Annotated in this window: 46 protein-coding genes and 1 pseudogene (1 of these 47 cut by a window edge); 25 read left to right on the top strand and 22 right to left on the bottom strand. The window is 71.8% G+C overall.

Annotated features, from left to right (window positions below):
* The 3 genes in view from AB0K12_RS16635 to AB0K12_RS16625 are tightly spaced (at most 10 nt apart) and all read right to left on the bottom strand, a layout consistent with a single transcriptional unit that may run on beyond the window.
* Positions 1–78: the 5' end (the start) of a carbohydrate ABC transporter permease gene (locus tag AB0K12_RS16635; protein ID WP_364561126.1), read on the bottom strand. The gene continues 759 nt to the left of window position 1, outside the view; 78 of the gene's 837 nt are visible here — the first part of the coding sequence; its start codon is at positions 76–78; its stop codon lies beyond the left edge, outside the window.
* The gene (locus AB0K12_RS16630) at positions 72–974 is read right to left on the bottom strand and encodes a sugar ABC transporter permease (protein WP_364561124.1); all 903 of its coding nucleotides are present in this window, start codon (positions 972–974) and stop codon (positions 72–74) included. The genes AB0K12_RS16635 and AB0K12_RS16630 overlap by 7 nt, the downstream gene beginning before the upstream one ends.
* A gap of 10 nt (positions 975–984) precedes the next feature.
* Positions 985–2,301, bottom strand: a complete 1,317-nt coding sequence (locus tag AB0K12_RS16625) for an ABC transporter substrate-binding protein (RefSeq protein ID WP_364561121.1) — start codon at positions 2,299–2,301, stop codon at positions 985–987.
* Positions 2,302–2,549: 248 nt separating this feature from the next.
* Here AB0K12_RS16625 and AB0K12_RS16620 point away from each other — a divergent pair, with 248 nt between their 5' ends.
* The 4 genes from AB0K12_RS16620 (at position 2,550) to AB0K12_RS16605 (ending at position 6,212) form a co-directional block, all read left to right on the top strand.
* On the top strand, positions 2,550–3,551 hold the full coding sequence (locus tag AB0K12_RS16620; protein WP_364561119.1) for an SIS domain-containing protein: 1,002 nt from the start codon (positions 2,550–2,552) through the stop codon (positions 3,549–3,551).
* Positions 3,552–3,554: 3 nt separating this feature from the next.
* Entirely contained in the window at positions 3,555–4,412 is an 858-nt protein-coding gene (locus AB0K12_RS16615; protein ID WP_364561117.1) for a PfkB family carbohydrate kinase, read from the top strand.
* Between the two features lie 86 nt (positions 4,413–4,498).
* The gene (locus AB0K12_RS16610) at positions 4,499–5,590 is read left to right on the top strand and encodes a LacI family DNA-binding transcriptional regulator (protein ID WP_364561114.1); all 1,092 of its coding nucleotides are present in this window, start codon (positions 4,499–4,501) and stop codon (positions 5,588–5,590) included.
* Positions 5,591–5,633: 43 nt separating this feature from the next.
* Positions 5,634–6,212, top strand: a complete 579-nt coding sequence (locus AB0K12_RS16605) for a dienelactone hydrolase family protein (protein ID WP_364561111.1) — start codon at positions 5,634–5,636, stop codon at positions 6,210–6,212.
* Between the two features lie 11 nt (positions 6,213–6,223).
* On the opposite strand, the gene AB0K12_RS16600 is transcribed toward AB0K12_RS16605, so the two are convergent.
* Entirely contained in the window at positions 6,224–6,601 is a 378-nt protein-coding gene (locus AB0K12_RS16600) for a chorismate mutase (protein WP_364561108.1), read from the bottom strand.
* A gap of 143 nt (positions 6,602–6,744) precedes the next feature.
* Entirely contained in the window at positions 6,745–6,951 is a 207-nt protein-coding gene (locus AB0K12_RS16595; RefSeq protein WP_364561105.1) for a hypothetical protein, read from the bottom strand.
* 174 nt (positions 6,952–7,125) lie between these two features.
* Between AB0K12_RS16595 and AB0K12_RS16590 the strand changes: the two genes are divergently transcribed.
* Both AB0K12_RS16590 and AB0K12_RS16585 read left to right on the top strand, forming a co-directional pair.
* Positions 7,126–8,400 carry a sensor domain-containing protein gene (locus AB0K12_RS16590; RefSeq protein WP_364561102.1) on the top strand — a complete coding sequence of 425 codons (1,275 nt, stop codon included), beginning with the start codon at positions 7,126–7,128 and terminating at the stop codon, positions 8,398–8,400.
* On the top strand, positions 8,388–9,044 hold the full coding sequence (locus AB0K12_RS16585) for a response regulator transcription factor (RefSeq protein WP_364561098.1): 657 nt from the start codon (positions 8,388–8,390) through the stop codon (positions 9,042–9,044). Before AB0K12_RS16590 ends, AB0K12_RS16585 begins: the two co-directional genes overlap by 13 nt.
* 4 nt (positions 9,045–9,048) lie before the next feature.
* Here the strand turns inward: AB0K12_RS16585 and AB0K12_RS16580 are convergent, their stop codons facing one another.
* Positions 9,049–9,306, bottom strand: a complete 258-nt coding sequence (locus AB0K12_RS16580) for a hypothetical protein (protein WP_364561095.1) — start codon at positions 9,304–9,306, stop codon at positions 9,049–9,051.
* A gap of 173 nt (positions 9,307–9,479) precedes the next feature.
* Entirely contained in the window at positions 9,480–9,818 is a 339-nt protein-coding gene (locus AB0K12_RS16575; protein WP_364561092.1) for a hypothetical protein, read from the bottom strand.
* Between the two features lie 235 nt (positions 9,819–10,053).
* On the opposite strand from AB0K12_RS16575, the gene AB0K12_RS16570 reads away from it, so the two are divergent.
* Positions 10,054–11,388, top strand: a complete 1,335-nt coding sequence (locus AB0K12_RS16570; RefSeq protein ID WP_364561088.1) for a hypothetical protein — start codon at positions 10,054–10,056, stop codon at positions 11,386–11,388.
* A gap of 55 nt (positions 11,389–11,443) precedes the next feature.
* Here the strand turns inward: AB0K12_RS16570 and AB0K12_RS16565 are convergent, their stop codons facing one another.
* Together AB0K12_RS16565 and AB0K12_RS16560 are read right to left on the bottom strand one after the other, a co-directional pair.
* Complete coding sequence (locus AB0K12_RS16565; protein ID WP_364561085.1) at positions 11,444–12,838, bottom strand: hypothetical protein; 1,395 nt, start codon at positions 12,836–12,838, stop codon at positions 11,444–11,446.
* A gap of 132 nt (positions 12,839–12,970) precedes the next feature.
* Complete coding sequence (locus AB0K12_RS16560; RefSeq protein WP_364561082.1) at positions 12,971–14,473, bottom strand: FAD-dependent monooxygenase; 1,503 nt, start codon at positions 14,471–14,473, stop codon at positions 12,971–12,973.
* A 189-nt stretch (positions 14,474–14,662) separates the two neighbouring features.
* On the opposite strand from AB0K12_RS16560, the gene AB0K12_RS16555 reads away from it, so the two are divergent.
* Positions 14,663–15,859 carry a cytochrome P450 gene (locus AB0K12_RS16555; RefSeq protein ID WP_364561080.1) on the top strand — a complete coding sequence of 399 codons (1,197 nt, stop codon included), beginning with the start codon at positions 14,663–14,665 and terminating at the stop codon, positions 15,857–15,859.
* A gap of 24 nt (positions 15,860–15,883) precedes the next feature.
* Complete coding sequence (locus AB0K12_RS16550; RefSeq protein ID WP_364561077.1) at positions 15,884–16,837, top strand: NAD(P)-dependent oxidoreductase; 954 nt, start codon at positions 15,884–15,886, stop codon at positions 16,835–16,837.
* An 8-nt stretch (positions 16,838–16,845) separates the two neighbouring features.
* Here the strand turns inward: AB0K12_RS16550 and AB0K12_RS16545 are convergent, their stop codons facing one another.
* The 5 genes from AB0K12_RS16545 to AB0K12_RS16525 are packed head-to-tail and all read right to left on the bottom strand — an operon-like array spanning position 16,846 to position 21,495.
* Positions 16,846–18,120 (bottom strand): ABC transporter substrate-binding protein, encoded by a 1,275-nt coding sequence (locus tag AB0K12_RS16545; protein WP_364561074.1) that lies wholly within the window; start codon positions 18,118–18,120, stop codon positions 16,846–16,848.
* Between the two features lie 5 nt (positions 18,121–18,125).
* Entirely contained in the window at positions 18,126–19,127 is a 1,002-nt protein-coding gene (locus AB0K12_RS16540; protein WP_364561071.1) for a branched-chain amino acid ABC transporter permease, read from the bottom strand.
* A complete protein-coding gene (locus AB0K12_RS16535) occupies positions 19,124–20,005 on the bottom strand; it encodes a branched-chain amino acid ABC transporter permease (protein WP_364367328.1) in 882 nt (293 codons plus the stop codon). The genes AB0K12_RS16540 and AB0K12_RS16535 overlap by 4 nt, the downstream gene beginning before the upstream one ends.
* 3 nt (positions 20,006–20,008) lie before the next feature.
* On the bottom strand, positions 20,009–20,725 hold the full coding sequence (locus AB0K12_RS16530) for an ABC transporter ATP-binding protein (RefSeq protein WP_364561067.1): 717 nt from the start codon (positions 20,723–20,725) through the stop codon (positions 20,009–20,011).
* Positions 20,722–21,495, bottom strand: a complete 774-nt coding sequence (locus AB0K12_RS16525; protein ID WP_364561064.1) for an ABC transporter ATP-binding protein — start codon at positions 21,493–21,495, stop codon at positions 20,722–20,724. The genes AB0K12_RS16530 and AB0K12_RS16525 overlap by 4 nt, the downstream gene beginning before the upstream one ends.
* Before the next feature lie 178 nt (positions 21,496–21,673).
* Here AB0K12_RS16525 and AB0K12_RS16520 point away from each other — a divergent pair, with 178 nt between their 5' ends.
* Positions 21,674–23,038 (top strand): helix-turn-helix domain-containing protein, encoded by a 1,365-nt coding sequence (locus AB0K12_RS16520; protein ID WP_364561061.1) that lies wholly within the window; start codon positions 21,674–21,676, stop codon positions 23,036–23,038.
* Positions 23,025–24,491: a long-chain fatty acid--CoA ligase gene (locus AB0K12_RS16515; protein WP_364561058.1), complete on the top strand. Its 1,467-nt coding sequence runs from the start codon at positions 23,025–23,027 to the stop codon at positions 24,489–24,491. The genes AB0K12_RS16520 and AB0K12_RS16515 overlap by 14 nt, the downstream gene beginning before the upstream one ends.
* Here AB0K12_RS16515 and AB0K12_RS16510 read toward each other — a convergent pair.
* Positions 24,469–26,823, bottom strand: coding sequence for a glycoside hydrolase family 2 protein (locus AB0K12_RS16510; protein ID WP_364561055.1), 2,355 nt, complete (start codon positions 26,821–26,823; stop codon positions 24,469–24,471). The two genes, AB0K12_RS16515 and AB0K12_RS16510, sit on opposite strands and share 23 nt — an antisense overlap.
* 218 nt (positions 26,824–27,041) lie before the next feature.
* Positions 27,042–28,131, bottom strand: a pseudogene (locus AB0K12_RS16505) (RNA-guided endonuclease TnpB family protein); the annotation flags it as partial.
* Between the two features lie 145 nt (positions 28,132–28,276).
* On the opposite strand from AB0K12_RS16505, the gene AB0K12_RS16500 reads away from it, so the two are divergent.
* A complete protein-coding gene (locus AB0K12_RS16500) occupies positions 28,277–29,146 on the top strand; it encodes a hypothetical protein (RefSeq protein ID WP_364561051.1) in 870 nt (289 codons plus the stop codon).
* On the opposite strand, the gene rarD is transcribed toward AB0K12_RS16500, so the two are convergent.
* A complete protein-coding gene (gene rarD / locus AB0K12_RS16495) occupies positions 29,037–30,002 on the bottom strand; it encodes an EamA family transporter RarD (protein ID WP_364561048.1) in 966 nt (321 codons plus the stop codon). The genes AB0K12_RS16500 and rarD overlap by 110 nt on opposite strands.
* 35 nt (positions 30,003–30,037) lie before the next feature.
* A complete protein-coding gene (locus AB0K12_RS16490; RefSeq protein ID WP_364561046.1) occupies positions 30,038–31,066 on the bottom strand; it encodes a LacI family DNA-binding transcriptional regulator in 1,029 nt (342 codons plus the stop codon).
* Positions 31,067–31,203: 137 nt separating this feature from the next.
* Here AB0K12_RS16490 and AB0K12_RS16485 point away from each other — a divergent pair, with 137 nt between their 5' ends.
* Genes AB0K12_RS16485 through AB0K12_RS16465 form a run of 5 tightly spaced genes read left to right on the top strand, consistent with a single transcriptional unit; the run spans position 31,204 to position 38,030 of the window.
* The gene (locus AB0K12_RS16485; RefSeq protein WP_364561043.1) at positions 31,204–32,574 is read left to right on the top strand and encodes a substrate-binding domain-containing protein; all 1,371 of its coding nucleotides are present in this window, start codon (positions 31,204–31,206) and stop codon (positions 32,572–32,574) included.
* Positions 32,571–33,485: a sugar ABC transporter permease gene (locus tag AB0K12_RS16480; protein ID WP_364561040.1), complete on the top strand. Its 915-nt coding sequence runs from the start codon at positions 32,571–32,573 to the stop codon at positions 33,483–33,485. The genes AB0K12_RS16485 and AB0K12_RS16480 overlap by 4 nt, the downstream gene beginning before the upstream one ends.
* Positions 33,482–34,324, top strand: coding sequence for a carbohydrate ABC transporter permease (locus AB0K12_RS16475; RefSeq protein WP_364561038.1), 843 nt, complete (start codon positions 33,482–33,484; stop codon positions 34,322–34,324). The genes AB0K12_RS16480 and AB0K12_RS16475 overlap by 4 nt, the downstream gene beginning before the upstream one ends.
* 23 nt (positions 34,325–34,347) lie before the next feature.
* The gene (locus tag AB0K12_RS16470) at positions 34,348–36,384 is read left to right on the top strand and encodes a sugar-binding domain-containing protein (protein ID WP_364561035.1); all 2,037 of its coding nucleotides are present in this window, start codon (positions 34,348–34,350) and stop codon (positions 36,382–36,384) included.
* Positions 36,385–36,401: 17 nt separating this feature from the next.
* Entirely contained in the window at positions 36,402–38,030 is a 1,629-nt protein-coding gene (locus AB0K12_RS16465) for a ricin-type beta-trefoil lectin domain protein (RefSeq protein WP_364561033.1), read from the top strand.
* Between the two features lie 71 nt (positions 38,031–38,101).
* Here AB0K12_RS16465 and AB0K12_RS16460 read toward each other — a convergent pair whose 3' ends face one another.
* Positions 38,102–38,680, bottom strand: coding sequence for a TetR/AcrR family transcriptional regulator (locus AB0K12_RS16460; protein ID WP_364561030.1), 579 nt, complete (start codon positions 38,678–38,680; stop codon positions 38,102–38,104).
* 151 nt (positions 38,681–38,831) lie between these two features.
* Between AB0K12_RS16460 and AB0K12_RS16455 the strand changes: the two genes are divergently transcribed.
* The gene (locus tag AB0K12_RS16455; protein ID WP_364561027.1) at positions 38,832–41,975 is read left to right on the top strand and encodes a BTAD domain-containing putative transcriptional regulator; all 3,144 of its coding nucleotides are present in this window, start codon (positions 38,832–38,834) and stop codon (positions 41,973–41,975) included.
* A 66-nt stretch (positions 41,976–42,041) separates the two neighbouring features.
* A complete protein-coding gene (locus tag AB0K12_RS16450) occupies positions 42,042–43,199 on the top strand; it encodes an FAD-dependent monooxygenase (protein ID WP_364561024.1) in 1,158 nt (385 codons plus the stop codon).
* Here the strand turns inward: AB0K12_RS16450 and AB0K12_RS16445 are convergent.
* Positions 43,189–44,007, bottom strand: a complete 819-nt coding sequence (locus AB0K12_RS16445) for an SAM-dependent methyltransferase (protein ID WP_364561021.1) — start codon at positions 44,005–44,007, stop codon at positions 43,189–43,191. The two genes, AB0K12_RS16450 and AB0K12_RS16445, sit on opposite strands and share 11 nt — an antisense overlap.
* 218 nt (positions 44,008–44,225) lie before the next feature.
* On the opposite strand from AB0K12_RS16445, the gene AB0K12_RS16440 reads away from it, so the two are divergent.
* Entirely contained in the window at positions 44,226–44,411 is a 186-nt protein-coding gene (locus AB0K12_RS16440) for a hypothetical protein (RefSeq protein WP_345392058.1), read from the top strand.
* Between the two features lie 4 nt (positions 44,412–44,415).
* Here the strand turns inward: AB0K12_RS16440 and AB0K12_RS16435 are convergent, their stop codons facing one another.
* The gene (locus AB0K12_RS16435) at positions 44,416–45,228 is read right to left on the bottom strand and encodes an N-acetylmuramoyl-L-alanine amidase (protein WP_364561016.1); all 813 of its coding nucleotides are present in this window, start codon (positions 45,226–45,228) and stop codon (positions 44,416–44,418) included.
* A 100-nt stretch (positions 45,229–45,328) separates the two neighbouring features.
* On the opposite strand from AB0K12_RS16435, the gene AB0K12_RS16430 reads away from it, so the two are divergent.
* Positions 45,329–46,678, top strand: coding sequence for a N,N-dimethylformamidase beta subunit family domain-containing protein (locus AB0K12_RS16430; protein ID WP_364561013.1), 1,350 nt, complete (start codon positions 45,329–45,331; stop codon positions 46,676–46,678).
* Here the strand turns inward: AB0K12_RS16430 and AB0K12_RS16425 are convergent.
* The gene (locus AB0K12_RS16425) at positions 46,675–48,279 is read right to left on the bottom strand and encodes a carbamoyltransferase C-terminal domain-containing protein (protein ID WP_364561010.1); all 1,605 of its coding nucleotides are present in this window, start codon (positions 48,277–48,279) and stop codon (positions 46,675–46,677) included. The genes AB0K12_RS16430 and AB0K12_RS16425 overlap by 4 nt on opposite strands.
* Before the next feature lie 344 nt (positions 48,280–48,623).
* Here AB0K12_RS16425 and AB0K12_RS16420 point away from each other — a divergent pair, with 344 nt between their 5' ends.
* The 4 genes from AB0K12_RS16420 (at position 48,624) to AB0K12_RS16405 (ending at position 56,465) form a co-directional block, all read left to right on the top strand.
* The gene (locus AB0K12_RS16420) at positions 48,624–49,259 is read left to right on the top strand and encodes a GNAT family N-acetyltransferase (RefSeq protein WP_364561007.1); all 636 of its coding nucleotides are present in this window, start codon (positions 48,624–48,626) and stop codon (positions 49,257–49,259) included.
* A 261-nt stretch (positions 49,260–49,520) separates the two neighbouring features.
* Complete coding sequence (locus AB0K12_RS16415) at positions 49,521–50,378, top strand: SGNH/GDSL hydrolase family protein (RefSeq protein WP_364561005.1); 858 nt, start codon at positions 49,521–49,523, stop codon at positions 50,376–50,378.
* A 122-nt stretch (positions 50,379–50,500) separates the two neighbouring features.
* Positions 50,501–53,821 carry a BTAD domain-containing putative transcriptional regulator gene (locus AB0K12_RS16410; RefSeq protein ID WP_364561002.1) on the top strand — a complete coding sequence of 1,107 codons (3,321 nt, stop codon included), beginning with the start codon at positions 50,501–50,503 and terminating at the stop codon, positions 53,819–53,821.
* Positions 53,822–53,939: 118 nt separating this feature from the next.
* Positions 53,940–56,465 carry a glycoside hydrolase family 9 protein gene (locus AB0K12_RS16405; RefSeq protein WP_364560999.1) on the top strand — a complete coding sequence of 842 codons (2,526 nt, stop codon included), beginning with the start codon at positions 53,940–53,942 and terminating at the stop codon, positions 56,463–56,465.
* The last annotated feature ends 302 nt before the right edge of the window (positions 56,466–56,767 follow it).

Genomic DNA, 56,767 nt, shown 5'->3' with positions numbered 1-56,767 from the left:
GACCACCGCGAGTGCCAGCAGGAACGCCCACATGAAGATCCGGGCGATCACTCCGAGGAAGCTCAGCCGCGTCACCATTCCACCCTTCTCCTGCGGGTGACCCACATCTGCGCCACCGCGATGGCCAGCGTGATCACGAACAGGACGGTCGCGATGGCAGCGGCGTAACCGAAGTTGTTCCGGACGAAGCCGCTGCGGTAGAGCCAGGTCCCGAGCACCTGCGTCGAGTTGTTCGGCCCGCCCGCCGTCATCACCATGACCTCGTTGAACACCTGGAACGCGCCCGAGATCGTGACGATCGTCATCAGCCCGGTCATCTCCCGCACGAGCGGCACCGTCACGCTGAAGAAGCGCCGCACCGCGCCGACGCCGTCGAGCGCGGCGGCCCCGTAGATCTCCGACGGGATGCGCTGGATGGCCACCGCGAACAGCAGCGTCGAGTAGCCGAAGCCCTGCCACTGGCTCATCGCGATGATCGCCGACATGGCGGTGCTCTCCTGGCCGAGCCACGCCTGGGCGAGGTGGCCGAGCCCGGCGGCGCGCAGCGCGTGGTTGAGCGGGCCGAGGTTGGGCTCGTACAGGAAGTAGAACAGCAGGCCCGCGACGGTCAGCGAGATCGCCGACGGGATGAAGTAGATCGCCCGCAGCGCGCGCTGCCAGCGCCGGCTCCGCACGCTCTCGATGACCGCGGCCAGCAGCAGCGCGCCGAACACCTGGAACGCGATGGAGACCACCGCGTAGAGCGCGTTGTTGCCGAGCGAGGACCAGAACACCGGGTCCTCGACGAGCTTGGTGTAGTTGGCGAGCCCGACGTACTCCTGCTCGCCGCTGTAGATGTCCCATTTGAGCGTGCTGAACTCGAGGTTCTGCACCAGCGGCAGGTAGACGAACACCGCGACCAGGACGAGCGCGGGCAGGATCCACGCGAGCCCGAGCGTCCTGCGCAGGACGCCGGCGCGTGCGGGCGGCTGCATGAACGACTCCCTACCTGGCCTCGGCCGAGGCCAGGCGCACGCTTTCGAGCACCTTCTCGGCGGTCGTGCCACCGCTGATCATCGCCTCGCCGCCGGCCAGCCAGGCGTCGGCCACCTCGGGCACGGTCACGGTGTCGAGCCAGATGGCCAGCTTGGGTGCCTTGTTGACAAGCTGCATGCCCTCGTAGACGGCCTTGCTGGAGGTCTCGGGCGTGACGGCGCCGACGACCGTGCTGGGCTGCCCGTACGGGGGCGCCGACAGGGTCTTGGCGTTCTCCGCGTTCGTCACGAACTTCATGAAGTCCACGGCCAGCGCGACCCGGGGCGACCTGGCGTTGATCAGGTAGCCCTCGGGCGAGCCTTCGAGCACGTCAGGGTCGCCGGCGGCGTTCCGGGGGACGGGGAGCTGGAAGATGCCGAAGTCGTCCGGCTTGACCTCGGCCGACGTGGCGTTGTCGAACTCCAGGATCTCCTGGTAGTACATCGCGGCCTTGCCGTTGGCGAACGCCTCCTGGGCGGAGCTGTAGAGCACGCCGTTGGTGGCGTCGCGGGTGTCGGTGCACTGGTCGACCAGGGTCTTGAACTGGTTGAGCGCGGTGACGTAGCCGGGGTGGTCGAGCTTGGCGGTGGCGGGGTCGAAGTCGGCCTGGAGGGTGGCGTCCGGCACGTTGTACGCGAAGAGCTGCTGCAGGTAGTGCAGCGCGGGCCAGCCGTCCTTGTTGCCGAAGGCGATGGGCTCGTACCCGGCCTTGCGCAGCGGGCCGCAGGCGGCCAGCAGGTCCTCGAACGTGGCGGGCACCTTGACGCCGGCCTTTTCGAAGGCGGCCTTGCTGTAGCCCATGAACTTGCCGTTGCCGTACAGCGGGATGCCGTAGTTCTTGCCGTCGCGGGCGAAGGCGGCCAGCGAGCCGGGGCTGAACGTCTTGCCCCACTCCGTGTCCGGCCCGATCACCTTGGTCAGGTCGGCGGCCCGGCCGCCGCGGATGTAGTTGTCCGCCCAGTTGCCGGTCCAGGTGAAGTAGATGTCCGGCAGCGCGTCGGAGGCGGTGAGGGTCTTGAGCTTGTCCTTGACGCTCTGGTCGGTCTCCTGGATCAGCTCGACCTTCACCTCGGGGTGCTGCTTGCTGTAGGCGGCGGCGAGGTTCTCGAAGTAGGGGCCCGTGGGCTCGCCGGCGAACTTGGTGAGGACGCTCAGCGTGCCGGAGAACTCCGGCGTGGCGGCCGGGTCGGCCGCCGGTGCCTGCTCGGCGCCGCCGCCTCCTGAGCAGGCGGCCAGCGTGAGGGTCCCGATGAGTGCCGCGAGCGTCGGCAGGGCGCGAGGGCGCATGGGCTTCCTTTCTCGGCCAGGAGCCTTGGTGTTGGCCGACCTTACAGCTCACCTGATACCGGTACCAGACCTGAGTGCCAAGATTTTTTCTCCGTTGAGCCCGTGCAATCTCTCAAAGCCATAGAAACAGCAGTTCAGCGCTGATTCGCGACAAGCTCGTGTTGACGCCGGGCCGGACGCTGTGCCAACGTGACTGCCGCGTGATACCGGTATCAGACGGGCACGCCAGCCCCAGGAAAGGATCTGCAATGCTCGGTTTCAACGAGCCGGAATTCGTCTCCCAGGTGGCCAGCGCGGTGGCCCTGCGTCCGCGCATCGAGGAGCTGGTCGACCGGCTCGTGGACGAGGGCTTCGACACGCTGCTGCTCGTCGGGGCCGGCGGGACGTACGCGCTGACCTGGCCGTACGAGCACCTCGCCCGCCGCCTGTCCACCCTCGACGTGCGCTCGGCCATCGCCGCGGAGCTCGTGGTCTCCGGCGACGCCCGCCTGGGCGAGCGCACGGTCGCCGTCTTCACCTCGGTCTCCGGCACCACCGACGACAGCATCCGCGCCATCGAGCACTGCAAGGAGAAGGGCGCCTACACGATCGCCTTCACCGGCTACCCGGACTCGCCCATCGCCACCACGGTCGACGCCGCGCTCGTCTCCGAGCCCAAGACCTGGCCCTTCGACATGCAGCTCCTGCTCTTCATGACCCGGCTGCTGGCGCGCAGAGGCGAGTTCGAGGGGTACGAGACGTTCGCCGACGAGCTGGCCGGGCTGCCGAAGATCCTCGTCGAGGTGGCCAGGCAGGCCGAGCCGGTGGCCGCCGCGTTCGCCGACGCCCACAAGGACACCGACTACCACTTCCTCATCGGCGGCGGGAATCTGTGGGGCTTCACGTACCTCTACTCCATGTGCATCCTCGAGGAGATGCAGTGGCTGCGCACCACCCGCGTCCACAGCGCCGAGTTCTTCCACGGCTCTCTTGAGCTGCTCGAAGAGGACACCAGCGTGATCGTCTTCCAGGGCGAGGACGAGACGCGCCCGCTCACCGACCGGGCCGAGGCGTTCGCCAGGCGCGTCTCCAAGGACGTCACCGTCTTCGACACCCGCGACTACCCGCTCACCGGCATCAGCCCCGAGCACCGCCACCTGCTCGCGCCCGTCGTGCTCGACACCGTCATGGGCCGGGTCAGCAAGCACCTGGAGCGGGTCCGCGACCACTCGCTCGACCTGCGCCGCTACTACCGGGTCATGGACTACTGAGGCATGAGAGTGCTCGGCTTCGGCGACAACATCGTCGACCGGTTCGTCGACCGGGGCATCGACTACCCCGGCGGCAACAGCGTCAACGTCGCCGTCTACGCCCGCAGGCTCGGCGTCGCGTCGGCCTACCTCGGGGTCTTCGGCGACGACGAGCTGGGCGGGTTCCTGCGGTCGGCGATCGCCGCCGAAGGGGTGGCGGTCGATCGGTGCGTCGTACGGAGCGGCGAGAGCGGCGTCTCCCATCTGAAGGTGGACGACGGCGACCGGGTCTTCCTCGGCTGGAACGGCGGCGGCGTGACCGTACGCGAGCCGCTCACCCTCGACGACGACCTGCTCGGTTACGTCGGCGGCTTCGACCTCGTGCACTCCAGTGTCTACTCGCGCAGCGAGGACGAGCTGCCCAAGCTCGCCGGGCTCGGCCCGCTGGTCAGCTTCGACCTGTCCAGCGAGGACGAGCACCGCGACCCCGGCTACCTCGACCGTGTCTGCCCGCACGCCGACCTGGTGCTGCTGTCCTGCTCCCACCTCGACGAGGAGGCCACGGCCGCGCTGCTCGCCGAGGCCGTACGGCGCGGCGCCCGCCTCGCCCTGGGCACCAGGGGCGTGCACGGCGCGATCGCGAGCGACGGGCGGCACACGCTGTCGGCGCCCGCCGACCTGACCCACGAGATCGTGGACACCATGGGCTGCGGCGACGCCTTCGTCACCGGCTTCGCCGTGTCCCTGCTGCGCGACGGCTGGTCGGCCCAGGCGCCCGCCACCCCTGCCGCGATCGAGCGCGCACTGGCGGCGGGGGCAGCGGCGGCCCGCGCGCAGTGCCAGGTCGAGGGCGCCTTCGGCCACGGCCGCCGCACTGCCTGACCGCGTCTCCGCCCACGGTGAAGGGCGCGGCGGGGAGCGGTCAGACTTGAGTGGTCACAATGACAGGGCGAGGAGGGGCGAGATCCATGCCAGCTGAGCGCGGCCAGGCGCGGCCGACCATCTCGGAGGTGGCGGCGGAGGCGGGCGTGGGCCGGGCCACGGCGGCGCGCACGCTCGGCGGCTACGGCTACGTCAGCCCCGAGCTGCGCGCCCGCGTGCTGGCGGCGGCCGAGAAGCTCGGCTACCGCACCAACGCGCTGGCCAGGAGCATGTCCACGGGCGTCAGCCACACGCTCGGCGTCATCGTGGCCGACATCGGCAACCCGTTCTTCGCCGGGCTGCTGCGGGGCGTCTCCGACGCCTCGCGGGCGCGCGGGTTCGACGTGATCGTGCTGAGCACGTACGAGAACCTCCAGGAGGAGGTGGCGGCGACGAACGTGCTGATCGACAAGCGGGTCGACGGCGTCATCGTGGCGTCGGCGGCGCTGGAGCGCGACCAGGTGGCGCACCTGAAGGGCGCGATGGACCGGGGCATCCCGGTCGTGCTGGTGGACCGGGCGGTCTCGGCGCTCGAGCTCGACGCGGTCGTCATCGACAACCGCGACGCGGCCCGCGAGGCGGTCGAGGCGCTGATCGCGGCGGGTCACCGGCGCATCGGGTTCGTGTGGGGGCCGCCGGTCGAGCGGCCGCCCGCGACGCGGCGCGAGCTGCTGGCCGCCGCCTCCCGCAACCTGTGGACGGACGGCGAGCGGCTGCGCGGCTACCTCGACGCGCTCGACGACGCGCAGATCCCGTTCGACCCCGAGCTGGTCATGGTGGGGCCGAAGACCGAGGAGCGGGTGGTCGGCGAGGTGGGCAGGATGCTGGCGCTGCCCGACCGGGTGACGGCGGTGTTCTGCACCGAGACCGACGGCATGACGGGCACGCTGCGCGCGCTGCGCCAGGCGGGGCTGCGCTATCCGGACGACGTGGCGCTGATCGGGTTCGACGACAGCGCGTGGGCGGCGGTCATGGACCCGCCGCTGACGATGATCGCCCAGCCGGTCCACGAGCTGGGCGCGCGGGCGGCCGAGGTGCTGCTCGACGTCCTGGGCGGCGGCGAGCCGGCCCGCACGATGCACACGTTGCGCTCAAGGCTGATCAGGCGCTCGTCGGTGGCGCCGCCACGCGCGCCCTGACATACTCGGCTTCCGAACGCCCGATCGAAAAGGGAGGCCGGTCATGGCCGAGGTGCTGCTGTTCCATCACGCCTGCGGGCTGACGGCGGGTGTGCGCGAGTTCGCCGCGACGCTGGGGGCGGCGGGTCACACCGTGCACACGCCCGACCTCTACGACGGGCACGTCTTCGACGCTTTGCCGGACGGCGTGGCCTATGCGGAGAAGGCGGGCTTCGGCACGTTCGTCGAGCGGGGCAAAGCCGCTGCGCTCGACCTGCCCGCCGGGCTGGTCTACATGGGGTTCTCGCTGGGCGTGCTGCCGGCCCAGAGCCTGGCGCAGACGCGTGAGGGGGCGAGGGGCGCGGTGCTGATCGACGCGTGCGCACCGGTCGCGGAGTTCGGCGAGGCGTGGCCGCAGGGGGTGCCGGTGCAGGTGCACGGGATGGAGGCCGACGAGATCTTCGCCAGTGAGGGCGACCTCGACGCGGCGCGGGCCCTTGTGGGGTCGGCCGCCGACGCGGAGCTGTTCCTCTATCCCGGTGACCGGCACAACTTCGCCGACCCGAGCCTGCCGTCCTACGATCGGGCCGCCGCCGGGCTGCTCACCGAGCGGGTGCTCGCCTTCCTCGGTCGGCTCACTTGACGCGCTTGGCTTCACCCCCGGTCTGAAGCCCGGAGCACTGCCGACAATCCGGTAGCGCGGGTGGCCGCCCGGTTGCTGGCGATCAGCTCGTGATGCCTGACGACCTCGGCGATGATGAAGTTCAGGAAGCGCTCGGCGAAGACGGGGTCGAGCTTCGACTGCTCGGCCAGGGCGCGCAGGCGGCGGATCTGTGCGGCCTCCCGCTCGGGGTCCGCCGGGGGCAGCTCATACTCCGCCTTGAGACGGCCGACCTCCTGCGTGCACTTGAACCGCTCGGCCAGCAGGTGGACGAGCGCGGCGTCGAGGTTGTCGATGCTGTCGCGGAGCCGCTGCAGCTCCTTGCGGACGAACGCTTCCTGCTCAGGACGATCTTCCGAGGCTTTTTCCATAAATATCCCCTTTCATCCCTGGAAGGGGAAATCCTACCTGCCGCTTCCCCGGCGGGTGCCCTGGACGGACACCCTGCTCACCGGGCTGGGCGTCCTGGAAGGACACCCGGCTCAGCGACGGGCGGCCTGGCCGGATGCCCGGTTCAGCGGCGGCGGGCGGTGTAGTGCTGGTGGATCAGCGCGGCGGCGCAGGCCAGGGTGAGCAGACCGAAGCCCATGCCGACCAGCACCGGTAGATCCGACACCGACGTCACCACGTTACAGACCCCGAAGACCGCGAGCAGTGCCCACAGCACCGGACGGCTGACGTGGTGGCGGGCCTGACGCATCTCGGAGGTGTGCTGGGTCATCGCGATCTCCTTGCCGCTCTGTGTTCCTCTTTCACCACGAAACGGTACGAACCTCCCGCCGGCCCGGCGATCCCACCAACGCGACAGCCGAGGTACAGCCTGCTGTACTCTTCCGCCGTCGCCCTGACGGCGGCGCCCGCCGGTGACCTAGGGTCGGTGGCGAAGGAGGTGCGGATGCCCGACCACGACTCGCCGGCCGAGCGGCGGCCCGCCCGTACGTGGGATCCGTCCGCCCGTGCCAGGGCGACGCTCGACGGGCTCGAACACCTCGTCGGCGGCATCGGCACCGGAGCCCTGGCGCTGCTCGCGCTGGTCGGGCTCGTCCTCGTGGGGCTGCTCTGCCTCGTGGGCGTGGGCCTGCCGCTGCTGCCCGGCGCGCTGCGCGCCCTGCGCGCGGTCGCCGACCGAGAGCGGGCCCGGCTGACCCGCTGGGGCCCCGGCGACCTCATCAGCCCCGATCCGGTGCCCGACGGCTGGCGGGCGGCCATCAAGCAGCCCGCCAGCCGGCGGGAGCTGGCCTGGGTACTGCCGCACGCGACGATCGGGCTGCTCATCGGCTTCGTCGGGCTGACATTGCCGTTCAGCGCGGTCCGCGACCTGCTCTACCCGCTGTACTGGCAGGTCCTGCCGCCCGGCGAGACCGCAGGGGCCGGGCTCGGCATCTGGGACGCCGACACCTTCCCCAGCGCGCTCGCGGTCAGCCCGCTCAGCCTGTTCTGGCTGGCGCTCACGCTGGCGTTCGTGCCCGCCATGGCCAGGCTCCAGGCGTGGCCGGGGCGCCAGCTGCTGGCCGCCGACCCCGCCACCGACCTCGCGCTGCGGGTCGCCCAGCTCGCCGCCACCCGCGCGGCGGCGCTCGACGCGCACGCCGCCGAGCTGCGCAGGATCGAGCGCTCGCTGCACGACGGCACGCAGAACCGCATCGTGGCGGTCACCATGCTGCTCGGTGCGGCCAGGCGGGCGCTGGCCCGCGACCCGGCCACCGCCGACGCCGTGCTCGAAAGCGCCCAGAACGCCGCCGAGACCGCGCTCGCCGAGCTGCGCGCGGTCGTCCGCAGCATCCTGCCTCCCGTGCTGGCCGACCGCAGCCTGCCCGACGCGCTGACCGGCCTGGCCGCGGCCAGCCCCGTGCCCTGCCGGATCGACGCCGAGGTGCCGGGACGGTGTCCCGCCTCCGTCGAGGCCACCGCCTACTTCGTGGTGGCCGAGGCACTGACCAACATCGCCAAGCACAGCCAGGCCACGCGAGCGCAGGTCACCGTGCGCCGTGACGACGCCTGGCTGCGCATCGAGATCACCGACGACGGGCGCGGCGGCGCGGCCGAGAGCGGCGGGTCCGGGCTGAGCGGCATCCGCCGCAGGACCGAGGCCCACGACGGCACGTTCGCGCTGACCAGCCCTGTCGGCGGACCCACCACCATGAATGTGAGCCTTCCATGCGGATTGTGATCGCCGAGGACGACCCGTTGCTGCGCGAGGGGCTCGCGCTGCTGTTGCGCGCCGAGGCGCTCGACGTGGTCGCCACCGCCGCCGACCCCGACGGCTTCCTGAAGGCGATCGACGAGTGCGAGCCCGACGTCGCCATCGTGGACGTGCGCATGCCGCCCACCCACACCGACGAGGGCATCGTGGCCGCCGTCGAGGCCAGGCGGCGGCTGCCGGGGCTCGCGGTGCTGGTGCTGTCGGCGTACGTCGAGCAGGCGTTCGCCACGGAGCTGCTCTCCCACGGCAGCGCCAGGCTCGGCTACCTGCTCAAGGAGCGGGTGGGCCGGGTGCAGGAGTTCCTCGCCGCGCTGCACCGGGTGGCCGAGGGCGGCACCGCCATCGACCCCGAGGTCGTCGCGCAGCTCCTCACCCGCTCCCGGCCCGACAGCCGGCTCGACCGGCTCAGCCCGCGCGAGCGCGACGTGCTGGCGCTGATGGCCGAGGGACTCGGCAACGCGGCCATCGCCGAGCGGCTGGTCGTCACCGACGGCGCGGTGCACAAGCACATCCGCAACATCTTCGCCAAGCTCGACCTCGCGCCGACCGACAAGACCGACCGGCGGGTGGCCGCCGTCCTGCAATATCTGGAGAGCGGCCACCGGCGTTAGCGGCTCAGGCGCCCAGGTCGCGGACGATGTTGTCCAGGCGGTGGGCCAGGGCGTCGAGCACCTCGTCCGTGGGGGTGCCGCCGGGGATCTGGGCCATGACATCGTCACGGCTGGCGATCATCAGGCCCTTGTGGGCATCGTCCACCTCGCCGGCGGGCAGCACCTCGCAGCCGCCGCGGATGAAGACCAGCGTGGCGTCCGGGTGCCGGGAGTCCAGCAGCCGGCGTACGCACTCCCTGTCGATCAAAGACGTCGTGGACATCGCAACTCCTCCGGTCCGGCCCTCCCAGCAGGCCGCATACCCGGTGAGCAGCGCCGAAACCCGGCGGGCTCCGGCGTGCGGCCCTGTCGGAGGCTCGGTGCTCAGCCTTCGGCGTGCGGCCTTCGTCGGAGGCTCGGTGCTCAGCCCTGGCGGGGGCTCGGCCTCGACGGGGGTCAGCCGAAGGTCGGGGGGCCGCCGTCCTGGCGGGCGCGGCGGATGCCGAACAGCACCAGGTAGAAAGCGGCGGCCAGGGCCACCAGGGCGGGCGGCACGGCCAGCGGCGGGTTGCCGGCGAGCACCGCGAGCACGGCCAGCACCACGCCGCCGAGCAGCAGCAGCCCGGCGGCCAGCAGGCGCAGGCTGACCGCGGTCGACGGCGCGGGCCGGCGCGCCCACTCCCCGTGCCCGGCCCCGTGCACATGGGGCACGCCGGTGTCGCTAGCGTCCTCGCCGGGCGGCGGCTCCTTCAGCACGGGAGCGAAGAACTCGTCGTCGTCGCGTCGTTCTGGCATCGTGCTCACCTCGCGCGGTAGGTCGTTCTCGAAGGGCTCGTCCGTCGAAAGAGTCGGTTTTTTCGAGGTGCTCGCCGGGCTGTTCCGCACCTCCTGCCCCGTGGCCGCCGGGTGTCACGTCATCAGGTCTGACCTGCGGAAACGCCATCACGTTAGGTACTCGGTCAATCACCGAAAGTGACCGTAAGGTGTGGTCAGTGGCCCCAGTTGGCCCTCAGCGAAAAGAGGATCGGACATGCCGCAGGAACCGCGAATAGACGTCGAGACCAGGGCCCACACCTTCGAGAGCAGCCTCAGCACCGACCAGGTCGAACGCATCGCCGCCGCGCTCGGGCAGCAGGGGGTCTGGTTCGCCGCCCCGCCGCGCCGCGACGGCGAGGCCCGCCGGCCCGAGCTCACCTGGGACCTGGTCGGCGACGAGCCGTACCAGGGCTACACCGCGACCGGCCGCGCCGCCGTGCATCTGGCCGACGGGCACGACGCACTGACCAGGCCGCTGGTCCTGGCCGACGGCTTCAACTACGGGCCCAGCGACCTCGACGCGCTGTGGCGGCACTTCAACCAGCCCTACCAGAGGGGCGTGCCCGGCTTCCTCGACCAGCTGAGGTCCATGGGCATCGACGTCGTCCTGCTGGGCTTCGACCAGCGGCACGCCGCCGTCCAGGCCAACGCCGCGGTGGCGGTGAGCTGCGTGCTGCGCGTCATCGACGAGCGCCTCGGCGACGACCAGCTCGTGGTCGGCGGCGTCAGCATGGGCGGCATCGTCACCAGGTACGCGCTGGCCCGCATGGAGAGCGAGGGCGTCGACCACCAGACCGACAAGTACTTCTCCTACGACAGCCCGCACCTCGGCGCCTGGATCCCGCTGGTGCTGCAGCAGCTGGCGTACCTGCACGAGTCGCTGGCGCCGCGCTCCGACGGCCCGGGTCAGGCGGCGCTGATCCGCAGCCCGGCCGCCCAGCAGCTGCTGTGGGGCTGGGTGGGCGACGCCGACTACTCGGGGCCGGTGACCAGCGCCAGCCCGCTGCGCCTGGAGTTCCTGGAGGATCTGCGCCGGGTGGGCTGGTTCCCGATGCGGCCGTACAAGCTGGGTCTGGCCAACGGCACCGGCGACGGCGTCGGTCCCGACCTCGCGCCCGGCACGCCGGTCTTCGACCTGCAGCACGAGACGCTGCAGCTGACCGCCCGCGTCCAGCCCGACATGGGCGAGCTGCAGAACATCGGCGTCGTGCGCTTCGGCGCGCCGGTGTGGACGAGTGCGACCTCGCACGTCGCCGCGTTCGACGGCGCGCCGGGCGGCACGCTCGACTCGTGGGGCCGGCTGGCCGACGCGACGGGCCTGCCGATCCAGGACCGCTTCAGGCGCGGCTGCTTCGTGCCCGCGGTCAGCGCGGTGGCGCTGGCCAGGGATCCGTTCCAGTGGCAGGCGGAGCTCTACCGCGACCTCGGTGACCTGCCGAAGGACGAGACGTTCCTCGACGCGTTCTGCTGCGACACGGCCAACACCGAGCACGGCGCGGTGTCGAGGCCGCTCATCGAGTGGTTCCTCGACCAGCTCGCCGGCTGGTAGGCGGCCATGAACGGGTGCCGGCTCGCGGTGCGGGCCGGCACCCGCGTGTCTGGGCTCAGCGGGCTCCCCGGTGCAGCACCAGGAGCTGGTCGCGGGTGGCGTTCCTGTCGCGGTAGGCCATGATGGCCGGGCTCTCGCCGCTGTGGTGGCCGGGCAGCCGCTCGTCGGAGCTCCACGCGGAGCCGTTGAAGCTGCTCCACCACAGGCTCTGGTCGGCGGTGCCGCGGTGCACGCAGTAGAGGCGGTCCTTGTAGACGGTCAGCGCGGGGCCCTCGCCGGCGTGGTGGCCGGGCAGCCGCTGGTCGGGGCTCCACGTCGAGCCGTCCCAGCGGGTCCACCACAGCGCGGTGTCGTCGCCCGCGCCCCGGTGCACACAGTAGAGGTGGCCGCGGTAGACGGCCAGCGCCGGGTTCGAGCGGCTGGAGTGGCCGGGCAGCCGCTGGTCCTGGCTCCAGCTCGATCCGTCCCAGCGCGTCCACCACAGGGCGTCGTCGCTCGCGCCCCGGTGCACGCAGTAGAGCTGCCCGTCGTACGCCGCCAGCGCCGGCGCGCTCTCGCTGAAGTGCCGCGGCAGCCGCTCGTCCGGGCTCCAGCTCGACCCGTCGAAGCGGGTCCACCACAGCGCGGTGTCGTCGCCCGCTCCCCTGTGCACACAGTAGAGCTGCCCGTCGTACGCCGCCAGCGCCGGCGCGGCCTGGCTGAGGTGCTGCGGGAAGCGCTGGTCCTCGCTCCAGCCCTCCTCGGCGTCGTAGGCCGTCCACCACAGGCTCACGTCGCCCGCGCCGCCCCGGTGGGCCAGGAACAGCCGGTCCTGGAACTCGCCCAGCGCCGGCCCCGTCACGCTGAAGTGGTCGACGAACCGCTGGTCCGCGCTCCAGCCCTGCTCCGGCTCGTGGACCGCCCAGTACAGGCCGCTCTCACCGGCGGGCCTGCCGTCCTGGCGGGCGGGGACGAGCATGCCGGGCGCGGTCCACGGCGAGACCAGCTTGACCCCGTACGGGCGGGCGATGGAGGCGATCCAGGCGGCCTTGCCGCGTACGGTGCGCTCGATGACCGGGGTCAGCCAGCCACCCACGACGGTCGCCGCGCTCTGCGCGATGAGCTGCGGGATCTCGGCGGCGAGCAGCGCGGCCGACTCGTTGAGGTGGATCTCGAAGCCCCACCACCGGGCGATCGGCCACACGTCGGCGCCCATCGTGCGCAGCTCGCGCTGGAGGTCGCGGAAGCGCTGCTGGTCCTGGGCGGTGAGGTCGGCGATCTGACGTTCGCTCTCGCGCCTGGCCTCGACCGCCTCGCGGGCCGGGGCGTCCTCCAGCAGTTCGGCCTCGACGGCCGCGTCCACGGCTGCGGAGGCCGCCGGGTCGTCCTGGGCGTGCAGCAGGGCGGCCTCGCCGCCGAGCACGCCGTCTTCCTCGTCGATCGTCCTGCCGGCCCGGGTCTCGTCAGTCATATCCAGCCCCCTGGAGTGATAGGTGCGCGAACTTCGCCATCGTAACCAGGAGTAGTGTTTCGATTACTCTATGGCTGTCTTGATCCCGGTAAACTCGCCGCAACCCCGGCCCATGGGACAACCGGCGACCGGCTACCTGAGGTGCCCCAAAGCCAGGCGGAGCGCGCCTTCGGGGTCGCCGCCGCGCCAGGCCACGTGCTGGTCGGGGCGCACCAGCGTCAGCGGCTCGCCGGGCAGGTCCACCTCCTCCAACGGCACGCCCAGCTCGCGCGCCTGCGCCACCAGCGGGGCGGCCTGCGGCGAGCCGAGGTCGCCGACCAGGCTGAAGGCGCGGCCGAGGCGGTCGTACAGGGACTCGCCCGGCGCGAGCCAGCGGTGCGGCAGGCGCTCGCCCGTCCCGGGCGCGACGATCGGCGAGCCGGTGTAGGTGTAGCCGAGCACCAGGTCGAGGCTGTGGAACTCGCTGTCCTTGGTCCGCCTGATCGCCTCCGCCACGGCCGGGCGCACCTTCGCGAACTCCTCGTCCGTGCCCGCCAGCGCCGGGTCGGCCAGCTCGGGGGCGAGGGTGGCCATGTTCGCCGCGGCGGCCTCGATGGTGTCGGCCGCGATGGGGCGGCGCTCGCTCTCGTACGTGGCCAGCAGCGCCTCCGGCGCCCATCCGCGCAGCACCGCGGCGAGCTTCCAGCCGATGTTGACCGCGTCGCCGACGCCGGTGTTGAAGCCGTGACCGCCATAGGGCGGGTTCTGGTGGGCGGCGTCGCCGGCCAGGAAGACGCGGTCGCTGGCGTACCGGTCGGCCAGCAGCATGCGTGCCGTCCACGGGTCGGTGGCCAGGATCTCCACGTCGATGTCGGCGCCCGCGAGGTTGCGCACCAGCCGTACGGGGTCGGCGTCCTCGGCCCGCACCCCCTGGGCGATGCACCACCAGGTGTCCTTGAGGTCGAGCCGGCCGACGATGCCGGGCTGGGCCGGGTTGAGCACCCAGTAGTGCACGGCGGGCCCGTGCGGCACCCGGTCGGCGAGGTCGGGGGCGCGGAAGACGATGTTGAAGTTGGGCCTGGCGTCCTGGCGGCCCTCGTACCGGGCGCCGATGGCGTCCCTGGTGACGCTGCGCGAGCCGTCGCAGCCGACCACGTACTGGGCGCGGACCTCGCGCTCGGCGCCGTCGGCGGCCGCGATGCGCACGGTCACGCCGTCGGCGTCCTCCTCCAGGCCCGTCACCTGCCACCCGGTGAGCAGCGCGTCGCCGACGGCCTCCCGCAGCACCTCCTCGACCAGCGGCTGCGGCACCTGCTGGCCGGGCTCGGCGGCGAGGTCGGAGCCGACGAGGTCGAGGCCGAAGCAGCGGTCGATCCTGGTGATCTCCCTGCCGAGCAGGCTGGTGGCGAACACCGCCTCGTCCGACCAGGCCACCGCCAGCGGCGCCCGCGAGCGCAGCGTCTCCGCCAGGCCCCACCTGCGCAGGATCTCCATCGACCGGGCCGAGGTGGTCTTCGCCCGCGGCCGCAGCCAGGACACCGTCTCGCGCGGCTCCACCACTAAGCATTCGATGCCGTGATGCGCCAGCTCCACCGCGGTCGCCAGGCCGACGGGCCCGCCGCCGGCGACCAGCACGGGCACTTGCCTTACATCCATGGGCCGTCCTCTTCATCCTGATAAGTGGGGGTATGTTTCCGGCGTCGCCGAGCCCGCGTCAAGCCGCCCGACTGCGATGCGGCCATGGTTCAAGTACGACCCCGCAACGATTGATGATCGCTTCTAGTGAACCGATCACCGGGATCAGTACGGTGCTGTGCAAATAACGGAACCATCTCAGGGGATTGCATGAGCGAGACCTCGGCGATGCCGCTGCACATGCGGCGGGTGGCGTTCGATCCGGCACCGGAGCTGGCGGCGGTGCGGGATGAGGAAGGTATCAAGAAGATCACGACAGCGTTCGGGGCGGAGGCATGGCTCGTCACCCGCCACGCCGACGTCCGGGAGGTGCTGGGCGACGCGGAGACGTTCAAGGTGGCGCCGCAGACCATCGCCCGCCTCCCCGGAGCGCCGCCGATGACCGAGGAGCAGCTCGCCAAGGTACGCGCGGGCAACCTCCTCGGCGTCGACCCGCCCGAGCACACGCGCCTGCGCAGGATGCTGACACCCGAGTTCACCATCCGCCGCATGCGCCGCCTGGAGCCCAGGATCCAGCGCATCGTGGACGAGCACCTCGACGCGCTCGAAGCCGCCGGCTCCCCCGGCGACCTGGTGCCGTCGTTCGCGTTACCGATCCCTTCGCTGGTGATCTGCGAGCTGCTCGGCGTCCCGTACGAGGACCGCGAGGGCTTCCAGCAGCGGACGAACCGGATGCTCGACATGACCGTGCCGGGCGAGGAGCGCATGATGCTCCAGTTCGAGCAGCGCGCCTACATGGAGACCCTGGTCACGCGCATCAAGGCCGACCCGGGCGAGGAGCTGCTCGGCATGCTCGTCCGCGAGCACGGCGACGACCTGTCCACCGACGAGCTGATCGGGATCGGCGGGCTGCTGCTGTTCGCCGGCCACGAGACCACCTCCAACATGCTCTCGCTCGGCACGCTCGCGCTGCTGCGCCACCCGGAGCAGCTCGACCTGCTGCGCCGCGAGCCCGAGCGCATCGACGCCACGGTGGAGGAGCTGCTGCGCTACCTCAGCATCGTCAACAGCGGCACCACCAAGGTCGCCACGAAGGACGTCGAAGTGGGCGGCCGGCAGATCGCGGAGGGCGACCTGGTGCTCTGCAGCCTGCCGGCCGCCAACAGGGACCCGTCGTTCCTGCCGGACGCGAACACCTTCGACCTCGGCCGCGGCGCCCCCGGCCACCTGGCGTTCGGCCACGGCGTCCACCACTGCCTGGGCGCACCGCTGGCCCGCATGGAGCTGCGCATCGCCTTCCCGGCCCTGCTCAACCGCTTCCCGAACCTGCGCCTGACCGACAACGCCGCCCAGTTCCGCACCTTCAGCATCGTCTACGGCCTCGCCTCCCTGGAGGTCGCCTGGTGATTCGGGCGGGTCTACGCTGGGCGCATGCGCGTTGTGGTGATCGGCGGTAGTGGGCACATCGGGACATACCTCATTCCGCGGCTGGTGGCCGCCGGGCATGACGTGGTCAACGTGAGCAGGGGGTCGCGGGAGCCCTACGCTCCCCATGGCGCCTGGCGACAGGTGACCACGGTCACCGCCGACAGGAAGGTGGACGAGGCCGACGGCACGTTCGGGCGGCGCATCGCGAAGCTCGAGCCCGACGTCGTCATCGACCTCATCTGCTTCACCGAGAGCAGCGCGGCGCTGCTGGCCGACGCCCTGGCCGGCAAGGTGCGGCACTTCCTGCACTGCGGCACGATCTGGGTGCACGGGCCGAGCGCGCAGGTGCCGACGACGGAGGACGTCAAGCGGGCGCCCTTCGGCGACTACGGCGTGCGCAAGGCGGCCATCGAGGCGATGCTGCTGGATCGGGCCCAGCGCGACGGGTTCCCGGCGACGATCATCCATCCCGGCCACATCACCGGGCCGGGATGGGTGCCGGTCAACCCGGCGGGCAACGTCAACCCGGCGGTGTTCCAGACCCTGGCGGAGGGGTCGGAGCTGGCGCTGCCCAACCTGGGGCTGGAGACCGTCCAGCACGTGCACGCCGACGACGTGGCCCGGCTGTTCATGGACGCCATCGCCAGCCGGTCGGCCGCGGTGGGCGAGAGCTTCCATTCGGTCGCCACCACCGCCCTGTCGCTGCGCGGCTACGCCGAGGCGGTGGCGGGCTGGTTCGGCAAGGAGGCGCGGCTGTCGTTCCTGCCGTGGGAGCAGTGGCGCAAGACGGTCTCCGAGGACGACGCGGCGCTGACGTACGACCACATCGCCCACAGCCCCCACTGCAGCATGGACAAGGCGGCGCGGCTGCTCGGCCACCGTCCCCGCCACACCTCGCTCGAGGCGATCGCCGAGGCGGTCGACTGGCTGGTGCGCGCGGGGACGATCAAGCCGTAGAGCAGGGGTCAGCCGGTCAGGGGGCCGAACTCGGCGCGGGTGTCGACCACCTCGCCGAACAACTCCCACCGCTCGCCCTCGAACTGCATGAGCTGCATCGACTCGATGGGGAAGCCGTCGTCGGCGGCGGTGTCGAGCGTGACGCCGGGCAGCAGCATGTCGACCTTGACGCCCTTGAGGTTGCGTACGGAGTCGCGCAGCCCCTCGCGGGTCGGGCAGGGTGCGGCCTCCATCGCCTTGTGGAAGCTGCTCGCGACGGCCCAGCCGAAGGTGTGGTACGGCACGTTCACGTCGGCGCCCGGCGCGTACTGCTTCATCTTCTCCTTGTAGAGCACCATCTCAGGGTCGCTCTCCCACGTGGGGTCGTTCGGGTCCTTGTAGTAGGTGGAGGACACGACGCCCTGCACGTTCTCGAACCCGACCGGCTTGAGCACGGTGATCGAGGCGGCCACGTTGTTGACGATGTGCAGCGGGTTCCACTTGGTGTTCTTGGCGTCGGCGGCCAGCGCCTGCGAGCCGAACTTGGGCGTGGTGACGTTGAGGAACACGTCCGCCTCCGACTCGGCGAGGTTCCGCATCTGCGGGTCCACGCTGGGGTCGGTCACCTCGTAGCTCTGCTCGGCGACGACCTGCACCTGCGTGCCCTCGATGGCCCGCTTGAAGCCGCCGAGCAGGTCCTTGCCGAAGTCGTCGTTCTGGTAGAGGACGGCGACCTTGGCCTGCGGCTTCTCCTTCTTCAGGTACGCGGCGTAGATGCGGGCCTCGGAGATGTAGTTGGGCTGCCAGCCGATCGTCCACGGGTGGGCGGTGTCGGTGCCCCACTGGGAGGCTCCGGTCGCCACGAAGATCTGCGGCACCTTGCGCTGGTTGGTGTAGTCCCAGGTGGCCGCGGTTGAGGGCGTGCCGAGCGTCTGGAACAGGGCGAACACCTGCTCCTGCTCGACCAGCCTGCGGGCCTCCTCCACGGCCTTGGGCGGCTGGTAGCCGTCGTCGCGGACGACGAACTCGACCTTGCGCCCGCCGATGCCGTTCTTCTCGGCGTTGATGTAGTCGAAGTAGGCCTTGATGCCCTTGGGGATGTCCCCGTAGGCGGAGGCGGGGCCGGACAGCGGGTAGATGCCGCCCAGCTTGATGCTGGTGTCGGTGATGCCGGTGGTCTGCTGCCCCTGGCACTGGCCGGTGGCCGCCGTACCCGTGGTGCCGCCGCCGCTGTCCCGCCCCCCGCAGGCGGCGACGGCGAGCAGGAGCAGCGCCGCACCGCCGATCGCAGATACTCGTCGCATCCCTCTTACTCCTTCCGGGGAATCTTCTTGAGCAGGCGCCCGGCCAGACCGGCGAGCCCCGTCGGGGCCACGTACATGACCGCGATGATCAGCAGGCCGAAGATGACGCCGGGCGCGGCGTCGTTGACGTCCTGCGAGATGCTCGGCACGAACATCACGAACAGCCCGCCGAGCACGGGTCCCGACAGCGAGCCGAGCCCTCCGACGACCAGGCCGGCCAGCAGGGTGATCGACAGGTTCACGGTGAACGAGTCAGGCGAGACGAAGCCGATCACCCACGTGTAGACGCATCCGGCGGCGCCGGCGTACATGGCGCTCCAGGCGAACGCGAGCGTCTTGTACGACGACAGCCGCACCCCCATGACCTCGGCCGCCGTCTCGTTGTCGCGGACGGCGTGCAGCGCCCGCCCCACCCGCGACCGCAGCAGCCCCGCCGCCACCAGGAAGGCGACGACGGCGACGACGAGGGTGAGGAAGTACAGCCACTGGTCCTCGGCCAGGCCGCTCCACGCGGGCGGCGCCGGTTTGGCCAGCGTCAGCCCCATGGAACCGCCGGTCAGCTCCTCGAACCGCTTGAGCAGCGGCACCAGGAAGATCGCGATGGCGAGGGTGACGAGCGCGAGGTAGAGGCCGCGCAGCCGCATCGCCGGCACGCCGAGCGCGAGGCCGATCACGAACGCCACGGCCGCCGCGATGGGCAGGGTCAGCGGGTACGGCAGGTCGTACCGGTCGAGCATGATGGCGCCCGCGTACGCGCCGACGGCGAAGAACGCGCCGTGCCCGAGTGAGATCTGCCCGGCGTGCCCGACGAGCAGGTTGAGCCCGAGCAGCGCCACGCTGTAGATCAGCACCATCGTGAGCTGGAAGACGTGGAAGGGCGCGAGCTGGAAGGGCGCGTAGACGGCGGCGGCGAGCAGCAGCGCGAGCCCGGCCCACCGCCAGCGCGGGTCGGGGGCGCGCCGCGCCCGTACGGGCGCCCGGGGAGAGGCTTCCTTGATCTGGATCATGCGCGTTCCACCACCGCTCGCCCGAACAGCCCCTGGGGCCGCAGCAGCAGCACACCGAGGATGATCACCAGCGGCACCCCCACCTTGAGATCGGAGCCGATGACGCCGACGTACGCCCCGGCGAGGGTCTCGGCGACGCCCACGATCAGCCCGCCGACGACCGCCCCGACCGGGCTGTCGAAGCCGCCGAGCGTGGCCGCCGCGAACGCGTAGATGAGGACGCCGCCCATCATGTTGGGCTCCAGGAACAGCAGCGGCGCGACCAGCACTCCGGAGACCGCGCCGACGGTGGCGGCCAGGCCCCAGCCGAGCGCGAGCGTCCAGCCGACCCTGATGCCGACCAGCTTCGCCGAGGCGGGGTTGCTCGCCACCGCGCGCATGCCGAGCCCGATCTTGGTGTGCTGGAAGAGCAGGTACAGCAGCCCCATGGTGAGCGCCACCACGCCGAGCACGCCCAGCGTGGAGAAGTTGACGCTGACCCCGGCCGCCTCCAGCGCGCCGCCGGGGAACGGGTTGGGGAAGTCCTTGATGAGGAACGTCCAGATCCATCCGGCCGCCGCGTTGACGAAGATGAACAGCCCGACGGTGACGATGACGAGGGTCAGCTCGGGCGCGCCCTCGACGGGCCGGATGATCACCCGTTCGATGAGCATCCCGCCCGCGAACGACACCGCCAGCGTCAGCACCAGCGCCAGCCAGAACGGCAGCCCGGCCGCCACGCACTGCCAGGCGATGTACGTGGAGAACATGGCCAGCTCGCCCTGGGCGAAGTTCACGATCCCGGTGAACTGGTAGATCAGCACCAGGGCCAGCGCCAGGCTGGCGTAGATGGCGCCCGCGCCGAGCCCCTCGACGACCTGCTGCAGGAATCCGGCCATCGGCTACACCCGGTACCCGAGATAGGACTGCGCGACCTGCTCGTCCGCCCTGATCTGCGCGGCCGTGCCGGACAGCACGATCCGCCCGGTCTCCAGGACGTGCGCCTGCTGGGCTATGCCGAGAGCGAGGTGGGCGTTCTGCTCGACGACGACCACGGTGGTCTGCTCCTCTGCGTTGATGGTCTGCACGATGCGGAACAGCTCCCGGGTGACCAGCGGGGCCAGGCCGAGCGACGGCTCGTCGAGCAGCAGCACCCTGGGGCGCAGCATGAGCGCCCTGCCGATGGCCAGCATCTGCTGCTCGCCGCCGCTCAGGCTGCCGGCGGCCTGCTTGAGGCGGGTCTTCAGCACCGGGAAGTAGGTGTAGATGCGGTCGAGGTCCTGGGCGACGGAGGCGCGGTCGCGGCGGACGAACGCGCCGAGCCGCAGGTTCTCCTCGACGGTCAGCGGCATGAACGTGCCGCGCCCCTCGGGCACGTGGGCCACGCCGAGCCTGGCCACCGCGTCGGGCGGGCGCCCGGTCAGGTCGGCGTCGCCGAGCGTGATCTTCCCGCGTGCCTTGACCATCCCCGACAGGGCTCTGAGCAGGGTGGTCTTGCCGGCGCCGTTCGGGCCGAGAATCGCGCAGACCTCCCCCTGCCGTACGGTGAAGCGCACGCCGTGCAGCACCCGGGCGTCGCCGTAGCCGGCGACCAGGCCGTCCACCACGAGGTCGCTCACGCGCCCGCCTCCTCTCCCGAGGTCCCCAGATACGCCTCGATGACGCCGGCATCGCGCTGGACCTCCTCGGGCGGCCCTTCGGCGATCTTGCGGCCGAAGTCGAGGCAGACGATGCGCTCGCAGGTGCCCATGACGAACCCCATGTGGTGCTCGACCACGATCACCGTCAGGTCGTACTCGCCGCGGATCGCCGCGAGCGTGCCGGCGAACTCCTCCACCTCGGCCGCGTTCAGCCCGTTGACCGGCTCGTCGAGCAGCAGCAGCCGGGGCCTGGCGACGAGCGCGCGGGCCAGCTCGACCCGTTTCAGCGTGCCGAACGGCAGCCCCGCCGCCGGATGCCCGGCCACCTCGGACAGGTTCAGCCGGTCCAGGACCGCGTCCGCGTCCTCCCGCAGCGCCCGCTCCTCGCGCCGCACGCCGGGCAGCCGGAGCCCGGCGGACAGGAAGCCGGCGCGGCCCCGGTGGTGCGCGCCGACCAGCACGTTGTCGCGCACCGACAGGCGCGGGAACAGGCCGAGGTTCTGGAACGTGCGCGCGATGCCGAGCCCGGCGATGGCGTGCGGCGGCAGCGCGGTCAGATCGGCGCCCTCGTACGTGACGGTCCCTTCGTCCGGGTCGTACCGGCGGGTCAGGCAGTTGAACAGGGTGGTCTTGCCGGCGCCGTTCGGCCCGATGAGCCCCACCATCTCCCCGCCCGCGACCCCGAACCCCACGCCGTCCAGCGCGGTGATGCCGCCGAAGCGGACGGTAAGATCGTGTACCTCCAGCATCCGGCCTCCTGGAGAACAATGTTCTGAAGTTGGCCTCAGCGTAGGAGCCGCTCGTCAGGAGCCGCATTGGGCACGGTGACCCAAGATGTTTCCGGCGAGTTGTCTTCTGAGCACAGCGTGGGTCTCATCCCGGTTACGACCCGTTGACCGCCCGCCGCAGGCCATGGATCATCCCGGCATGTCCACCGGTTCGAGCACCGTGGAAGCCGCCGTACGCGCGGAACGCACACGCATACTCTCCGAGCTGCTCAGCGACCTGCCCGCGCTCGCCGACGTCGCCGTGGCGACGATGCGCGAGGAGATCCCCGCCTACGATGCCCAGGACCCGGCCTTCCACGCCGACGTTCGCGACCAGGTGGTCAAGCACTACCGCGCCAAGCTGGGCGTGCTCCTTGAGGACCGCACGGTCACGCTGGAGGACATCACCTTCACCCGGCGGGCCGCGATGCGCCGGGCCAGGGCGGGGGTGGCGCTGGCCGACTACGTCAACGCGTTCAGGGTCGGGCAGCAGGTCTTCTGGGAGGCCGTGGTCGAGCGGGCCGGGCACGCGTACGCGGGGCGCGAGGCCGCCCTGACGCTGGCCGCCCCGCTGATGCGCTACTGCGACTTCGCCAGCACGCACGCGGCCAACGCGTACATGGAGTTCCAGCAGTACGCGGCGGCCGAGGCCGTGCGCGAGAGCCGCGACCTGCTGGAGACGCTCCTGGCCGGCGCCATCCCGACGCGCGGCAGGGAGCTGGCCGCCGCGCAGGCGCACGGCCTCGCCCCCGACGCGCGCACCCCGCTGCTCGTGGTGATCGCCGTGCTGGCCGGGCCGACCGCCCCCGTCGCGACCGGGCCCGACCAGGGCGCCGACGCCCGGCACGCGGCCTGCGCCGCCATCGCGCGGACCGGCGGGAACGGCACCCGTACGCTGTCGGTCGTCCGCCAGTCGGAGATCGTCGCCATCCCCGTGCTCGGTCCCGGCGTGGACGCGGAAGAGCTGTGCGACCGGCTCCAGGGCGTGCGCGAAAGCCTCGCCGCCGAGGGCATCAGGCTGGCCATGGGCATCAGCACGGTCGCGGCGGGCGCCGCGGAGATCCCGCAGGCGTACCAGGAGGCGCGGGCGGTGCTGGACTTCGTGCCCGAGGACGGCGGCGTGGCCGCGCTGCCCAGGATCACGCCGTTCCAGTATCTCGCGCTGAAGGCCGACGACACCGCCCGGCACCTCGTCGACCGCCGCATCACCGCGCTGCTGTCGGAGGACCGTGCGCGCGGCGGCGTGCTCACCGCCACGATCAGGGCGTTCGCCGGAGCCGACCTCAACTTGCGGGCCGCCGCCGAGCGGCTGCAGATCCACCCCAACACCGCCCAATACCGGCTGCGCCGCATCCAGGAGCGCACCGGGCGGAGCCTGCGCTCGATCAACGATCTCCTGGAGCTGCTCGTCGCCATCGCGCTGCACGATGCGCTTCCCACCAATGCCGGGCGGGAAAGACTGGGTGCCGCGACCAATGAGGGGCGTGGGAGAGCCGACGTACGGTCTTTGCATGAACCTCGCTGACCGGCTCCACGCCGCCGCCCACCGGCTGGGCGGCCGGGCGGTTCTCACGCTGGACGAGGCGGAGCTGACGTACGGGGCGCTGGAGGAGCTGAGCGCCCGCCTGGCGGGCCTGCTGCGGTGCCGCGGCATCGGCCCTGGTGACCGGGTCGCCATCATGCTGCCGAACGTGCCGGAGTTCGGCGTCGTCTACTACGGGGTGCTGCGGACCGGGGCGGTGGTGGTGCCGCTCGACCCGCTGCTGAAGCGGCGGGAGATCGCCGCGTACCTGGGGGACTGCGGAGCCAGGCTGCTCATCGCCTGGCACGCCTTCGCCGAGACGGCCGAGGCGGGCTCCGCCGGCACCAAGGCCGACTGCTTCTTCGTGGTGCCCGGCGAGTTCCGCCGGCTGCTGCGCCGCGTCGCCGCCGAGCCCGCGATCGCCCCGGCCGCGCCCGATGACACCGCCGTCATCCACTACACCTCAGGCACGACAGGCCGGCCCAAAGGCATCGAGCTGACCCACGGCAACCTCGGCGGCAACGCCGCCACCGTGGCCCGCATGCACGCGCTCGGCGTGGACGACGTCGTGCTCGGCGCGCTGCCGCTCTACCACACCTTCGGCCAGACCTGCTCGCTCAACGCCACCGTGCACGCCGGGGCCCGCCTGACCCTGCTCAACCGCTTCGACCCCGGCCGAGCCCTGGAGGTCATCAGGCGCGACGGGGTGACCGTTTTCCAGGGCGTGCCCACCATGTTCATCGCGCTGCTCGACCATCCGGGCGCCTCCGACATGTCGATGCTGCGGGTCTGCGCCTCGGGCGGGGCGGCGCTGCCGCTCGACGTGTTGCGCGCGTACGAGACCCGCTTCGGCTGCGAGATCATCGAGGGCTACGGCCTCAGCGAGACCTCCCCCGTCGCCGCCACCAACCGCGGCGGCCACCACCGCAGGCCCGGCTCGATCGGCTGGCCCATCAGGGACGTCGAGATGAAGGTCGTGGACGAGGACGGCCGCGAGGTGCCGAGCGGCGAGATCGGCGAGATCGTGGTCCGCGGCCCCAACGTCATGAAGGGCTACTGGAACGACCCGGCCGCCACCACCGAGGCCGTCCGCGACGGCTGGTTCCACACCGGCGACCTCGGCCGGGTGGACCCCGACGGCTACTTCTTCCTGGTGGGCCGCCGCCGCGACGTCATCATCCGCGGCGGCTACACGGTCTACCCGCGCGAGGTCGAGGAGGTCCTGTACGAACACCCGGCCGTCCGCCAGGCCGCCGTGGTCGGGGTGCCGCACCCGGAACTGGGCGAGGAGATCGCCGCCGTGGTGGCTCTGCGCACCCCTGTGGACGGGGACGAACTGCGCGACTTCGTACGGGAGCGGGTGGCGGCGTACAAGTATCCCCGCCGCCTGACATTCGTCGACGAACTCCCGATGAGCCCGACGGGCAAGATCCTCAAACGCGCGCTGATCCCCTGACGCTCTCGTTGACGCAGCGCAGCACCGGGTACGACGTCAGGGCCTCCGGGTCCACGTCCCCCTTGACGTGGAAGGTGACGGTCTCGCCGGGGAGCAGCGTGACGAGCTGGTCGTCCACCGTCGCCGCCGGGTCGAGGCGGTCGGGGAAGAGGGCCAGGTCGCGCAGGATCGTCGTCGCTGTGATGGTGACCGCGTGGCCGTCCTTCTCCGGGGTCACGGTCGCCGTGTAGTCGGCCGGGGGGTAGTTCATGGCCGGATCCTCGGCGGTGGTGAACAGCGCCCGGTGGCCGTCCAGTTCGGCGGTCAGCAGGGCGGCCTGCGGGCCTTGGGGCGGGGCGAGGCGCAGGGTGGCGCGGGCGGGCACGGCGACCTGGTCGGTCTGGGCGGCCAGGGCCCGGCCCCCCAGGTCGCGCAGGGCCAGGGTGAGGGTGCCGGACCAGGTGTCGTCGGTGTCGTTGACCAGGACCACCTCGTCGCCGAGCCGGGTGATGAGGCGGTCGGCGTAGGAGCGGCGCAGGGCGTACCAGAGGGGCTTCCTGCGGCCCCCGCCGTCCACGGCGGCCCACGAGGTGACCGGCCAGCAGTCGTTGAGCTGCCAGACGATCGTGCCCATGCAGTACGGCATCAGCGCACGGAACCGCTCGACCCCGAACGTCATCGCGCGGGCCTGGTTGAGCTGCGTGTAGTAGTGCCAGTCGTCGAACGTCTCGGGGCGCGGCAGGTGCTCGCCCAGCCCGGCCAGCAGCTTGTCCTGCCCGGCTGGGGCCTTCTGGTGCGAGGAGCCGGGGGTCAGCGGCTCGTCGGAGGAGCCGGCCCGCAAGGTGGCGTACGTCGGCGGCCCCTGGTAGCCGAACTCGGCGACGAAGCGAGGCGTGTAGTCGGCGTAGTGGAGGTAGTCGAGCCCGCCGCCCCAGACCGTCCAGATGTGCACGGTGCCGGTCGAGGGGTCGCGGACGTCGCGGTCGGGGCTGCCCGAGTAGGGGCTGCCCGGCCAGTAGGGGCGGGTCGGGTCGAGCTCGGAGACCACCGAAGGCAGCAGGTCGTAGTAGAACGCGGCGCCCCAACTCCTGCCGTCCAGCCGCTCGCGCCAGTCCCAGTGCTGGTGGCCCTCGATGTTCTCGTTGTTGCCGCACCACAGCACGAGGCTCGGGTGGGCCGACAGCCTGGCCACGTTGTCGCGCGCCTCGGCCTCGACCTCGGAGCGGAACGGCTCCTCCTCGGGGTAGGCGGAGCAGGCGAACGGGAAGTCCTGCCACACCAGCAGGCCGAGGCGGTCGGCGAGGTCGTAGAAGGCGTCGGACTCGTAGCCGCCGCCGCCCCACACCCGCAGCGTGTTGGCGCCGGCGGCGACGGCCTGATCGACGCGTGCGGCCAGACGGTCGGGGGTGACGCGGGCGGGGAAGCAGTCGTCGGGGATCCAGTTGAAGCCGCGCACGAACACCGGCCGCCCGTTGACGATCAGCCGGAACGCGTCGGTGTCCAGCTCGACCGTGCGGAAGCCGATCTCGCGCCGCCACTGGTCGGAGCCGGCCCGCACGGTCAGCGGGTAGAGCGGCTGCGCGCCGTGGCCACGTGGCCACCACCGCTCGGCGTGCGGCACGTCGAGGCGCAGCACGGCCTCGCTCTCGCCCTGCTCCAGCTTGGCCTCCACGGTCACGCCGGCCACCTCGGCGGTGACGGTGACGGGCGCCTCACCGGTACGTTCGACGCGCACGTGCACGTCGACCCCGTCGCCGCGCACCAGCGGCCGCACCTCGGCGAGGCGCGCGCCCGACCAGGAGTGCAGGCCGATGGGCCGCCAGATGCCGCTGGTCACCAGGGTGGGCCCCCAGTCCCAGCCGAAGTTGCAGGCCATCTTCCTGATGAACGCGTACGGCTCGTCGTAGGCGGCCGGCCGGTCGCCGTGCCTGGCCTGCTGCTCCTCGGCGTAGGCGTAGGGGGCGCGGAAGCGCACCTCCAGCGTGTTGCGGCCGTCGCGCAGCAGGTCGCGGGCGGCGAAGCGGTAGGTGCGGTGCATGTTGGCGGTGCCGCCCAGCTCGTGGCCGTTGAGCAGCACGGTGGCGACCGTGTCGAGCCCTTCGCAGACGAGGTCGGCCCGCTCGGCGCCGTCGTCGTGCCAGTCGAAGGCGGTCTGGTAGATCCAGTCCGTCCGCCCGATCCAGCCCAGCCGCCGCTCGTTGTCGTCGCGGTAGGGGTCGTCGATGAGCCCGGCGGCGAGGAGGTCGGTGTGCACGCTGCCCGGCACGGCCGCCGGGATGCCGGCCGGGATGGCGGCAAGGTCACGTTCGCCGTCTGCGCGGAGGGTCCAGCCGTCGTGCAGCGCACGGAACACGTGTTTTCTCCCTACTAAACCGAATAAGCCCACGCGACTCTACGTGGGAGCCTCAGGGCCGTCAACGGGTGGGATGGTGAGGTTAACCGGTTCCCCAGCGACGTGGCCGGCGAGCGGAGATCGTAAAAGGGGTATGTACTCAGGGAACTCTCCCGGGAGACCCATTTGGCATCCTCCCCCTCGTCAACGAGGGGGATTCCCACGGTCGCCCGTGAGGGTTCCTGCTTCACAGCCGGTCGCCCCGTCGGAGAGGACTCTCGTTGAGGCCTTACACCAGCTCCACAGGCGTTTCAGCTCTCCGCCAGCCCGGCGGCGAGCACGTTCCTGGCCGCGTTCACATCCCGGTCGTGGACCGTGCCGCAGGCACACATCCATTCCCGGATGTTCAGCGGCATCTTCTCCTGCAGGGACCCGCACGCCGAGCACAGCTTCGACGACGGGAACCAGCGGTCGACCGCCACCACAGTCCGCCCGTACCATCGTGCCTTGTACTCCAGCATGGAGCGGAACTCCCGCCAGGACGCGTCGGAGATGGCGCGGGCCAGGCTGCGGTTGCGGACCATGGTGCGGACGGTCAGGTCTTCCACGGCGATCACTTGATTCTCGCGAACAAGCCGTGTCGTGACCTTGTGCAGGTGATCTCTTCTGCGATCGGCGATCCGGGCGTACACCCTGGCCACCTTCACTCTGGCCTTGGCCCGGTTGTTCGACCCCTTGGCTTTACGGGCCAGGGCCCGCTGAGCCTTGGCCAGCCTGCGCCGATCGCGCCGTTCGTGACGCGGGTTGACCTTCTCCTCGACCAGGAGGGACACGAACCAGCGTCCCGCGCCGTCGCGGGAGACGGTGACCGTGGACGGCTGCGCACCCTCCGGCAGCCGACGCGACCACACAATGGCCAGCGGCGTGTCCATCTTCGCCAGCGTCAAGGTTCCCTGGCGCCGGTGGAACGCCGAACGCGTGTACTCCGCCGACGCCCGGGACTTCTTGCGGGACTTGACGGTCGGGTATTTGGCGCGCTTGGCGAAGAAGTTCGCGAACGCCGCCTGAAGATGCCGCAACGCCTGCTGCAGAGGGACCGACGACACCTCCGACAGGAAGTCGAACTCGCCGCTGCGCTTCCATTCCGTCAGGCGCGCGGAGGACTCCACGTAGGAGACGGCGGCCTTGCAGGGTGTAGGCGCGGGTGCGTTCTTCGAGTGCCTTGTTGTAGACGAGGCGGACGCAGCCGAAGGTCCGGGCCAGCTCGGCGGCTTGCTCGGGGGTCGGGTGGAAGCGGTACTTGTAGGCCCGCTTCACGATCTGCGCCACGCCTCACATGCTCCCACGATCGGCCAAAGATCGCGCGTGTGTTCGATATGCCGGTTCGCCTGACGGCATCGGCTGCCCCTGTCCTGCTCCGCAGGGGTCCGATTCCTCCCCCGCCTGAAGGCGGGGGTTTCCACGGAGGTATCTGATGACGAGACGCGCGAAGAAGCAGCCGACGTTCGCACTCGACCCCGTCCTGGTCATCGGCACCGCGCTGTCGGTCCTGCTCGGCGTGATCTTCTACGTCCGGGAGGACACCGCGCAGGGGCTGGGCATGGTGGCGGGGCTCATCGGCGGCGTGATCACGTTACAGGTGCAGACCCTGCTGCGGGAGAAGCGCAGGATCGACCACGAGACGCGGGTGGGGCAGATGGTGGCGACCATCGAGAAGATCCCGTGGCTGCCCGACCTGATGGTGCCGATGCTGCGGGCGGCCAAGCACGTGGAGCGCGAGTACGCGGGCACCCCCGCCGCCGACGCGTGCCGGGTGGCGTTCGAGGACTGCCTGCGCACGCTGGCCGACCTCGAACGCGGCCACTTCCGCACGCCGTACGGCGACAACGCGGTCTTCCAGCGGCTGATCGACCAGACCAAGGCCACCATGTGCGCCACCAGCGTGCCCTCGGTCGACCTCACCTGGTGGCGCGAGCCGGTCGGCCGCCAGTATTGGCAGGCCCAGCTCGACGCGCTGGCGCGGGGCGTGACGATCCGCCGGGTCTTCATCTACCACGAGTGGAGCGAGGATCTGGAGGCGCTGGCCCGCGAGCAGGTCGCGGCCGGCGTACGGGTGCGCAGGGTGCACGTCGACCGGCTCCCGCCGGCGATGCGGGTGATCAGCGGCGTGTGGGACGGCACCTGCGGCCACGAGCTGAGCTACACGGCGGCGGGTGAGGCGGTGCACGACACGTTCACGGTGTCTCCCCCTGATCTCGAACGGCTGATGACGCAGTTCGAGATGATCGAGCGGAGCGCGGTGGAGCTCGACGAGCCCCGGCGGCAGCCCGACTCCGTCGCCTGACGCCTTCGGCGGTCAGCATGGCGAGCGCGGACCACAGCAGGGCGAACGCCGCCCACCTGACCGCCGGCATCACCTCACGGAACACCAGCACGCCGAGGAGGAACTGCACGATCGGCTCGATGAACTGCAGCATGCCGACCACGCTGAGCGGGACCCGCGTGGCCGCCGCGTTGAACAGCAGCATCGGCGCCATCATGACGAACCCCGAGCCGACGCCGAGCAGGGTGTTGCCGAGCGACACGTGGCCGAACGTGGCCTGCCCCGAGGCCTGCAGCACGATCGTGTAGACCGCGGCGAACGGGAACAGCACCGCGGTCTCCACCATCAGCCCCTCGACGGCGCCCACGTCGAGGTGCTTCTTGATCAGCCCGTACAGGCCGAAGGTGGCGGCGAGGCCGAGCGCGATCCAGGGCAGGCCGCCGTACGCGGCGGTGAGCACGGCGACGGCTCCGGCGCCGAGCCCGATGGCGGCCCATTGGCCAGGCCGCAGCCGCTCGCGCAGGACGGCCACGCCGAGCGCGACGCTGACCAGCGGGGTGATGAAGTAGCCGAGCGAGGCGTCCACCACGTGGCCGTTGGTGCTGGCCCAGATGAACAGCGCCCAGTTGGCCGAGGTGAGCACCCCGGCGACGGTGAGCAGGCCCAGCTCGCGGGGCTTGCGCAGGATCTCGGCCACCCTTTTCGCCCGGCCCATGGCGAGCAGCAGCAGGCCGACCGCGATGGGCGAGAAGAGCACGCGCAGGGCGAGGATCTCGATGGCGCCGGTGGGCTCGACCAGCGGCCAGTAGAGCACGGACAGGCCCCACAGCACGTACGCCGCCGCGCCGAGCAGGAGACCTTGACGAGCGACGGGCACCACCCAACCTTACGTCGTCCGATCAGAACGGCCGATCAGGCCGGCTGCTCCCCCGCCGTGCTCTCGCGGACGATCAGCCGGTGCGGCACCACGATCTCGGGCGGCGGGCCTGACGGCTCGGCCGCGGTGATCGTCTCCAGCAGCGCGTCCACGGCCCGCCTGGCCAGCTCGCCCTTGTCGGGGGCGATGGTGGTGAGGCTGGGCGTGCTGTACTGGCCCTCCTCGATGTCGTCGATGCCCACCACCGCGACGTCGTCGGGCACCCGCCACCCTGCCCTGGTCAGCGCCCTGATCGCGCCGAGGGCGAGCAGGTCGTTGTAGCAGAAGACGGCGTCGGGCGGCTCCGGCAGGGCGATCAGGCGCTGGACGGCCTCGGCGCCGAGCCGCCGGTGGAAGTGCGGCGTGGAGACGATCAGCGTCTCGTCCACCTCGATGCCGGCGCGGGCCAGCGCCTGCCGGTAGCCGGTGGTGCGGAGCTGGGCGGTCTCGCCGGTCGCGTACGGCTGGTCGCCGATGGCGGCCACCCGGCGCCGGCCGAGGTCGAGGAGGTGGGTGGTGGCCTCGCGGGCGGCGGCGACGTTGTCGATGGCGACGTGGGGCAGGCTGCCGTTGAAGATGTGCTCGCCGAGCAGCACGATCGGCACCTTGTTGGCCCGGCCGCGCAGCTCTTCCGCGGTGACGGAGATGGGGCTGATCAGCAGGCCGTCGAAGAGCGTGGCGCGCGAGTCGCGGCCGAGCAGCTCGCGCTCCCTGTCGCCGTCGCCGTCGGTCTGGTCGATCATGACGACGTAGCCGCGGGCGCGGGCGGCGGTGATGATCTCGCGGGCCAGCTCGGCGAAGTAGGGCACGTCGAGCTCGGGCACGACGAGCGCGATCATCCCGGTGCGGCCCTGCTTGAGGTTGCGGGCGATGAGGTTGGGACGGTAGCCGAGCTCGTCGAGCACGGTCTGCACCCGGGCGCGCAGCTCGTCGGAGACCGGCGCGTAACCGTTCACCACGTTGGACACCGTGCGGATCGACACGTTCGCCCGCTTGGCGACGTCACGCAAGGTTGGACCGGCCATGCGTCTCCTATACCTCCCGCGCTCTCTGTTGGGTAGATCCTAAACCCGCCCTTGCATCGTTGCAGACGAGTATGCATGATGTCTGCATCGTTGCAGAGCCCTCACACCGTCTCATCCCGTCCGGCTAGGAGTCGAAGATGCCCCCATCCCCCATAGGCCGCCGTGGTTTTCTCAAGGGAGCCCTGGGCATCGGGGCCCTCGCCGCCACCGGCTCGCTCGCCGCCGCCTGCGCCGCGCCCGGCGGGACCGGCGCCGAGCCCAGCAAGCTCACCAAGCCCACCGCCACCGCCTCGGCCGCCAAGGGCGAGATCACCATCTGGAACCGGTCGGGCGACCTGTTCAAGGTGTTCGACGCGGCGATCGGCGAGTTCCGCAAGGCGTACCCGAACGTCAAGGTCGACCACCAGGCCGTGGACATCGACGCCAAGCTCGCCAACACCCTCATCAGCGGCACCGACGTGCCCGACGGCAGCTTCTGGGACGACGCCAAGATCGGCGGGCAGGCCGAGCACCTCTTCGACCTGACGGACCTCATCGCGCCGTACAAGGACCAGACGTCGGCGTACAAGCTGTCGGTGAACACCGTGGACGGCAAGATCTACGGCGTCCCGTGGGACCTCGACCCCGGCCTGCTGTGGTACCGCGAGGACATCCTGGAGGACGCGGGCGTCGACCCGGCGGGCCTCGCGACGTACGACGACCTGCTCGCCGCGGCCAGGACTGTCAAGGAGAAGGACCCCAAGACCAAGCCCATCCACCTGGAGAAGACGCCGTTCCTCAGCCAGCTCTGGCTGGAGATGCTGGCCAACCAGCAGGGCACCAGCCTCACCGACGCGCAGGGCAAGCTGCGCCTCGACTCCGAGGAGTACCGGCGGATCTTCGGCTGGATCGACACGGCGGTCAAGGACGGCCTCGTCACCCACGCGCCCTACCTGGAGCCGGCCGACGTCAACACGCTCGACAACGGCCAGCAGGTGTTCGTGCCGTGGGCGATCTGGTGGTCGTTCGCGCCGCAGCAGCTGCTGAAGAACACCAAGGGCAAGTGGCGGGCCGCGCCGCTGCCCGCCTGGACGCCGGGCGGCGCGCGCAGCGGCGCGATGGGCGGCAGCAGCTTCGTCATCCCGGCCAAGGCCAAGAACCCCGAGCTGGCCTGGCTGCTGTACGAGTTCCTGTGCTTCAAGGAGCCCGGCTACACCGCCGTGTACGGCCCCAACGACGTCTATCCCGGCGGCCTGTCCACCTCGATCCCGAGCTACCAGCCCGCGCTCGACCCGGCCAAGCCGCTGTTCCAGCCCATCGAGGCGCTCGGCGGCCAGGACCTGTGGAAGGTCGCCGTGGACGCCGCCGCCACCATCCCGGCCGCCGCGCCGATCCCGTGGTGGTGGGCGCAGTCGGTGGACTACCTGGGCAACAACATGCAGCGCCTGATCGACGGCAAGATGACGCCCGACCAGGTGATCTCCGACTCGGCGGAGAAGATCCAGCGCAACCTCATCGACCGCTCATGACGAGTCTCACCCGTGGTCTCCGGCGGCCCGCCAAGCTGTCGCCGTGGCGGACCGCCCGGCTGTCGCCGTATCTGTTCATCGCCCCGTTCTTCGTGGTCTTCGCCGCGTTCGGGGTCTACCCGCTGATCTACGCGCTGCAGCTCAGCTTCATGCGCTGGCGGGGAGCGGGCGCGGCGCGCTGGGTCGGCCTGGACAACTACCTCTACCTGCTGACCAGCCCCGACTTCTGGGCCTCGCTCGGCAACAGCGCCGTCATGTGGCTGCTCATCGTGCCGATCCAGGTCGTGGCGGGGCTCGGCGGCGCGGTGCTGCTGGCCAACGCCAAGCTGCGGCTGCGCGGGTTCTTCCGGGTGGCGTTCATCGCGCCGTTCGTGACCCCGCTGGTGGCCATGGCGCAGGTCTGGATCGTGGTGTTCGACCAGGACTACGGCCTGGTCAACTACCTGCTCAACCTGGTCGGGCTGCCCGACGTCGGCTGGCTCACCTCCACCACGTGGTCGAAGCCGACGCTGGCGCTGCTGTTCCTGTGGAAGACGACCGGGTTCGCGATCATCATCCTGCTCGCGGGGCTGCAGGCCGTGCCGGGCGGCGTGTACGAGGCCGCCTCCCTCGACGGCGCGTCCCGCTGGCGGCAGTTCTGGTCGATCACGCTGCCGCTGGTGCGGCGGAGCATGGCGTTCCTCGTCGTCATCCAGACGCTGGCGGTCTTCCAGATGTTCTCCGAGCCGTACGTGGTGACCGAGGGCGGCCCGTACGGCTCCACCACGACCGCCGGGCTCTACCTCTACGACCACATCACGGCCTCCGACCTCGGCACCGGCGCGGCGAACTCGTTCCTGCTGGTCCTGCTGGTCTTCGGCCTGTCGCTGATCTCGGTCAGGCTGCTGCGCCCGAAAGACGAGGTGTCATGACGCAGAACAGGCCGGGCATCGTCCAGTACGCGGTGCTGACGCTGCTCGCGATCGCGTTCCTCTACCCCATCTGGTGGGCGGTCAGCTCGTCGCTGAAACCGGCGGCCGAGATCATCACGAGCCCGCTGTCGCTCGGCGAGCCGACCCTGGACAACTACCGGGCGATGTTCGCCGACGTGCCCATCGGCACCGGCTTCGCCAACACGGCGCTGGTGCTGGCGGTCAAGGGCGCGATGACGATGTTCTTCTGCCCGCTGGCCGGCTACGCCTTCGCCAAGTACGACTTCCCGTTCAAGAACCTGCTGTTCGGCGTGGTGCTGCTGACGCTGATGCTGCCGACGCTGGTGCTGATCATCCCGCTGCTGCTGGAGATGAGCGCGCTGGGCTGGGTGAACACCTACCAGGCGCTGATCCTGCCGGGCAGCGTGGACGCCTTCAGCATCTTCTGGATGCGGCAGACCATCGCCGCCATCCCGAACGAGCTGATCGACGCGGGGCGGGTGGACGGCGCCGGCGAGTTCGGCATCTTCTGGCGGGTCGTGCTGCCGGTCATCCGGCCGGGCCTGGCCGCGCTGGCGGTGCTGACCACCATGAACATCTACAACGACTTCGTCTGGCCGGTCGTCGCCGTCAACGACACCTCACACCAGACGTTGCAAGTGGTGCTGTCCACGCTGGCGCAGAACGTCACCGGCAACCGCATCGGCGCCGACTTCGCCACCGTCTGGGGCGAGCTGCTCGCCGCCGGCAGCATCGCGCTGCTGCCGCTGCTGGTGATCTTCGTCCTGCTGCAGCGCCACTTCATCAACGGCATCCTCGCGGGCAGCGTCAAGGGCTGACCCCACACATGAAACGGAGAACCATGACGCCGCGTGCGGAATATCCCCGCCCCCACTTCGACCGGTCGCACAGCTGGTCGAGCCTCAACGGCGAGTGGGAGTTCCGGGCCGACACCGAGCCGGACTGGAGCGCCACCATCACCGTGCCCTTCGCCTGGGAGACGCCCGCGTCGGGGGTCGAGGCGCACTGGCTGCCCCTCGCCTGGTACCGCCGCCGCTTCACCGTCCCGGCCGAGTGGTCGGGGCAGCGCGTGGTGCTGCACTTCGGCGCGGTGCAGCACGAGGCCACGGTCTGGGTGAACGGCACCGAGGTGGTCAGCCACCGGGGCGGTTACACGCCGTTCGAGGCCGACGTCACCGGCGCTTTGAGCGGTGCCGGCGAGCAGGAGGTCGTGGTCCGGGTCTCCGCGCCGCTCGACAAGCGGGAGATCGCGCACGGCAAGCAGCGCAGCGTCCCGCGCGACGACTTCGACGGCGTCTGCTTCACCCCGTCGTCCGGCATCTGGCAGAGCGTGTGGCTGGAGGCACGGCCCGCGACGTACCTGGCCGGGCTGCGGCTGCGGCCGACCGGGAGTCTCGACGGCATCGCGGTCGTGGCCACCGTGGGAGGGCCGGCGGAGGGGGCCCTGCTGCGGCTGACGCTGCGCGGCACGGACACGAGCGTCGAGGTGCCGGTCTCCGGCGGGCGGGCCGAGGCGGTGCTGCCCGTGGCCGAGCCGCGCCTGTGGTCCCCTGAGGACCCGCACCTCTACCACGTGGACGCCACCCTCACCTCCGCCGCCGGCACCGACACCGTCGCCGCGTACACCGGGCTGCGGCGCATCGAGGTCATCGGCGAGGACCTCTATCTGAACGGCCGCCGCCTGTTCGTGCGCGGGGTGCTCGACCAGGGTTACTGGCCGCGTACGGGGATCACCCCGCCGGACGACGAGGCCCTCCTCCGCGACCTCGAACTGGCCGCCGAGGCGGGCTACAACCTGGTGCGCAAGCACCTCAAGCTGGAGGACCCGCGCTTCGTCCACCACGCCGACCGGCTCGGCATCCTGGTGTGGGCCGAACCGGCCGCGACGGGGACGTTCACCGAGGCGTCCGTGGCGGCGTTCGAGGAGCAGATCGCGCCCATGGTCGAGCGCGACGGCAACTCGCCCGCGATCGTCATCTGGGGCCTCTACAACGAGGAGTGGGGTCTCGACTGGGACATCCCCGGCGACCCGGCCAAGCAGGAGGCGGTGGCGCGGGCGTACGACCTGATCAAGGCCCTCGACCCGAGCCGGCCCGCGGTGGACAACTCCGGCTGGACCCACGTCAGGACCGACCTGCTCGACTGGCACTACTACGACGAGTCGGCCGCCTCCTGGGGCAGGACCGTCGCCGCGCTGCTGGACGGCAAGCAGGACGACTTCCCCGTCAAGCTCGGCCCCGACTACGTCGTGCGCAAGAATCTGGCCGGCGTCCCGGACCAGCCGCTGCGCGGCCTGCCCAACCTCAACAGCGAGTACGGCACCGGCTTCACCTCCGTCGAGCGGGGCTGGCAGCTGCGCTGGCAGACCCAGGAGCTGCGCCGCCACGACCGGGTGGCCGGCTACGTCTACACCGAGCTGTACGACATCGAGCACGAGATGGCCGGCCTGCTCGACTACGAGCGCCGCGCCAAGGACCTCGGCGGGGTGCGGCCGTCCGACGTGAACGCCACGACCACGCTCGTCCTCGACGTCGTCCCCGTCGCGCCGGGCCGCGACCTGCTCAGCGAGTCGGGGCGGGTCAGCGTGCCCGTCCGCGTCTCGCACCACGGCGCCGAGCCGGTCAACGGCCACCTGCACACCGCCTGGACGCCGGTCCTCGGCGCGCCGCCCGCCGGCCCCGGCGCCGAGGGGCCGTGGATCGAGGCCAAGCCGTTCCTGCTCAGCGGCCCCGCCGAGGTCACCGCTGAGCTGCCGGACGGCTGGACCAGCGGGCGGCTGCACCTGGCCCTCGTCAGCGACGGCGTCGTGGTGGCCCGCTCCGCCGTGGACGTCGACACCCACACAGCCCCCGTCATCGGAGACAACCGCCAGTCCTAGCCAAGGAGAGTAAGCACGTGCGGCTGACACCCCCCGCGCGGATCGTGACCGCGTTAGCCCTCATCGCCACCTGCCTCGGAGCACTGGCCGGCCCCGCCTCGGCGGCCCCGGCCGGCCAGGTGCTCTACTCGCCCGACCTGGCCACGTTCCCCCAGGGGGACGCGAGCTACCCGAGGGCGATCAGGCTCGACCACGACGGCTCGCCGAACGAGACCATGCTGGCCACGTTCGCGCGCCGCGGGCACAACGCGCCCGGCTCGTTCCCCATCTACCGCAGCACCGACGGCGGGCGCACCTGGTCCGCCAACCCCATCTCGACCATCACCTCCAACACGCCCGGCTGGGCGCTCGGCGCCCCCGTCCTGTACGAGGTGCCGCGCACGGCCAACGGCCTCAACCAGGGCGACCTGCTGGCCGCCGGCACCGCCTGGATCGAGGGCGACTACCGGGCGCAGAAGGTCGAGGTGTTCAAGAGCACCGACCACGGCGCCTCGTGGACGTACCTGTCGAACTGCACGCAGACCAGCGGCCTGCCGGACACCATCGGGCACGGCATCTGGGAGCCGTGGTTCCTGCTCGCCCCCGACAACACGCTGGCCTGCTTCATCTCCGACGAGCGGCCCGCGGGCACCCCCACGAACAACCAGGTCATCGGTCACTACACCTCGGCCGACGGCGGCCGGACCTGGTCCTCCACGATGACCCAGGACGTCGCCTTCCCGAACGACAACCTGGCCAGGCCGGGCATGTCGATCGTGACGGAGCTGCCGAACGGGACGTACCTGATGGCGTACGAGATGTGCAGGGACGCCACGGACGCCGACCACGCGTGCGAGGTCTACATCAAGACCAGCTCCAACGGCCTCAGCTGGGGCACCGGCGCCGGCACCCTCGTGCGCACCTCGGACCAGCGGGAGCTGCTGCACACCCCGTACGTCGCGTGGATGCCCGGCGGCGGCCCGAACGGCACGCTGCTGATGTCCGGCCAGCGGGTCGTGGCCGGGCCGACCGGCAACAAGACCGTGCTCGGCGAGTCCGGGCAGGTGCTGTTCGCCAACACCAACCTGGGCGCCGGCGCGTGGACGGAGATCGAGGCGCCCGCGATCACCGCGCCCACCGGCGGCTACAACCCGGGCGAGCCGTCCTGCCCCGGCTACAGCTCCCCCATCGTGCCGTCCGCCAACGGCACCGGCTTCCTCTACCTGACCGCCGTCCACGTCACCGGCAACCAGTGCGCGGTCCGCTACGGCCTCGGCACCCTGCCCAGCCCGGCCCGGCAGATCACCGGGCCCGGCGGCAAGTGCCTGGACGTCGACACCAACACCAACGCCAACGGCAACGCCGCCCAGCTCTGGGACTGCGGTGTCGCCACCGGCCAGCGCTGGTCGCCGCACCCGGAGGGCAGCCTGCGGGCGTTCGGCAAGTGCCTGGACGTTGACGCGCAGGGCACCGCCAACCACACCAAGGTGCAGCTGTGGGAGTGCAACGGCAGCGGGGCGCAGAAGTGGGTGCACCGGGCCGACGGCTCCCTGTTCAATCCGCAGTCGGGCCGCTGCCTCGACGCCCCTGAGGGCGCCACCGCGAACGGCACGAAACTGCAGATCTACGACTGCAACGGCCTCTTCCCCCAGCAGTGGACCCTGTAGAAGTGAACGCTGTAGTGACCTGAATGCCGGCGCGCGGGTGCCCATCTGGCGGCCCGCGCGCCGGGCTCCGGTCAGCTGAACGGACGGGCCATCTGGTCGAGGGTCTCGCGGATGACCTCACGCAACGTGCGGGCCTCGCCCTCCTCGGTCCACACATGGGACGCCAGCCGCAACGCCACCAGGAACGCCGCCGCCAGCACCCGCCCTGGCACGTCACCCGGCCGCCCCGCGACGGCCGCGGCGAGGTCGCTCTCCAGACCGGCGTGGTTGGCGAGCTGCCGGGCCAGCAGGGACGGATGCCGCCGGGCGAGGCGGGTGCGCAGCGCCCATTCGCGCTCCGGCTCCCCCACCTCCTCCTGCAGCTCCTCGATCGAGACCCGCAGCGCCTGCCAGGCGGGCATACCGGGCGGCTGGGCGCGGACCCGCTCGACGAGGGCGCCCATGCGCTGCTCCTCGCCGTAGAGCACCGCGTCCTCCTTGCCGGCGAAGTAGTTGGAGAACGTCCGGCGTGAGATGTTGGCCGCGTCGGCGATGGACTCGACCGTGACCGCGTCGAGGCCGTGCTCGACCACCAGCCGCAACGCCGCCTCGTGGACGGCCTGGCGGGTCTCGGCCTTCTTGCGTTCGCGCAGCCCGGGCGTGGGGTCCATGATGGGGCCAGCCTACCGGGGGGCGTGCGAGCCCCCGCTGCGGAGAGGGCTCGCACAAGATCATTCTGCCTCAAAAAGATCTTGACCCGCACACCGCCTCCCCTTTCCTGCGATGCGACCGGCGTCCGGTGCTTGGGGGACAATCGGCAGGGTGCAGTTCCGCGTACTGGGTCCCCTCGACGTACGGACCGCCGCCGGCGAGCCGGTCGCGGTCGGCGGCCCCCGCCCGCGCGCGCTGCTGACCCTGCTGCTCCTCGACGCCGGCCGCCTGGTCACCCTCGAACGCCTCATCGACGGCCAGTACGGCGACCGCCCTCCGTCAGGCGCGGCCAACGCCGTCCAGGCCCAGGTCTCCCGGCTGCGCAGAAACCTGCCAGGGGGCCTGATCGAGTCCCACGGCTCCGGCTACCGGCTCGCCGTGGACCGCGACGACGTGGACGTCCACCGCTTCGACCGCCTGGCCAGCGACGGCCGCGCCCTGCTCTCGGCCGGCCGTCACGCCGCCGCCGCGACCGTCCTCCGCGAGGCCCTGGACCTGTGGCGCGGCCCCGCCTTCGCCGGCATCGCCGACGCCCCCTTCGCCGCGCCCCAGGCGCGGAGACTCGACGACCTGCGCCTGTCGGCGACGGAAGACCTGTACGAAGCCGAACTCTCCCTCCCCGGCACCGCCCCGCCCGTGACGGGCCTGAGCGACCTGCTCTCCGCCAGCCCCCTCCGGGAGCGAACCCGCGCCCTCCTCATGCGCGCACTCCACGCATCCGGCAGGCAGGCAGAGGCCCTGCGGGTCTACGAAGAAGGCCGCCGCCTCCTGGCCGACGAGCTGGGCGCCGACCCCTCGCCGGAGCTGGCGGCCCTCCACCTGGAAATCCTTCGCGGCCACCAGAACCCCACGTCCCTGATGCGCCCCCCGGCCCAACTGACCAGCTTCATCGGCCGCGACGCCGAGCTGGCCCACCTGGCGACCTTGAAGGCCCGCCTGATCACCATCGTCGGCCCCGGCGGCACCGGCAAGACCCGCCTGGCCATCGAACACACCCGCCACGTCACCACCACCGCCTTCGCCGACCTCTCCCTGGTGACCACGGGCGGTGAGCCGGATCCGGGGTCGGCGGTGGCGCGGGTGGTGTGGCAGGCGCTCGGGCTGCGGGAGCCGGCGCTGCGGCCGTCCAACGCCGGTCCCGACCCCGTGCAGCGGCTCGTCGCCGCGCTCGCCGGGCAGGACCTGCTGCTCGTCCTCGACAACTGCGAGCACGTCATCGACGAGGCCGCCACGCTCGTACGCCGCCTGCTCGCCGACTGCCCCGGCCTGCGCGTCCTCGCCACCAGCCGGGAACCGCTCGGCCTGACCGGCGAGCACCTCGTCCCGCTCACCCCGCTGCCCGTCCCGCCACCCGGTGCGGAGCAGGACCCGCTCGCGTACCCGGCGGTCCGGCTGTTCACCGAACGGGCGGCAGCGGTGCGCCCGGGCGCTCTGGACCCGCGGACGCTGGACGTGGTGGCGCGGATCTGCGCCGAGTTGGACGGGTTGCCGCTGGCGATCGAGCTGGCGGCGGCGCGGGTGCGGACGTTCGGGGTGGCGGAGATCGCCGAGCGGCTGGCCGAGCACGGCCGGTTCCGGCTGCTGTCGCGCGGCGACCGTACGGCGGCGGCCCGCCACCGTACGCTCCACGCGGTCGTCGAGTGGAGCTGGAGCCTGCTGGACGCCGACGAACAGGCCCTGGCCAGAAGGATGTCGGTGTTCAGCGGCGGCGCGACCCTGGAGGCCGTCGAACGGGTCTGCTTCCCCGACGGGGCGGACGTGCTGGCCGGCCTGGTGGACAAGTCGCTGGTCGAGACCGACGGCGAGCGCTACCAGATGCTCGACACCATCCGCCTGTTCTGCCTCGAACGCCTGGCCGCGGCCGGTGAGGAGGCGGCGGTACGCCGGGCGCACGCGGCCTGGTTCCTGGAGTTCGCCGGCCGCGCCGACGACCACCTCTACCGCCACGAGCAGCTCGACTGGCTGGCCCGGCTGTCGGCCGACGACGCCAACCTGCGGGCGGCGCTGCGGTGGAGCGCCGAGCACGACCCGGCGACCGGGCTGCGGTTGATGGCGGCGCTGGCCATGTACTGGTGGCTGAGCGGGCGGCGGGGCCAGGCCGCCCCGCACGCCGTACGCCTGCTCGACCGCGTCGGCACGGAGCCGCCGGACGGGCTGGCGGAGGAGTACGTGATGACCGTGCTGCACGCCGTCCCCGACGCGGGGTCACCGCACTGGCGGCGGGCCAGGGAGATCGTCGGGTCGCTGGGACGGCCGATGCGGCACCGGTTCGGCGTGGCCCTCTGGGGCATGATCGCCGGGCCGCCCGGCGAGGACGAGGAGGAACGCGGCCGCCGCGAGACCCTCAGCCACGACCCGTGGAGCCGGGCGCTCGGCGACCTCGGCACCGCCCTGATGAAGGTGCTCAACGGCGCGCCCGCCGAGGCAGAACCCGAGCTGGAGCAGGTGCTCGCCGCCTTCGGCCGGCTCGGCGAGCGGTGGGGCAAGGCGCAGGCGCTCGACTGGCTGGCGGTGATCGCGGGCTGGCGCGGCGACTGGGCGCGGGCCCGGCGGCTGTGGCGGGAGGCGCTCGGGCTGCTGGAGGAGCTGGGCGGGCTGGACGAGCTGGCCGACGTACTGAACCGGCGGGCCGCCGCCCTGTGGCGGGCCGGTGACGTCGCCGCCGCGCGCGCCGACTACGCACGCGCCGGCGAGCTGGAACGGCGGCTCGGCCGCCCCGAGCTGACCGCCTGGGTGCAGCTCCAGCTCGGCGACATCGCCCGCCACGAGGGCGACCTGGCCGAGGCGGAACGGCTCCTGTCGGCGGCGCTGGCCGGCTCCGAGAGCGGCGCCTTCACCTCGGCCGGCACCCGCTCCCACGTCCTCACCGGCCTGGCCCGCCTCGCCGAGGCCCACGGCGACGCCGAACGCGCCACCACCCTCCACGCCGACGCCCTGACCGCCGCCCTCACCTCCCCCATGACCTCCGACTGGGCCGACGCCGCAGAAGCCCTGGCGGGTGGTCTCGTGGGCGGTCTCGTGGGCGGTTCCGTGAGCGGTCTGGTGGGCGAGGAGGCGGCGGGGCGGGCGGCGTTGTTGCTGGGGGTCGCGGTGGCGTTGCGCGGCATGGCGGTGGCGGGCGACCGCGACGTGGCCCGTACCGCGGCGAAGGCCGGCGCGATCCTCGGCGCGGAGGCGTTCGCCGCCGCCTACGCCGAAGGCGCCGCCATGACCAGAGCCGACGCCCTGGCCACGCTCAAGGCGACGGGTCGCTGACACCCCGGAAGCGGGCTGTCAGCGAGTGATCGGCGGGTTGTCAGCAGGAATCGCGAACGTGGGGGCATGCGAAACACCAACGTCCTCATTTCGGGCGCCAGCATCGCCGGACCCGCACTGGCTCACTGGCTCATCCGCTACGGATTCGCGGTCACCGTCGTCGAGCGGGCGCCGTCGCTGCGGCTGGGCGGGCAGGCCGTCGACTTCAAGGGCGCCACCCACCGTACGGTGCTGAGCCGCATGGGCATCCTGGACGACGTGCGCCGGCTCCAGACCGGCGGCAGCGACCAGGAGATCGTGGACGCGGCCGGGCGGAGGCTGGCGGTCATCCCGGGCGAGTTCAGCGGCGGCGACGTCGAGATCACCCGGGGCGACCTGTCGCGCCTGCTGTACGAGCGCACCGCCCCCGCCTGCGAGTACGTCTTCGGCGACTCCATCACCTCGCTCACCGAGACCGGGGACGGCGTGCACGTCACCTTCGAACGCGCGGCGCCGCGCACCTTCGACCTGGTGGTGGGCGCGGACGGGATCCATTCGAACGTGCGCAGGCTGGCGTTCGGGCCCGAGAAGGAGTTCGTGAGGTTCCTCGGCCATTACTACGCGCTGGTGGAGACCGGCCTGGACTTCGGGGAGCCGGCGAAGATGTACAACGAGCCCGGCCGCATGGTGACGGTGGGCGGGCCGAAGGCGCCGGCGTTCTTCGTGTTCGCCTCGGAGGCGCTGGAGTACGACCGCTACGACGTCGACCAGCAGAAGAAGCTGCTCGGCCGGGCCTACGCCGGCATGGGCTGGCGGGTCCCCAAGGTCATGGACGCGGTACGCGACGCGCGCGAGGTCTACTTCGACTCGCTCAGCCAGGTCAGGATCGACCGGTACAGCGAGGGCCGGGTGGTGTTGCTGGGCGACGCGGCGTACGGCAACACTCTGGGCGGTTTCGGCACCGGGCTGGCCGTGGTGGGCGCGTACGTGCTGGCGGGCGAGCTGGCGGCGGCGGGCGGCGACCACCGGGCGGCCTTCGCCGAGTACGAGCGCCAGTTCCGCCCCTACGCCAAGATCGCCAAGAACGGCAACGCGGGCCCGTTCCTCGCCCCGGGAAGCCCGGCCACGATGCGCCTGCGCGACTGGACCTTCAAGTACGGCTTCCTGCTCGGCCTGATGCTCAAGGTGACGGACAAGTTCGCCACCGACATCAAGCTCAGGCCGTACGGGCAGGTCATGCGGTGAGGCGGCCGGCGGCGCCCTCGATGCGGAGCTTGGGCGGAGCGTCCAGCAGGGGGATGCGGCCGTCGTCGGGGCCGAGGTGCCAGTCCTGGACCGGCACGAGCCCGGGCCCGATCAGCTCGAACCCGTCGAACAGCGCCAGCACCTCGTCCCGCGTGCGGAACCTGGGCTGCGCGGGCGAGCCGGCCGTCGCGGCCGCGAGCTGGGCGATGGCCTCGGGGTCGCTCTCGGCCATGGCGTGCGAGATCACCAGGTGGCTGCCCGGCGCCATGCGCTGCCTGAACGCGGCCACGATGCCGGCCGGGTCCTCCTCGTCCATGATGAAGTGCAGCACGCCGACCATCAGCACGCACACCGGCTCGCCGAAGTCGATCAGCTCGACGACGTCGCGGTGGCCGAGGATGTCGGCGGGCCTGCGCAGGTCGGCGTGCACGCCGGCGACGGTCGGCGAGTCGGTGAGCATCACCTGGGCGTGCATGTAGACGACGGGGTCGTTGTCGACGTAGATCGCCCGGACGTCCGGGCGCGCCTTGCGGGCGACCTCGTGGACGTTGGGATAGGTCGGGATGCCGGTGCCGAGGTCGATGTACTGGCGGATGCCCTGCTCGCTCAGATGCCCGACCACCTCGACCTGGAACTGCCGGTTGGCGCGGGCGACCAGGCGGCTGTCGGGGGCGACGGCGAGGAGTCGTTCGGCCACCTCGCGGTCCACGCCCAGATTGTCCTTGCCGCCGAGCAGGTAGTCGTAGACCCGCGCTGAGCTGGGGACATAAGGGTCGATGCCGGGTGGTACCCGTTCGAGCTCGGTCACAGGGCCGTCTCCTTCACCGGGGGGCAGCTTGGCCGTCATATTACTCGCCGGTTGGCTTTCACACCCGGCATGTGTGGACGCCGGTGGTGAAGGTACTGTCCTCCGCGTACGTAATTACCGCCGCCTGACCGATGCGCTCGGGGCACAAGCCTGTGCATCCTGGTGGGGACGGGTCCGGCGCGAGGGCTCGTTCCGGACCCGAGAGGAGTCGCGAGGGCATGGACAACGCGGCAGGCCGCCCTACCGTGATCTTGGACAACGGTGTCGTCGGCAGGGTGGTGCTGGCTCATCCGTCCCAGCGCGACCTCGTGCTCGTGCTCGGCATGGACGGCACCCTGCTGAGCTGCCGGCTCGACGACATCGCCTGCGTGGTGGGCGGTGACCCGCTGTGCCGTGACGGCTGACCGGTCAGGCCAGAAAACGTTTGATGCCGGCGGCCAGCGAGGTCGCCATGCGCTCGCGGAAGGCGGGGTCGGTCATCTTGGCCGCGTCGCCCTTGTTGCGCATGTTGCCGCACTCGATGAACACCGCCGGCCGCTTCGACAGGTTGAGCCCGCCGAGGTCGGTGCGGGTCTGCAGGCCCCTGCGGGCGGTGTAGTTCGCGTACGGCATGCCGGTGCCCTCGCGGAAGGCGTCGCGCACGTCGATGCCGAGCCGGCGCGACGGTTTGACCACGGCGTCGTTGTGGCCCCTGAGCAGGCCCGGCATGATCACGTGGAAACCGTGCCCGCTGGGCGCGGCGCCGTCGCCGTGGATGGACAGCACCGCGTCGGCCCTGGCCTCGTTGCCGATGGCGGCCCGCTCGGTGATGCAGGGGCCGACGCCCTTGTCGTTGGGCCGGGTGAGCACGACCTTGGCGCCCATGCGCTGCAGGATCGGCCTGAGCCTGGTGGCGACGTCCCAGGTGAAGGCGTGTTCGGGGAAGCCGGAGGCGGTCTGGGTGCCGGTGGTGTTGCAGGGCTTGCGCCCGGTGATGACGTCGACCTGGCGGTTGATCTCCTTGGGGTGGGAGGCGTTGCCGCCGTTGTGCCCCGGATCGATCACCACGATCTTCCCCGCCAGCGGGCCCGAGGCCGGCTCATCGGTGAGCTCAGTGGTGGGCGACGCGACCGGTACGGCCTCGCGTACGGCGGGCGCCGCGCCTTCGGCGCATCCGGCGGCCAGGCCGGTCAGCGCGATCAGCAGCTTGATCGACCGGGCCGCGGTCAGGTGGGCGCGCATGGCAACGACCGTACCCGGCACTGCCGGAGAAACCCACGACCCGCCCTGACCTGGCCTTTCGTGTCGTGACGTGGCCGCGGAACGATGGGAGACTGGCGAGATGATCAGGGGGTACGCGGAGCAGCCGAGCCCGTACGCGGGCGGCCACATGACGCTGCGGGTCTCGACGGACGCGCCCAGGTTCCGGGTGGAGTTCCACCGGTACGAGACCGGCATGACGCTGACCGGCAAGACGCCGTGGCTGCCCGGCGAGCACGCGCCGCCGCACCTGCCCGCGCACGACTGGGGCCGGCCGGGCACGGGGCTGCGCGGCGAGCCGCTGCGGCCCTGGGCGGTCTATCCGGTGCGGGCGCCGGCCGAGCCAGGCGTCTATGTGGCGGTGCTGGTGGAGGGCGACGAGAGCGGCTCCGACCGTACCGACCCTGATCGGACGACCCCCGACGGGCGGGAGGCCAGGGCGTTGTTCGTGGTCAGGCCCGTGCGCCCGGCGGCGCGGATCCTCTACAAGCTGCCGCTGTTCACCTACCACGCCTACAACCTGATCGACGGGCGGCCGTACGATCCTGACCGGCTGACCGGCCACTGGTGCCTCTACACCATGCCCGGCCAGGTCCCCGCGCCCGGAGTGTCGCTGCATCGGCCGGGCGGCGGCACCGGGGGCACGCCGTGGGACGTCCACAACTTCGACCCTTACGACCCGACGCCGCGCCAGACGTTCGTGCACTGGGACGCCAGGTTCATCGGCTGGGCCGCGCGCCGGGGGTACGCGGTGGACTACTGCACCGACCTCGACCTGCACCGGGAGGGGGCGGCGCTGCTGGAGCCGTACCGGCTGATGGTGAGCGCGGGGCACGACGAGTACTGGAGCGACGCCATGCGCGCCGCCGTCGCCGAGCACGTCGCGGCCGGGCGGAACGCGGCCTTCTTCGGCGGCAACACCTGCTGGTGGCGGGTCGTCTTCCACGACCCGCTCACCTTCTCCCGCGTCGGCGTCTGGCACGAGGAGGGGCCGCCGGAGAACGAGCTGATCGGCGTCAGCTTCCGCAACGGCGGCGAGCGCGACCGCGACGACCACCCTGAGCCGGTCGGCTACCGGGTGCAGCACGCGGATCACTGGGTCTACGAAGGCACCGGGCTGCGTGACGGCGACGTGTTCGGCCTGGCGGAGAACCTCGTGGGCTACGAGTGCGACGGCGCCGACTTCGACCGGGCGGCGGCGCCGCCGTACGCGCCGACGGGCGCCGACGGCACGCCCGCCGGGTTCACCATCCTCGCGGTGGGCGACGCCAGGGCGAGCGGGTGGGGCTTCGGCAACGGCGCCGCCACGATGGGCCTCTATGAGGCCGGCGGCACCGTGTTCAACGCCGCCACCACCGACTGGCCGCGCGGCCTGGCCACCTGCCCGGCGGTCGAGCGCATCACGGCCAACGTGCTCGACCGCCTCTCCTAGGCGCCGGGCAGCCGCGGCTCCTCGTGCTTGCGGATGAGGTACGGCGGCAGCGCCAGGGCGTGCATGCCGGTCGTGCGCAGGGTCTCGATCGAGTGCTCCGGCGTCTCGGTCAGCGGCTCGCCCGGGCCGTTGAGCGAGGTGTTGATCAGCACAGGGACGCCGGTGAGCGCGTGCCACCTGGTCAGCAGGGCGTGCAGGAAGGGCGTGGTGGAGCGTTCCACGGTCTGCAGGCGGGCGGTGCCGTCCACGTGGGTGATGCCGGGCAGCCTGTCGCGGTAGGCGGGGCGGACGGCGGCGGCGTACTGCATGAACGGGGCAGGGCGGTCCACCTCGAAGACGCGTCCTGCGTGCTCGGCGAGCACCAGCGGCGCCAGCGGGCGGAACCACTCGCGGCCCTTGACCTCGAAGTTGATGTAGTCCTGCATGTCGGGGCTGCGCGGGTCGCCGAGGATGCTGCGGTTGCCGAGCGCCCGCGGGCCGGACTCGCCGCGGCCCTGGTGCAGGCCCACCACGCGGCCGCTCGCCAGCAGCCCGGCCAGCTCGCCGGCCAGGTCGTCGGGCCGCTCGGCGTACAGTCCCGCGGGCAGGCCGCGCACGGCCGCCTCGATCGCGCTCTCGTCCGGGTCGGGGCCGAGGAAGTCGTCCGTCCACCGCCACCGGCTCTCGACGCCCAGGCAGGCGATCAGCCCGTAGAGCGCGCAGCCGATCGCCGTGCCGCCGTCGTGCGGGCTGGGCGGGATGAACAGCTCGCGGAACGGCGACTCGCGGATGAGCCGGCCGTTGGCCGAGCAGTTGAGCGCGGTGCCGCCGGCGAAGGCGAGCGCGTCGAGGCCGGTCCTGTCGTGCAGCCAGGCGACGACCCGGGTCAGCGCCCGCTCGAAGGCGCGCTGGCCGGCGGCGGCCAGGTTCGCGGCGCGGCGGAACTCCTCGCCGCCCGGCTCATAAAGGTAGGCGTCGCGGTCGGCGAAGAGCTCCAGCCAGGCGGGCGGGATGTGCACCTCGTGGCCGCGTACGTCGAGGTCGGGCAGGCCGAGCGCATCGGGGTCGCCGAACGGGGCCAGCCCCATGACCTTGCCCTCGTTGCCCTCGCCCTCGGGCCACAGCATCTTGGTCAGCAGCGCGTAGAAGCAGCCGAGCCCGGCGGGCCGCGCCCAGTCGCCGTCCCAGAGCTGCTTGGCCAGGCACTCGATGCGGCCGCCACGTGAGCACCGGTAGAAGGAGGCGACCTCCAGCAGGTCGCCGCTGGTGTCCCGCGGCAGCTCGACCTGCTCGGTGAAGTCCCTGACGTGGCTGCCCTGCGCGTCGATCACCAGCCCGGCCGCCTCGTCGAACGGCGAGGGGTAGAACGCGCTGTAGAGGTGGCTGAGGTGGTGGGAGACCAGGACGATCTGCGCGTTCTCCTTGAGCCCGAGCGTCTCGCGCACCTCCTCCTGGTACGCGCCCGAGTGCTCGATCTCGGTGTCCGACGAGTACCCCTCGACGACGAGGTCGATCGGCTCCTTGAGGAGCGGCATGGCGGGCAGGTAGCGGTCGGGCAGGTCGCCGAGGCGGCCCCAGTGGTGCTTTCTTCGGCTGATCCGCTCCTTCTGCAGGCTGTACATGCCCGACTCGCCCACGGCGACGGCAATGGAACCATCCTGGGTGCGATTTATACCGACAACAATGGGAAAGTCCGCCATGTTGCTGCCTCCTGATCGTGATCACGGGCACCGATACCCCAGGCCAGAACAAGTGGATCTCCCAACCGCGTAAGGGACACGTCAGCTCTTAGCGGCCGAGCGCGTCACGTGCCGGTCGGCGGGGTTGTGAGCAGGCTTTCCTCTCCGATTTCGGAAGCACACCGGGCGGTCCGGTGTTTACGCTCCCATAGGGATGGGCGCCTTCGGCGACCACCTCTCAGAGACCCTCCAGGCACCGCACCACTGACGAGAGGAGACCTGGAGCAATGAGAGAGACCATCGAGACCTGGCCGGTCAGCGACAGAGGCGCCGGGCAGGAGATGTCCTTCCGGCCCGGCATCCGCACCGCCACACCCGCCGACGCCGCGAGGGCGGCCGAGCTGATCGCCACCGCGTTCGCCGGGCTGCGGTCCGTCGCCTACCTGGTGCCCGAGCGCAGGCGGCGGCACCGGGTGCTGGCCGACGGCTTCCTGATCGTCGTCGAGCACGCCATCGAGCACGGCGCGGTGCACCTCATCGACGACGAGGCGGTGGCCGTGTGGATCCCGTACACCGAGGGCGCGTCCGAACCAGCCGACTACGACCGGCGGCTGGGCGAGGCCACCGGCGAGTTCGCCGACCGGTTCCGGCTGCGTGACGAGCTGTTCCGCCGGCACCACCCCACGGAGCCGCACCACTACCTGGCCTGTCTCGCCGTCCACCCCGACTGCCAGAACCAGGGGCTCGGCACGGCCCTGCTGCGCCACCAGCACGCGCGGCTCGGCGGGCTGCCCGTCTACCTGGAGGCCAGCGACCCGCGCAACCGCGACCTGTACGCCCGCCACGGCTACGAGGCCCGCGAGCCGTTCGCGCTGCCCGACGGCGCGCTGTTCTGGCCGATGTGGCGCCCCGCCACGCCCTGATGGGACGGCCTCGGCAGGCCCTGACATGACGGCCCGGGCACGCCCCGGCGTGACGGCCCCGGCACGGCACTGACCCGCACCCGCTCTGAGCAGCGCTTCGGCGGGCGCTGATCCATACCGCCTCAGCATCGCTCCCTCCGCGCGGTTCACAGACCGGCGGACATGGCTCATCGTGTGGGTGATCGCCCCACGCCCCCGGCCGGCACCCCACGGCCGGTCGTGGCTGCCCGCACCCCGCACACCCTGCCGGAGGGAGTCCCCATGGTCCGACGGATGCTCGTCGTGCTCGCCGCGGCCTTACTCGTCCTGAGCCTCGCGCCGCCCGCGCAGGCCGCCCAGGGAGAGGTGTACGTCGCACTCGGCGACTCGGCCGCCTCAGGACCGCTCATCCCGAACCAGATCGGCCCCGACTACGGCTGCTGGCGCTCCGACCGCAACTACGCCCACCTGACCGCCCAGGCCATCGGCGCGAGCGTGCTGCGTGACCGAACCTGCTCAGGCGCCGAGACCGACGACCTCTACAACTCCCAGAGCACCGACCTCGGCGACGTGCCGCCCCAGCTCGACGCCGTCGGCCCCGACACGACCCTGGTCACCGTGCAGATCGGCGCCAACGACCTCGGCCTGACCGACTTCATCGAAGACTGCCTCAACCTGCTGCCCCCGCCCGTCGGCGACGCCTGCAACGACGACTACATCGTGGGCGGCCAGGACAAGTGGCGGGTCGAGACCGACGCGTTACGGCCCCGCCTGCTCACCCTGGTCTCCGACATCCGCGCCCGCGCTCCGCAGGCGCGGATCTTCATGGTGGGCTACGCCACGTACGCGCCGCCGAACGGCTGCTACCCGCGCGTCCCCATCATCCGCGCGGACGCCGACTACATCAGGGCCACGCTGATGTACTTCAACCAGATGCTCGCCGAGCAGGCCGCCGCGGCCGGGGCCGGCTTCATCGACCTGCAGACGCCGAGCGCCGACCACTCCCCGTGCGCCTCGTCCGGCCAGCGGTGGATCGAGCCGTACGTGCCTGCTTCCCCCGCCGTTCCCTTCCACCCCAACGCGCGCGGCATGCGCGGCTTCGCCACCGCCGTCACCGCCGCCGTCACCTCCGTCCTGTGACCGCGGGCCGGCCCCGCCACCGTTCGCGGCGGGGCCGGCCAGCAGGTGAGTGCCCTGAAGCACAGGCTGGATGTAACGTTTTGCACAGTCCGGACGGCCTCGGCGTGCTTACCCTCCGCGGTATGAGGGAGTCGCTGTCCGTGCTGCTGCTCGGCTCGCCGCGGCTCGCCGCCGGGGGCACTCCGCTGGGCGTGCGCTCCGCGAAGGCGCGGGCCCTGCTCTGCTACCTCGCCACCGCGCAGGCGCCCCGGCCGCGCGCCGAGCTGGCCACGCTGCTGTGGGGCGAACGGCCCGACGCCAACGCCCGCGGCAGCCTCCGCCTCGCCCTGTCCGAGCTGCGCAGAGAGGTGGGCGGCTGGCTGGACGTCACCCGCGAGCACGTCTGCTTCCCCGCCGCCGAGGGCTGCTTCGTCGACCGGCACCAGCTCGCCGGCGCTCCTCCGATCGCCGAGGTGCTGCGGTTGTGGCGGGGCGACTTCATGGACGGGGTCTCCTTCTGCGACGCTCCCGCCTTCGGTGACTGGCTGGCCGCCGAGCGTTCCCGGGTCCGGCTGCTGCTGCGCGAGGTGCTCCTGCGTTCGGCGGGCTCCTCGCCGTGCGCGCAGGTGGCGCGGCTGGCGTCCATCGTGACGGGGCTGGATCCGTACGACGAGGAGGCGTACCGGGTGCTCATGACCGCGCTCGCCCGCGCGGGCAACCGAGCCGCCGCCCTGGCCCGCTACGACGAGCTACGCCACCGCCTCACCACCGACCTCGGCGTGGACCCCGCCCCGGAAACCCAGGCCCTCCGGAGGGAGCTGGCCGGTCCGGCACTCGTCCAGGAGCCCCGGCGGGCGCGCGGGCTACCGTCAGGAAAGCGCCGGCCGGGCGCCTTACCCGTCCCCTCGACCGAGCTGATCGGACGTGATGCGGACGTCCGCCGATTATGCGCCCTGCTCGACCGCGAACGCCTGGTCGTCCTCCTCGGACCGGGCGGCGTCGGCAAAACCCGCCTCGCCATCGCCGCCGCCGCCCGCTGTCGCGAGCCGGCGGAGGAGGGGCAGCCCCAGGCGGCGCGGGCGGAGGCGGTGTTCGTGGGGTACGCCGGGGTGCGAGAGGAGGCGGCGGTCACGACGTTGGCGCGGCGTCTCGGGGTGGATCTTTCGCCCCCGCGACCGGCGCTCGATCTGCTGCTCGCCGCCCTGTCAGGACGGTCGCGGCCGCTCCTGCTGGTGCTCGACAACCTTGAGCAGCTGCCCGCCTTCGACGCGGTGATCGGCCGGATCCTGGAGGCCGCTCCGGCCGTGCGGGTGCTGGTCACCAGCAGGCGGCGGCCCGAGCTGCCGGGGCAGACGGCGATCACCGTACGGGAGCTGGCGGCGGAGGCGGCGGAGGCGCTGTTCGCCGCCCGCGCGCGGGCCGCGCAGCCCGCGTTCGACCCGGAGCGGGAGGCGGCGCTGGTGGCCGCGATCTGCGCCGCCACCGGCGGTCTGCCGCTGGCCGTCGAGCTGGCGGCCGGCCTGCTGCGGGCCGTGCCCTGCGCGGAGCTGGCCCGGCTGCTGGGCGCCGGCCTCGGCCTGCTCTCCGTGGCCGGCCCCGCCGCCCGTCCCCGGCACGCCTGCATGCGGACGGTGTTCGAGACGTCGTGGCGGCTGCTGGATCGGGAGGGGCGGGCGGCGCTCGCGGCGCTGTCGGTCTTCGGCGGCGGGTGCACGCTGGAGGCGGCCGTCGAGGTCGCCACGACCACCCCGGACGTGCTGGTACGCCTGGTCGACCACAGCATGCTCCAGCTCACCCCTTCGGGCAGGTACGCCGTCCACCCCCTGATCAGGCAGTACGCCGCCTCCCACCTGACCCCTGCGGAACGCCGGGCCGCCCGCCGCCGCCACGCCGCCTGCTTCGGCCGCCTCCTCGAAGCCCACGCCACCGCCCTCCAGGACGCCGCCCACACCGAGGTCACCCGCCTGCTGGCCCCCGAGCTCGACAACGTCAGAGCCGCCTGGGCCGCGTCGGGCCGCCCCCGCTTCCTGGAGCTGTACTGGACGTTGTGCCTGCGCCTGCACCTGTACGAGGAGTCGGCGGCCGTCATGCGCCGGCACCTGGCGCGTACCGACGAGGAGCCCACGCTGCGGGCCAGGCACCTGTGGATGGCCGGCACCAGCGAACACCACCTGGCCCGCGAACGCGAGGCCACCTGCCTGGCGAGAACGGCCCTCGCCACGCTGGGCGAACCCCTGCCCGAGTCCAGAGCGGGCCTCCTCATCGCGACCGCGACCGCCGCCCTGTCCGCCACCCTGTCCACCGCCCGGTCCGCCGCCCTGTCCGCCACCCTGTCCGCCACCGCCCGCCGGCTCCTTCCCGAAGTGGGGCGCAGGTCGCATGGGGCGGAGGCGGCGCAGGCGCTGACGATGCTGGCCAGACTGGCCTACCACCAGCAGGACGTGCTCACGATGCTGGCCGCCTCCCTGCGCCAGCTCAAGGCCGCCGACCGGTCGGGCGACGCCGCGCTGCGGGCGGAGGCGTACGCGAACGCCGCCACCATCGCCCGCCTCGCCGGTCTCCGCCGCACGGCCGACCGCTACGGGACCAGGGCCGACCACGCCCTGGCCGCCGTCACCCACCCCGCGGAGCCCGCCCACCGCGCCCACCTGGCCCGCGGCATCGACCACCTGCACGCGGGCGCCTTCGAGGCAGCCAGGCGCTCGTTCACGACCTGCCGGGCAGGGACCCTCGCGCCCCGCGTGGCCGAGAACTGCGCGGGCATGCTCGCGGAAACCGCCCTCTGGCAGGGCCGCTTCGAGGAGGCCGCGGACCTGTTCGCCGCCACGGCGGAACAGGCGGCCAGGCGGGTGGGCGACGACATCGGCCGCCACTGGTGCTTGATGGGCCGGGCAGAGGCCCTGCTCAGGCTGGACGACCTCCCCACCGCCCGCATAAGCGACGTGCTGGCAGCGGCCCGCGCCTCCCACGACCGCCGCCGCACCCACGCCAAGGAGCTGGGCCTGCACGACGGCCCCACCATGACCACCATCCAGGAGATGCGTCTCCTGACCGCCACCGCCCGCCTCACCGGCGACCCGGAGCGCCGGGTGGTGGGTGAGGTGCTGGGGATGGCGGAGCGGCTGCCCTCGGCGCAGCGGGGGATGCTGGAGTGCTGGGCAGGGCTGGCCGAGCTGCTGTGGGCGATGGATCCGTGGCCGGGCCCGGCCGTCGCGCGGCGGCTGCATCGGCATCTCGTCCGGTTCGTCCGCCGCAACCCGGGTGCGGCGGCCCGGGTGGGGTGGGCGCGGGCGCTCGTCCTGGCGGTCGCCGGGAGGCGGGGTGCGGCTCGGCGGGCGGCGGAGGAGGCCGTGCGGGTGGCGGCGCGGCTGGACGTCCCGTATGACCGCGTACGGGCGGAGGCCGTCGTGGCCTGCCTCGCCTACCCCGGCTCGATGAAAGTTTCATCACTTTGGCGGCGGTGATCGTGAGGTGCCGCCGCCGGACGAGGCCGGAGCAGGACGGGACCGTTGACGGGGAGGCGGTGGGCAAGGAGGATCGGGGCGTTCTGTTGGGAGCGCTCCCAAAACCTAAGGAACCTCCATGAAGAGATACCGGGCCGCCTTACTGGCCCTCATCACCACGCTCGCCTTGTCCCCCGTCCCCGCCGCGGCGGCGGACGAAGGCCCCGAGCAGATCGTGAACGGTACCTTCGACACCGGCACCGCCCCCTGGTGGGGCACGGCGAACGTCACGCCGGCGGTGGAAGACGGCCGCCTGTGCGCCGACATCCCCGGCGGCACCGCCAACCCCTGGGACGTCATCATCGGCCAGGACAACCTCCCCCTGGTGGCGGGCGAGACCTACGCCTTCAGGTTCTACGCCTCAGGCACCCCGGCCAAGGTCGGCAAGGCGCTGATCCAGCTCCCGGTGGACCCCTGGACGCAGTACTTCGCCGCCAACCCCGAGCTGAGCGTCTCGGGCAACGACTACGCGTACACGTTCACCGCCCCCGTGTCGCTGACGAACGCGCAGGCCGTCTTCCAGCTGGGTGGCAGCGCCGAACCCTGGAGATTCTGCATGGACGACGTGTCGCTCAAGGGCGGGGCGGAGCCGGAGGTGTACGAGCCCGACACCGGCCCGAGAGTGCGCGTCAACATGGTCGGCTACCTCCCGGCGGGCCCGAAGAAGGCGACGCTGGTGACGTCCGAGACGAGCGCCCTGGAGTGGGAGCTGAAGAACGCGGACGGCAAGACGGTTGCGCGCGGCAGCACCGTCCCCAGGGGTGTGGACGACAGCTCCGGCCAGAACGTGCACACGATCGACTTCGGCGCCCACCGCAAGCCGGGCACCGGCTACACGCTGACGGCGGACGGCGAGACGAGCCGCCCGTTCGACATCAAGGAAGACCTCTATGACGAGCTGCCGACGGACGCGCTGAAGTTCTACTACCCGCAGCGCAGCGGCATCGAGATCCTCGACAGCCTCAGGCCCGGCTACGGCCGCCCCGCCGGCCACGTCGGCGTCGCGCCGAACCAGGGTGACGTGGAGGTGCCCTGCCAGCCCGGCGTCTGCGACTACACGCTGAACGTCAAGGGCGGCTGGTACGACGCGGGCGACCACGGCAAGTACGTCGTCAACGGCGGCATCTCGGTCCACCAGCTCATGTCGACGTACGAGCGGGACAAGGCCGCCTTCCGCGACGGCCAGCTGAACATCCCGGAGAGCGGCAACGGCCGCCCCGACATCCTGGACGAGGCCCGCTGGGAGCAGGAGTTCCTGCTGAGCATGCAGGTGCCGGACGGTGAGCCGTTGGCGGGCATGGCGCACCACAAGATCCACGACCAGGCGTGGACGGGCCTGCCGCTGCTGCCGCACCTGGACCCGCAGCCGCGCGAGCTGCACCCGCCGTCCACCGCGGCCACGCTGAACCTGGCCGCGACGGCGGCGCAGGCGGCCCGGCTGTTCGCGCCGTACGACGCGGCGTTCGCGGCGAAGAACCTGGCGGCGGCGCGCAAGGCGTGGGCGGCGGCCAAGGCGAACCCGGAGAAGTACGCCGACCCGAACGACGGCGTCGGCGGCGGCGCGTACAGCGACGGCGACGTCAGCGACGAGTTCTACTGGGCGGCGGCCGAGCTGTTCATCACGACGGGCGAGAAGGAGTTCAAGGACTTCGTGCTCGCCTCGCCGCACCACACGGGCGACATCTGGCGCGATCGCGGCTTCGACTGGGGCAACACCGCCCAGCTCGGCCGCCTGGAGCTGGCGACCGTGCCGAACGCGCTGCCGGACCGCGCCAGGGTGCGGCAGTCGGTGGTGCAGGGGGCGGAGAAGTATCTGGCGATCCAGCAGGCGCACCCGTACGGCATCCCGTACGACGTGCCCGACTACGACTGGGGCTCCAACAACCTGGTGCTCAACAACCTGGTCGTGCTGGCCACCGCGTACGACCTGACGGGCAAGGAGAAGTACCGGGCGGCGGTCAGGGAGGGCATGGACTACATCCTCGGCCGCAACGCGCTCAACCAGTCGTACGTGACCGGCTACGGCGAGGTCGCCTCGAAGAACCAGCACAGCCGCTGGTACGCCCGCCAGCTCAACCCCGAGCTGCCCAACCCGCCGCGCGGCACGCTGGCCGGCGGCCCGAACTCGGCCATCCAGGACCCGGTCGCGCAGCGCCTGCTGCAGGGCTGCAAGCCGCAGTTCTGCTACATCGACGACATCGAGTCGTGGGCGACGAACGAGCTGACCATCAACTGGAACTCGCCGCTGGCCTGGGTCTCGGCGTTCCTGGCCGACCGGGGCGAGCGCTCGGACTGCAAGGTGCGCTACTCGGCGCACGGCTCGTGGCCGGGCGGGTTCACCACGCAGGTCGTGATCGAGAACATCGGCAAGAAGGCGGTGGACGGCTGGCAGTTGCGCTGGTCGTTCCTGGCCGGTCAGAAGGTCGGGCACTCCTGGGGGGCCGAGGTCTCGCAGGACGGCTCGGTGGTGACGGCCAAGGGCACCGGCTGGAACGACCGGATCAGGCCGGGCGGGACGGTGACGTTCGGCTTCAACGGCACCAACCCGTCGGGGCCGAACCCGGCGCCCGAGGTGTTCCACGTGAACGGGGCCCGCTGCGGGTGAACCTCCCCCAGTAGGTTCGCCCGGATTTAGGTAGTTACGTCCTCGGACGGCGCGAAGACCACTACGCTGCCGGACGGAGCCGGAACCGGTCGCCCCTCGCGACCGGACCGGCTTCGCGGGGACGGGCCCTGGCGGCGCCGTAGCGTCTCGGCCCCGGCCACCGGGCCGGGTGTACGCACCCGACCGGCATGTCCGGGGGCGGACGCCGGCGCACGGCCATCGCCAGGGCCCTCATGTGCAAAGAGCGCCGCCGGCTGCGGACCCACCTCGGGACGCTGCGGCTCGGCACGTCGGAGGCCAGG

Origin of the sequence: Nonomuraea sp. NPDC049419 (assembly GCF_040676995.1) — a bacterium.
GTDB lineage: Bacteria > Actinomycetota > Actinomycetes > Streptosporangiales > Streptosporangiaceae > Nonomuraea > Nonomuraea salmonea.
The sequence above is the reverse complement of the archived record's forward strand: the minus strand, read 5'-3'. Positions and strand labels throughout refer to the sequence as shown.

Bases quoted from the DNA above. Each gene is read 5' to 3' on its own strand.
- AB0K12_RS16630 (WP_364561124.1), bottom strand. From the start codon at position 974: ATGCAGCCGCCCGCACGCGCCGGCGTCCTGCGCAGGACGCTCGGGCTC.
- AB0K12_RS16625 (WP_364561121.1), bottom strand. From the start codon at position 2,301: ATGCGCCCTCGCGCCCTGCCGACGCTCGCGGCACTCATCGGGACCCTC.
- AB0K12_RS16620 (WP_364561119.1), top strand. From the start codon at position 2,550: ATGCTCGGTTTCAACGAGCCGGAATTCGTCTCCCAGGTGGCCAGCGCG.
- AB0K12_RS16615 (WP_364561117.1), top strand. From the start codon at position 3,555: ATGAGAGTGCTCGGCTTCGGCGACAACATCGTCGACCGGTTCGTCGAC.
- AB0K12_RS16610 (WP_364561114.1), top strand. From the start codon at position 4,499: ATGCCAGCTGAGCGCGGCCAGGCGCGGCCGACCATCTCGGAGGTGGCG.
- AB0K12_RS16605 (WP_364561111.1), top strand. From the start codon at position 5,634: ATGGCCGAGGTGCTGCTGTTCCATCACGCCTGCGGGCTGACGGCGGGT.
- AB0K12_RS16600 (WP_364561108.1), bottom strand. From the start codon at position 6,601: ATGGAAAAAGCCTCGGAAGATCGTCCTGAGCAGGAAGCGTTCGTCCGC.
- AB0K12_RS16595 (WP_364561105.1), bottom strand. From the start codon at position 6,951: ATGACCCAGCACACCTCCGAGATGCGTCAGGCCCGCCACCACGTCAGC.
- AB0K12_RS16590 (WP_364561102.1), top strand. From the start codon at position 7,126: ATGCCCGACCACGACTCGCCGGCCGAGCGGCGGCCCGCCCGTACGTGG.
- AB0K12_RS16585 (WP_364561098.1), top strand. From the start codon at position 8,388: ATGCGGATTGTGATCGCCGAGGACGACCCGTTGCTGCGCGAGGGGCTC.
- AB0K12_RS16580 (WP_364561095.1), bottom strand. From the start codon at position 9,306: ATGTCCACGACGTCTTTGATCGACAGGGAGTGCGTACGCCGGCTGCTG.
- AB0K12_RS16575 (WP_364561092.1), bottom strand. From the start codon at position 9,818: ATGCCAGAACGACGCGACGACGACGAGTTCTTCGCTCCCGTGCTGAAG.
- AB0K12_RS16570 (WP_364561088.1), top strand. From the start codon at position 10,054: ATGCCGCAGGAACCGCGAATAGACGTCGAGACCAGGGCCCACACCTTC.
- AB0K12_RS16565 (WP_364561085.1), bottom strand. From the start codon at position 12,838: ATGACTGACGAGACCCGGGCCGGCAGGACGATCGACGAGGAAGACGGC.
- AB0K12_RS16560 (WP_364561082.1), bottom strand. From the start codon at position 14,473: ATGGATGTAAGGCAAGTGCCCGTGCTGGTCGCCGGCGGCGGGCCCGTC.
- AB0K12_RS16555 (WP_364561080.1), top strand. From the start codon at position 14,663: ATGAGCGAGACCTCGGCGATGCCGCTGCACATGCGGCGGGTGGCGTTC.
- AB0K12_RS16550 (WP_364561077.1), top strand. From the start codon at position 15,884: ATGCGCGTTGTGGTGATCGGCGGTAGTGGGCACATCGGGACATACCTC.
- AB0K12_RS16545 (WP_364561074.1), bottom strand. From the start codon at position 18,120: ATGCGACGAGTATCTGCGATCGGCGGTGCGGCGCTGCTCCTGCTCGCC.
- AB0K12_RS16540 (WP_364561071.1), bottom strand. From the start codon at position 19,127: ATGATCCAGATCAAGGAAGCCTCTCCCCGGGCGCCCGTACGGGCGCGG.
- AB0K12_RS16535 (WP_364367328.1), bottom strand. From the start codon at position 20,005: ATGGCCGGATTCCTGCAGCAGGTCGTCGAGGGGCTCGGCGCGGGCGCC.
- AB0K12_RS16525 (WP_364561064.1), bottom strand. From the start codon at position 21,495: ATGCTGGAGGTACACGATCTTACCGTCCGCTTCGGCGGCATCACCGCG.
- AB0K12_RS16520 (WP_364561061.1), top strand. From the start codon at position 21,674: ATGTCCACCGGTTCGAGCACCGTGGAAGCCGCCGTACGCGCGGAACGC.
- AB0K12_RS16515 (WP_364561058.1), top strand. From the start codon at position 23,025: ATGAACCTCGCTGACCGGCTCCACGCCGCCGCCCACCGGCTGGGCGGC.
- AB0K12_RS16500 (WP_364561051.1), top strand. From the start codon at position 28,277: ATGACGAGACGCGCGAAGAAGCAGCCGACGTTCGCACTCGACCCCGTC.
- AB0K12_RS16490 (WP_364561046.1), bottom strand. From the start codon at position 31,066: ATGGCCGGTCCAACCTTGCGTGACGTCGCCAAGCGGGCGAACGTGTCG.
- AB0K12_RS16485 (WP_364561043.1), top strand. From the start codon at position 31,204: ATGCCCCCATCCCCCATAGGCCGCCGTGGTTTTCTCAAGGGAGCCCTG.
- AB0K12_RS16480 (WP_364561040.1), top strand. From the start codon at position 32,571: ATGACGAGTCTCACCCGTGGTCTCCGGCGGCCCGCCAAGCTGTCGCCG.
- AB0K12_RS16475 (WP_364561038.1), top strand. From the start codon at position 33,482: ATGACGCAGAACAGGCCGGGCATCGTCCAGTACGCGGTGCTGACGCTG.
- AB0K12_RS16470 (WP_364561035.1), top strand. From the start codon at position 34,348: ATGACGCCGCGTGCGGAATATCCCCGCCCCCACTTCGACCGGTCGCAC.
- AB0K12_RS16460 (WP_364561030.1), bottom strand. From the start codon at position 38,680: ATGGACCCCACGCCCGGGCTGCGCGAACGCAAGAAGGCCGAGACCCGC.
- AB0K12_RS16450 (WP_364561024.1), top strand. From the start codon at position 42,042: ATGCGAAACACCAACGTCCTCATTTCGGGCGCCAGCATCGCCGGACCC.
- AB0K12_RS16440 (WP_345392058.1), top strand. From the start codon at position 44,226: ATGGACAACGCGGCAGGCCGCCCTACCGTGATCTTGGACAACGGTGTC.
- AB0K12_RS16435 (WP_364561016.1), bottom strand. From the start codon at position 45,228: ATGCGCGCCCACCTGACCGCGGCCCGGTCGATCAAGCTGCTGATCGCG.
- AB0K12_RS16430 (WP_364561013.1), top strand. From the start codon at position 45,329: ATGATCAGGGGGTACGCGGAGCAGCCGAGCCCGTACGCGGGCGGCCAC.
- AB0K12_RS16425 (WP_364561010.1), bottom strand. From the start codon at position 48,279: ATGTACAGCCTGCAGAAGGAGCGGATCAGCCGAAGAAAGCACCACTGG.
- AB0K12_RS16420 (WP_364561007.1), top strand. From the start codon at position 48,624: ATGAGAGAGACCATCGAGACCTGGCCGGTCAGCGACAGAGGCGCCGGG.
- AB0K12_RS16415 (WP_364561005.1), top strand. From the start codon at position 49,521: ATGGTCCGACGGATGCTCGTCGTGCTCGCCGCGGCCTTACTCGTCCTG.
- AB0K12_RS16410 (WP_364561002.1), top strand. From the start codon at position 50,501: ATGAGGGAGTCGCTGTCCGTGCTGCTGCTCGGCTCGCCGCGGCTCGCC.
- AB0K12_RS16405 (WP_364560999.1), top strand. From the start codon at position 53,940: ATGAAGAGATACCGGGCCGCCTTACTGGCCCTCATCACCACGCTCGCC.